Origin of the sequence: Nocardia sp. NPDC057455 (assembly GCF_042802775.1) — a bacterium.
Classification (GTDB): domain Bacteria; phylum Actinomycetota; class Actinomycetes; order Mycobacteriales; family Mycobacteriaceae; genus Nocardia.
In genome coordinates this window covers 1-56,477 of record NZ_JBHVDM010000029.1, presented here as the reverse complement: position 1 = coordinate 56,477, position 56,477 = coordinate 1, and the positions used below count along the sequence as shown (strand labels likewise).

Sequence of the window (56,477 nt, the reverse complement as noted above, 5' to 3'; positions counted from 1 at the left end):
CGACTTCGAACGCGGCTTCATCAAAGCCGAAGTCGTCGCCTACAACGACCTGGTCGAAGCCGGCTCCATGGCCGCCGCCAAAGCCGCGGGCAAGGTGCGCATGGAAGGTAAGGACTACGTCATGGCGGACGGCGACGTCGTCGAGTTCCGTAGCGGATTAGCATCTGCGAAGAAGTAGGGCGGCGCGGGTATCGCTGCTGGTAGAGACTCTGCTGAAGCCCTCATCTGGTGTTCGGGTGGGGGCTCGGTCGTTTGGTTGACGCCGTGCGATGGCTGGTTCGGTTACACGGTATGCGGCATGCTCACTCGTTCTGGCTGAAGTCAGCTGACGGGTGCGATCTAGGACGTCTTACGCTGATGTTGCGTGGGAACCTATGGGAAGTCCCGCACCGTCGGAGGTAGGCATGTCCATCGTCCCCTCGGTTCTAAGTGCTGTAGTTGCGTCCATTGCCGCCCTCCTAGCTGGGCATCACTCTCTACGTCTCAGGGCGACGTGGGAACCGAAAATGGTTGCGGGAGTCTCTGATCGACGCATATGTCGACTATCTGGACGCCAGCTTCTGCAGCCGTGGCGCGTACGCCCGCATCGCTCGCGTCGACGGCAATGACGCTACTGCGTTCGCGAGATGCGGAAACGTACCGATGAAGCGTATGACGCTCGAGGTGTAGTCCTCCTCGCCTACGCCTCATTGCCCCGGTCGGCGTGGTTGCAGCTGCCGAGGCGCTCCACCTCGCTGACTACGGCGTCATGCGCGCAACCTTTGACCGCCAGCAACCTCCGACCGACGATGATGAATGGGCCACCGCCCGCGACGAGCAGCATCGCGCTCGCGAGCACTTCATCCGCGTAACCAGACAATCGTTAAGGCTTGGACGAGGGCGCTCTGTTACCAGAGGTTTCGAGTACCCGGGCCCGTAGCGGCTCTGCGTCGTCAGCGTTGCACTTCGCTGTTCCGCGCAGCACGCTTAGGGGCAGAGGCGGGCGTTCCCGAACGCACGAACTGCGGCACTTGCGGGCGTCTGGCCTCTAGACGCGAACCGTGAACCTGTCGCCCAGTCGGTATCGGTTCGGTGTGGCTGTGTCGCCTTGGAATGAAGTTGCGTGCCTGCGGCTCTCCGGTGTGGGGTGGGGCTCATGACAGCGCTGGTGGTGCCGGTAATGGAGGGCAAGGGGATTCGGCTGCGCCCCTTCATGACAGCAGACGTGAGTTTGATCATCGACGCAGGGCAGGATCCGTTGATTCCGTTGATTACGACGGTGGTTGCTCATGGAGACGAGGCCGACGGGCAAACATTCATCCGGCGCCAACACCAACGGGCAGCGACCGGGGAAGGGTGGTCGTTCGCCGTCTCGGATCTCGACACCGATTCGGCGGTAGGGCAGATCGGGCTCTGGCGGCGCGACATCCGTCATGGCAGAGCCGCGGTCGGCTACTGGATCGGACCGGGCTATCGACGCCGTGGTTACGCAGGGCGGGCTCTGCGCCTGCTCAGCTCGTGGGCGGTGACTCTGGAGGAAGTGTCGCGGCTCGAGCTATATGTCGAACCGTGGAACGAGGGATCATGGCGCGCCGCGCAGTCGGCCGGATACCAGCGTGAGGGCTTGCTTCGCAGATGGGAGAAGATCGCTGGCGAACCCCGCGACATGTACATGTATGCGCGCCTTTCCTGACAGCACACCGCGACGATCCGGGGTCGCGGGCAGCCTACCGCCATCCGCTTCTCGGCATGATGGTGCGTTGCCGAGCCCGAGATAACTTCGGCCTGTTGATCTTCGGGCGTAGCGTGTGGCCGGTTCGTTCAGCGCGCACAGCGGCAGTTGAGTGCGTTCGGCCGGCCGCGGGTCGCCAGTCCGAATCGACCCGTAAGCGGCATGAGCGCACCCCTCAGCTGGGAACAGCCAGTTCGGCCATGATCTCCTGGCGGCCCTGCTCGGTGAAACATCGACTCCCGATGAGCCGATTCGATTAGCGTGGAGTCCAATCACGCACCTGCCGTAGCTTTGCTCATCGGAATTCTCGTGCTCACCACCCTCGTGGTGGTGACACTTCGGTGGCGCGGCAAGTCCTGGCTTGTGGTGGTGCTCGGTGGTGTGGCCACGGTGGTCATCGGCTACGTCGTGGGCCTGGCGGTGATCTTTCTGATGTGGTGAAGACCGTTGCCCACGGAGTCGATCACCGTGTTCGCGCCCGACATTCGGTGCGGTTTCAAGCGGCCATCGCAACACCTCGTAAACGCAACATAATCGGCATGAGCGCGCACTCGAGTCCGCTAGCGCCAGCTTGGTGATGTGGCCGGGGGAGTGGTTCCGACGTGTTGCCGAGCGGCGGGACCCGTGAGTCGCGTAGAGGTTATTCGGCTTCGGAACGCGAGTTCAGCTCTGAACAGGGGGTTTTACGTCCAGGTATTGGATGTCAAGTGGGTCGAGTTCCGCAGCGGATCAGCATCTGCGAAGAAGTAACGCTGTGCGCGCATCGCTGCTGGTAGGCAGTCTGCTGAGTCCCGCTCAATATCTGCCTAGGGCCCAGGCGATTTGCCAGGGCGGCAAGCCTGGCCGCTCGGTCAGAGCGGTTTGACGCGCACGCACGCGGGTCAGTACGAGGCCGGCATCAACTCGCCGCGCGCCGACGTGCTGGACCGTTTGGTGAAGGCCCTGGACGTTCGCCCGGGGTTCTTCGGCGTCGGTCGCCCTCTGGCTCGCATCGACACGGTGAACGCCCACTTCCGGAGCCTTCGTTCGGCGCGCGTGAGCGACCGACAAAAGGCGCTGGCCACGACGACCTTGGTGTGGGAGTTGACATTCGCGCTTGAGCGGCACGTCAAGCTTCCTGAGGCTGACCTCCCTGGGGTCGACCGGGGCATTGCGCCCGCCGAGGCCGCCGCGCTTCTGCGCCAGCACTGGGGCCTGCCCGATGGCCCAGTCAAGCACTTGGTCGCCACGGCCGAGTCCCGCGGCATCGTCGTCGCTGTGCGCCCGCTCGGCGAGATCGACGCCGTCGATGCCTTCTCCGTTGTGATTGTCGATCGTCCGATCATCATCACGACCCCGCGGCGGACCGAGAACGTATTTACCCACCGATTCTCGATTGCGCATGAGATTGGGCACTTGCTGCTGCACACCGACTCCGGCGAGCACAGTGCAGCCATCGAGAAGGAGGCCGACGAATTCGCCGCCGCATTCCTGACGCCGGCTGCGTCCATGGATGCCGCCCTACCGCAGCGGCTTGACCTGGCCGCGCTCGACCGGCTGGGCAGGACTTGGGGCGTCTCGCCCCACTCACTGGTTCGCCGGATGGTCGAGCGCGGCCGCACCACCGAATCGTCCGCGCGTCGGGCGTACCAACGCCTCGCTATGGTTATCGACCCGTCCGCCGATCCGTCGAGCGCGTACCCGGGGGAGGTGCCGACGCTGCTGAGGAAGGCAGCCGAGCTCGCTGGCGACCATGGGGTGAGTATCCCCGCCCTCGCCGATGTCCTGAAGATCAGCCCAAGGCAGGTCCGCGACCCCCTCGGAGAGGCTGACCAACGGCCAGTACTGCGCCTCATCGGCAACAAGTGAAGGCAACTTCACTGGCGGAACTCACCTGACGACCAGGAAGGAACCTGGTGGTACGACCGGTGCCAGCGTTGGTCGACCATCAGGTTCGCGCAGTGGTCGTTCGACTTCGATACGTGAGTCGCGCTGCGACGGACGTTTTGACGTGCAGTGACAGGACGTCGAGAGGGCGAGTTCCGCAGCGGATCAGTGTCTGCGAAGAAGTAAAGCAACTCATGCTCGAGTGGGAGCGCTGGTCCAGCTGGGATAGCTCCGCGCCGCCATCGAGTATATAATCTCTCATATAACTGTAATGAGAGGGGCACCATGACACTCACCAGCGTCGACCTGGATCCGCGGTTGATCGAGCGTGCTAGGGCGCTTACGGGGGAGCGATCGAACCGAGCCGTCCTCGACCTCGCGTTACGCCGGCTCATCGCCTCGAAGCAGAAGGGCGCGATGATCGACGGTATCGCGGAGCTGAGCGACCTCGGGAACGAACTCGGCGCGCCGGTGGTCTCTCCGGACGAGTCCCGGTCCGCGTGACCGACTACCTGGTCGACAACTCGGTCTGGGCAAGACTGGCCACTGGGGATCCGGGTATCACCGCCCGGCTGCGGCGCATCGAGCGGGCGCCGTCCGACCTGTTCGTTACCTGCCCGCCTCAGGTGCTCGAATTCTGCCACAGTGCTCGGACGCCCGAGGAGCACGCGCGCTACCGAGAGCAGATCTCACTCGGGTTCCCGCTCGAGCACGCACCTGAGGAGTCGCTCGTGCTCGATATTCAAGCGGCACTGTGGAACGCGGGGCTCGTCCGAGCGGCCGGATCCCTCGATATCCTCATCGCTGGCTACGCCATCGTGAACGATGCGACCGTGCTTGCTGCCGACCACGACTACGAGCACATCGCAAAGGTGTCCGACCTGCAGTGTGAGTACGTCTCGCCTTCGCCTTGACGTTGCTTCGTGGCGGAACGCGGAGGGGTGCCGTCGTCGGCCAACCTGACGATGAACCAGGTAGCAGGCGCGGGTAGAGGTTCTGGCAGAATACGAGTCGTGGTCGAGTTCCGCTTCGACGTGTAGCGGATTACCCCCACCTTCGAAGAACAGGTAGCGCCTGTTCGAGGCGCATTTCAGCAGTTCAAGGCGTGGTGACGCGTCGAGCTGCCGGCTGAGCTGGTCGCTTGGGGCGGCTGTGGCTGCCAACCGGGACCCCGGAACAGGAAGCCGAGCTTGTCCGAGAATTTCGCCGCGTTCTTGACGTCCTGCCAGATCGCGACTATCTCGCGGGCGTTGATCTTTGCGATGTTGTAGGTGTTGACGTTCTTGGTGAGGCCGTAGATCGCCTGCTCGCCCTCCGGCTCGAAGGAGCCGAAGATGCGGTCCCAGATGATGAGCACGCCACCGTAGTTGCGGTCGAGGTATTCAGTGTTGGAGCCGTGGTGCACGCGGTGATGGCTCGGCGTGTTGAACACGAATTCGATAGGTGCCCAGAGTTTGTCGATAACCTCGGTGTGGATGCCGAACTGGTACAGCAGGTTGATCGCGTAGGAGGCGGCGATGATCCTGCCATCGATTCCCGACAGTGCCAGTGGTACAAGGAACGGCAGGGACGTGACAACCAGCCAAGGCGTACGCAGTGCCGTGGTGAGGTTGAAGCTCTCGCTCGAGTGGTGCACGACGTGGACTGACCAAAACATTCGGATTTCGTGGTGCGCGCGGTGAAACCAGTAGTAGGCGAAGTCGACTCCGATAAGTGCGACGGCCCACGCAACCCAACCCTCGAGGTGCCACGGCACCAGCGAAGAAACAGACGCGAAGATCGCGAGTTCCGCCAGCGCCCAAGGAATGTTGAGGAGTTGATATCCCAGGCCGGCGGCGACGGAAGTAGCTGAGTCGCGGTAGTCGTACGGCTTGTCGTGACGCCTGAGGTACACGAACTCCGCCGCAACGGCGACGATGAAGACCGGCACTGCCAGCCAGATCAGCATGGTCGAGACATCCATGCCGGACACCGCATACGCAAAGCGGGGAATGACGATGACTACGGCAGCCGTGCTCAGTCCCGCGAGGAGCACTCCGTAAGCCGAGATGAACCTATTCCGGCCGCGGGCCCGGAACTTCTCCCGCCACGCCGGGGTGGTCGATTTCATGCCACTCATACTTGAACCATCGTCCGGTGCGGCGCTCCACACCAGGGACCCAAGGTGTTGCTGATCGCTACCTTGTTGCCGGGCGGACCGAATCAGCGGGTTCAGATCACACTGGCCTTGCCCCGTCAGAGTGCCCTCTAGGCGGTGAGGGAGCAGCGAGGGAGAGAGGGGGTCGAGTTCCGCTTCAACGTCTGACGGCGTCAGCGAAGAAATAGAGCGGCGCGTGTATCGCTGCTGGTAGAGACTCTGCCGAGCCCCCATCCGGTGTCGGGGTTGGTCCTCAGTCGTTTCTCTGGCACCGCATGCTGGGCGGGTTCGGTCGTCGCGGTATGCGGCATGAGCGTACGTTCCGGCGCTACTCGACTGCCATGGCGCGACGTTCCGCCGGGTAGTTGAGCGGGCTGTCCGTGGTGTGAAAGGCTGGAGAGATGGACTGGCGGGCCGAGAGCCCCGAACTGTGGGCGTTCCTGGGGTCCCAGCACGGCCGAAGTCGCCAGTTGTGCACTCGACTCGGCATTACAGTGCGCTGGCCAGCGGCAGGTCGTGCGCTGAGGTCTTGCCGAGCGGCGGTTGGACCTGACTCCGGGTAGAGGTTATCCGGCAGGGAAAGGCGAGTCACGTGGATCGGCGTTGGTGAACCCTTGAAGGTGAGCCACTTCCTCTTCGCGGTCCCGGACTCATCGACCAACGCGATCACCTGCGAAGTGCTGGTCGCCCGGCCATACGAACGATTGATCTATCGCTGGACGTATCGGCGGGCCGAGCTTCCCACCCGATTGATCGTCGACTGGACGCTGCGGCCGGAAGGCCATGGCACGCGACTTCGGTTGACGCAGACAGGATTCGACATCGATGACCGTCGGCAGAAAATGGTACGCAACGCCGCGGAGCGCAGCTGGAAGCGACGCATTCTGCCGCAGCTCGGGCCGAGCTTCCGGCTGCGCTCGACGAATGTCGCCCTCGAAGAGGAGGTGTGCCACTCCCAGTACCGGGAATGAGTGTTTCTCCGCTGCGCGATACTCGGGAGTGTCGCAGTGGCAGGCCGCGCGTGGCCTGATGAGGGTTGTCAGGCGTGAGGTGATGATGGCGATGTTCGCAGGTCGGCGGCCGGCCCGGATTCGGGTGCTGCGATGAGCCCCGAGCGCTGGGTGGTGAAGCTCGAACCGCCCGCAGGCGTGCGTCCCGGGTTCGCGCAATTCCTCGCGACGGTGCAAGAGGGGATTCAGACCTCCGCGGATCTGCTTGCGACAGGTTCTCCGTCGCAGGCTCCGGATCTGCTGAAGCTGCTGCGCGAAGAGAAACTGATCACCGGCGACGAGGACAAGTCTGTCATGGCCAAGGATTACTCCAGCCGGGTAGAAGAGTTCGGCACCATCAAGGACGAGATCCATAAGCAGGACGAGAGCGTCGACCTGTCCGCCTACGGCACCTACGACATCTCCAGCGGCGCTTTCGCGGCGGTCAAGCGGCACGTCGAAGATCTCCAGGACGCCCTGCGCGAGTTTCCGAAGCCGAGTCCGGGTAAAGAATTCGTCGACCTGGATCTCCAGACGAGGCTGGAGAACACGGTGCTGAAGACGGTCGACAAGGTGAACGACGAGATCGAGAAAGCCAACGACCGAGTCCAGACCCACGCCGACGACATCAATGGCTCCGCTCCGACGTACACCCCGGCCTCCGCGGGCAGCAACCCCATGCCGAGCAACTACGTGCCGAGCAACTACATGCAGCGCAGCTACTCGCCCGGCCCGAGCTTCGTGCCCGCCGCGACGTCCGCCGATTACGCACGCTATCAAGGCAATGTCTCGGTCGATGCCGCCATCGAGGGCGCGCTCGACGCGCTGGGCATCACCGATCCGGTGGCCCGCGAGCACTGGAAGCGCGGTTACCAGGTTCTGATCGAACGAGAGTCCGGCGGAAATCCCAACGCCGTCAACAACTGGGACAGCAACGCCGCCGCCGGAAAGGCGTCCAGGGGCCTTACCCAGACCATCCCCGGCACCTTCCAGGGCTATCACGTGGCCGGAACCTCCAGCAACATTCACGACCCGGTGGCCAATGTCGCCGCCAGCATGAACTACGTCATGGAGCGGTACGGTGTCTCCCGCGACGGCCACGACCTGCAAGCGAAGGTCCAGCAGGCAGACCCGAACCGTTCGCCGAAAGGCTACTGAGCGCGGATCCCGAAGACAGGTCCGCGTTGTGGCCCGAGCTCTGTCCTGGGCGGTTCGTCCCGCTGCGCGGCGACGCGCTCCATTCGATCCGGTTTGCTCGTTGAGTCGAACGGATTTCGATGACGGGTTATCTTTTCCGTCTGGACCGGGTCGGTCGTCCGGTTCGGCGGAGGTGGTCGACGGCCGAGGCAGCGATGGCGCGCTGCGTCTGGAACACTCGATCGTCGGAAAGGTTCTTTGCTGATGTTCCGTCGTTTGACGACCCACGCGCCCACGGGAGCGCCGCCGGTGGATGAGCTGGTGGCCGGTGCGCTGCCGGACCGGGTGCAGATCGCGCATGAGCGGTTGGCTCACCAGGACGATCCGGCACTGCTGGAAGCACTGTCGGAGCGCGAGCTCGCCGCCTCCCGCGAGCTGGCCGAACTCGTGCGCGACTACGAACGCCACGAGAAGCGGGCGCGTATCCAAGCGGCCGCCGATGCCGCGGAACGCGTGCGGCGCACAGCCGCCGAGCTGGCCGAACGCGAGGCAGCCGACTTGTTGCGGGCCGCGCAGGCGATCGGTGAGCAGCGCCACAGCAGCAGCCCGCACGCGAAAGTCGCTCGCCTGCATCAGCGTAAGCCGCGGGTGCTGGGGCTGCTCGCCGGTGTGGTCGCGTTCTCGATGTTGTTCTCCGCGGTCACCGTGCAGCAGAACATCGCGCCGACCGGCGGCGCGACCAATCCGATGTTCTGGTTGTCCTACGGCCTGGAAGCCTTGATCAGCGCGGTGCTCGTCGCACTGATGCTGTCCACCGGGGACACCGCCGAGTGGGGTGTGATCGATCGGCTGTGGCAGGTCTACACCGTCGAGGGTGTCTTGCTGACGGCCAGCATCGCGCTGAACACGTTCCCGTACTTCCGGACAGGCGACATGGCCGGGATCGGTATCCACGCGATCGCGCCGATCATGATCGGCGTCGCGCTCGTCACCCACCGGCTCGTCGCCGAGCGATACGGCCGCGCGATCGAGCAAGCGACCGCCGCCGTGCCCGACCACGAAGATCTCCAGGAACGACTGGCGGCGCTCACGCAGGTGGGCGGAGCCGGAAATCAGATCCTGCCCAGCATTCTCATGGAGCCGTCGGCGACCGTTCACCAACCGGCCGCTCCACAACAGCCTGCCCCGGCTCCGGAGGGCGCGGCCGTCCCTGGACCGCACCCCGCCGAGGCTACGCAGCACGAACAGGGCTCCGCGGTCGCGGCGGGCCAGTCCGCCGCCGAGGCCTCCGCGCCTGTTCCCGCGCCCGAACTCACAGAGCTGTGGCTGGCGACGACGCCGTTTCCCGCGGTCGGACGATCTCCTGTCGCCGAGGGTGGTTCCCAAGGGCCTGCCCAGGCCACCGCGGACGAAGCCGTTCTGGACGCGCGGTTGGCGGCGGCGGTGCGGCAGACGCTCAACCGGATCCGGTTCAGCAAGCCCGACGAGCAGCCGATGGAGCACCCCACCGCTGCCGCGCCCGCACCGAGCGTCGCGGAGACGGCCGACAATGGTTCGCCAGGGGAGACGGCCGAGGCGTCGTTCGCCGATGGCGCGGAGGCGGTTGCTGTACACGGGGCCGACGGGGAGGACGGCTCGGAAACGGCCGAGTTCCACCCCGAGTCGAATGCTGGTGCCCTGGAGCCGATCAACGCGGGCATGGCCCAGTACTTCGCCCCAAGCGCGGACGGCAACGATCGCCCGGCCCGGATGGAACCGGTTACCGCGGTCGTGGCGGCGAACGGGGCGCCGATCGCGCACGATGCCGACGACACGCCCACCGCGACAGCGCCGCGCGCGACCAGTGAACCTCAGCTGACCACCCGATAGTCCGGCTCGTCTCCGGATAGCTTCGTCAGGTCTCGCGGATCGGTCGACAGCGCGTTCACTCGGAGTCGGTCCCGGATGCGAGAAGAGCCCCTCACGCGGGGGCTTTTCTCGTGTGGACGTCCCGGCTTCGACGGGCTCGCCGGTTCGGGCGACGGCGCGCTCATGCACGAACCCGGCGCGAACCGAGGCGGCCGTTCCTCGTCGCCCGTTCGAAGCATGCCGCCGGGCCGGGGCGTGCGTTCCTGTCCCGGTCGACCCGATGGCGAAATGGACGTAGCGTCGAATTCGTGAAAGTTCCCGCACACCTGCCCACGACCGCGGGCGACCTGCGTTCGGCCGGCCATCTACCGCGTGGCGTGAAGACCGAGATCCGCGAGAACCTGCTCGCGCTGCTGAGTTCCGGCGGCGACCCGTGGCCCGGCATCGTCGGATTCGACCGGACGGTCGTCCCGCAGCTGGAACGTGCGCTGCTGGCGGGGCACGACGTCGTGCTGCTCGGGGAGCGCGGCCAGGGGAAGACCCGGCTGCTGCGCTCCCTGGTCGGCCTGCTGGACGAATGGACGCCGGTGATCGCAGGCGCCGAACTGGGCGAACACCCGCTCGACCCGATCAGCCCGGCCGGTCGGCGGCTGGCCGCGGAACTCGGCGACGATCTGCCCGTCGTGTGGCGGCATCGCTCGGAACGGTACGCCGAAAAGCTCGCCACGCCCGACACCTCCGTCGGCGACCTGATCGGTGACGTCGACCCGGTCAAGGTCGCCGAAGGGCGCAGTCTCGGTGATCCCGAGACCATTCACTTCGGGCTCGTCTCGCGCGCGCACCGGGGCATCGTGGCGATCAACGAGCTGCCCGACCTCGCCGAACGCATCCAGGTCGCGCTGCTGAACGTGATGGAGGAACGCGATATCCAGGTCCGCGGCTACACGCTGCGCCTGCCGCTGGACGTGTTGCTGGTCGCCACCGCGAACCCGGAGGACTACACGAACCGCGGCCGCATCATCACGCCGCTGAAGGACCGGTTCGGCGCGGAGATCCGCACCCACTACCCGCTCAGCGTCGAGGCCGAGGTGGCGCTGGTGCGCCAGGAAGCCGAGCTGGTGGCCGAGGTGGGGGATCCGCTGATCGAGGTGCTCGCTCGGTTCGTGCGGCAGCTGCGCGAGTCGTCCGCGATCGACCAGCGTTCGGGGGTGTCCGCGCGCTTCGCCGTGGCCGCGGCCGAGACGGTGGCCGCCGCGGCGCTGCGCAGGTCGGCGGTGACAGGGGAGAGTCCCGCGGTGGCGCGGCCCGTCGACCTCGAATCCGTCCCCGCGGTGTTGCGCGGCAAGCTGGAGTTCGAATCCGGCGAGGAGGGGCGTGAGCAGGAACATCTCACCCATCTGCTGCGCCGCTCGTTCTCCGAGACGGCGCGGGCGTTGCTCGGTGGCCTGAACCTGCGCCCACTGGCCGAGGCGGTCGGCGATGGGCATCTGGTCACCACCGGCGAACGCGTCCCCGGTGAGGAAGTTCTCGCGGCGCTACCCGAACTGCCCGTGCTGCATGAAGTCGCCGGGCGGCTCGGTGTCGACGCGGCCGATCCGCCGCCCCGCATCGCCTCGGCTGTCGAATTCGCGTTGGAGGCGCTCTACCTGGCCCGGCAGATCGCGAAGGACACCGACGACGGCTCGGCGGTGTACGGCCGATGACCGCCGCTGTTCCCGGCGAGGCGTCGTGACCACCCCCGACCGCTACTCCTACGGCCCCTATCACGAGGGGCCTGATCCGTTGGCGCCGCCGCTGGACCTGCGGGAGGCGCTGGACCGGATCGGTCGCGACGTGATGGAGGGCAGTTCGCCGCGCAACGCCCTGCAAGAGCTGTTGCGGCGCGGCACCCGCACCATGCCGGGGCTCGAGGAGCTGACGCGCCGGTTGTGGCAGCGCCGCGCGGAGATCGCCGGGAGCCACCGGCTGGACGGCACGTTGCAGCAGGTCCGGCAACTGCTGGAAGAGGCATTGGAAGCCGAGCGCGGCGCTCTGTTCCCCGACCCCTCCGACGACGCCAGGTTCGCCGAAGCGCAACTGGACGCATTGCCGTCGAGTACGGCCGCCGCCGTCACCGAACTCGCCGAGTACCCCTGGCGATCCGAGACCGGTCGCGGCAACTATCAGAAGATCCGTGACCTGCTCGGCCGCGAGCTGCTGGAATCGCGCTTCCAGGGCATGAAACAGGCCTTGCGGAACACCACCCCGCAGGACGTCGAACGGGTCGGGCGGATGATGTCCGACTTGAACGACCTGCTCGCCGCCCACGCACGGGGAGAGAACACCGAGCAGCGGTTCGCCGAATTCATGGCCGCGCACGGGGAGTTCTTCCCGGAGAATCCGCGCGACACCGAGGAATTGATCGACGCGCTCGCCGCCCGCGCCGCCGCCGCGCAGCGCATGATGAATTCGATGTCCGAACAGCAGCGCGCGGAGTTGTCCGAGCTGATCGGTCAAGCGTTCGGCGATCCGGGGATCGCCCAGCAGGTCGCCGCGCTGGACGCGCATCTGCGGGCGCTGCGTCCCGGCGAGGACTGGAATTCGGGGCGGCGGTTTCGCGGCGACGACCCGCTCGGCCTGGGCGAAGGCGCGCAGGCCTTGCAGGACCTCGCCGAACTCGACGCGCTCGCCGAGCAACTCGGTCAGTCCTATGCCGGAGCCCGTTTGGAGGACATCGACCTGGAGGCGCTGGCCCGCCACCTCGGTGCGGACGCGAGCGTGGATGCCGCCCGGCTGGCCGAACTGGAGCGCGAATTGCGCAGGCAAGGCATCTTCGAGCGGGCGCAGGACGGCTCACTGCGGCTGACGCCCAAGGCTTTGCGACGGCTCGGTGAGGTGGCGCTGCGTGATGTCATCGGACGCCTGCGCTCCCGCCGCGGGGAACGGGATACGGCCCTGGCGGGCGCCGCGGGTGAGCCGACCGGAAGTTCCCGGGCCTGGCGGTTCGGCGACACCGAGCCGTGGGACGTGTCGCGAACCGTGCGTAATGCCGTGCTGCGGTCGGCGTCGACGGGCAATCGCCGGGTGCGGCTGGACGTCTCCGATGTCGAGATCATGGAGACCGAGCAGCGGTCCAGGGCCGCCGTCGCGCTGTGCGTCGATACGTCCTGGTCGATGGTGCAGGACGGGAGGTGGGTGCCGATGAAGCGCACCGCCTTGGCGCTGCACCACTTGATCGCCACCAGGTTCCGTTCCGACGCGCTGAGCGTGATCACCTTCGGCAGGCACGCGGCGACCGTGGACGTCGGCGAACTGACCGCGTTGGAAGGGGTTTGGGAGCAGGGCACCAATCTGCACCACGCACTGCTGCTGGCCGCGGGACATCTGCGCAGGCATCCGGACGCGGTGCCGGTCGTGCTCGTGGTCACCGACGGCGAGCCGACCGCCCATCTGGAGCCGGACGGCGAGACGTACTTCAACTGGCCGCCCGCGCAGCGCACGCTGGCCGTGACGATGGCTCAGGTCGACGCCTTGGCGAAGCTGGGTGCGTCGGTGACGGTGTTCATGCTCGGGGAGGACCCGCGCCTGGCCGCGTTCGTCGACTTGATGGCCCGCCGCAGCGGCGGCCGCGTGGTGGCGCCCGATCCGGACGGTCTCGGCGCTGCCGTGGTGAGCGATTACCTGCGCGGCAAGGCGTAGAAGCGCGACGAACGCTCCGGACAGGGAGGACGGTCGGCTCTACACTGAGCGTGTGGCTTTTCGTCGGCTTGTCGCAGTGTCCTTGTTCGCTTTGGTGACTCCGCTCGGCGTCGCTGCCTGCACGACGGAAGGCCCTGGTACGAAAACCGAATGCGCCGTGAGCGGCTGCACGGTGACATTCGCCCGTGGTGTGGACGCCAAAGCGAGCATCTTGGGCATCGAAGCGAAACTCATTGCTGTGAACGGCAATCTGGTCACCCTGTCGGTGGGTGGTCAGGAGGTCACCGTCCCGGTCGGGGAGACCCGGTCCGCCGATGGAAGCACCGTCACGGTGCAGGAGGTGACCGACGACAAGGTCGTGGTCAAGATCTCCACCGGCCTCACCGCGGGCTGATCTCGTCCGGCGTATCGCCGATCTTGTAATTGCTGCGAAATGACTGCTCGGCGCACCGGTCTTCCGGGCCGGGCCTGCTCCGGTGTGCGGCGCACAGCGGCGAAGGCCGTGCGGTGGCGACTGTGCATGCCCGTGCGTGCGCAGTCGCAGGCGTGTCGCGTATGTGGCACCGAAGCATTCGAGCGACCGTATCGAGGACTTATTGTGGCCGGCCGGGCGGGTCGAGATCGAAAACCGAAAGGTATTGAATACCAATAGGTATTGAATACCGGGAGGTATTTATTCCGCACTGCCAGGGGAAATGTTTTTTACCGGAAATTTCTCCACGATTTGCTGTACATCGTGCGGTGCGCGTGTGTAGCGTCTGGAATCCGTAAACCCCTCACATGACAAGTGGTGGCGCGTGATCGGTATCGACGGTTGTCTGAAACGCATCATGGATATTCCCGGTGCGCGCAGTGTGACATTGGTGGACGGTGCGAGCGGTCTGGCGATCGCCGCGGACGGCAGGCGCGACCTGCTCGACGAGCACGAAGATGCCGCCGCCACAACGGATGTGGTGCGTTCGGTGCTTGCCTGCCCGGCATTGTCGAGCGATGGTGACGACGTCACCGAGATCATCGTCTGCGGAACCCGCGGATACCACCTGCTGAACCTGGTGAACGGCGACTTCGACGGGCGGCTTTTCGTGCACGTGCTGTTCGACGAGGACACCGGGAATCTCGCGATGGCCCGATATCAGCTGCGCGGAATTCTCGATGAATTGGCCGAGGACGCCGATGAGTCCTGAACTCGCGGTCGAATTGCGGCGGCTGGAGCAGGAAGGACGGACGGGCGTGCTGCGCGCGGGCGACGGTGCGTTTCATCTCGCGGAGGGCGCGATCGTTTCCGCCGATTGCCGCCGCACCACGGGACTGGACCGGCTGGTCGTCGAGGCGGGTGTGGCGACCGCCGAGGATTGGCGGCGCGCCGGGGCGGGAGATCCCGGCCGTGTGCTGGGGCGACCTCGGCTGGAAACTCTCGCGTTGCTGTCGGTTTTCGATGCCGCCTACTTCTTGCTGGCCTCACCGGCTGTGCCCGAGTTCCGTCCGGCCCCACCGCACTGGCTGGCCCCGGTCTGTCACATCACTCCCCGGGCTCTAGTGCAGGAGTGTGCGCGGCGCGGCGACCCGGAGTCCGGGCCGTGGCCCGCGGACCTGGTCGATCGGGTCCCGGTCGTGCCGGTGCGCCGGGTGCGGCGCCGGCGCCTGGTGCTCACCGGGGGGCAAGCCGAGGTGCTGGCCGCCGTCGATTCCCGGCGCAGTGTCGCTGGGATCGGCCGCGAACTCGGCCGCACCACCTATGGATGTCTGGTCGCGGTGCGGGATCTGACCGCCGCGGGGCTGATCGAGCCGCCCACCGGGGCGTCTGTTCCGGTGGTGGCCCCGCCGGACACGCCCGAACCGGTAGCCGTCGAGCCCGTAGCGCTCGCACCTGTGAGCGCCGAGCCGGGTCGGCTTCCGCGACGCCGTGGGCGGCACTCGGCGCCCGCCCCCGTCGCCGAGCGTTCGGACCCGCCGGACCGGGATCTGCTCGTCCGCCTGCAAGCGGCGTTGGAGGAGCTCGCGTGACCGCGCGGAAGAAACTGCTCGGCAATGTGATGGGAAGGTTGACCAAGGTGGCGATGTCCGGACCCGAACCGAACGCGGCGGTGCTGACGGAGCTGAAGGCACTGCGCGATCGCGTCCCGCGGCTGACCGGTGCGCTGGTGGCATCCAACGATGGGTTGCTCGTCGCACACGATCTACCCCCGCAGATCGAGCCGAACGGAATGGCCGCGATGGCCGCCTCGCAACTGTCACTGTCCCACCGGCTGGCCACCACCGCGCACGGCGGCGGGTTCAGTGAGGTGGTGGTGCACGGCACCGGCGGGCACGTGGTCATCTACGCGGCGGGCTGGACGTCGCTGACCGTCCTGGCCGCTCCGGAGGTGAACATCGGTCGGCTGCATCTGGAATCCCGTCCGGCGGCCCGAGCGATCGCCGATTTGCTGACTCCGGTGGCGACCGAGACACGAAGCGAACAGACAACGAAAACCCACTGAAAGGAACAGGTATGTCCAATATGGATCTGGCACTCAAAGACATGATGGTGATCGACGGCGCGATCGGCGCCGCCGTGGTCGACTACAACAGCGGTATGGCGCTGGGCATGCTCGGCAGTTCCAAGTCCCTGGACCTTCAGGTCGCCGGCGCGGGCAACACCGAGGTGGTGCGCGCCAAGATGCGGACCATGGACCAGCTGGGGCTCAAGGAGGACATCGAGGACATCCTCATCACGCTGTCGGGGCAGTACCACATCATCCGGCCGATGACCGGCCGCAAATCCAAGGGCCTGTTCCTCTACCTGGCGCTGGACCGGGGCCGGGCGAATCTGGCGATGGCCCGCCACCGCCTGAAGGGCATCGAAGGAGAGCTGGAGGTCTGATCGGCGAGCGAACCGATTTGACCTGAAGCGTGGTTCAGGTCCGACGCTGTTCTGTGCAACGTACGCGTCGAAGGGAACCACGATGTCCGACAACCCGATTCAGCTCGCCGTGATTGTCGGCAGCACCCGTGTGGGCCGCTTCGGCCCGACCGTCGCCACCTGGTTCGCCGAACACGCCGGCCGGCGCGACGACGTCACCGTCGACGTCGTCGATCTCGCCGAAACACCCTTGCCGGAGCGGCTTTCGCACCATCCGGAACCCGAGGCGGCACGGGCGCTGGCAGCGGTCGCGCCTCGACTGGCCGCGGCGGACGCTTTCGTCGTGGTGACACCCGAGTACAACCACAGTTATCCGGCGTCGGTCAAGAACGCCATCGACTGGCATTACACCGAATGGCGGGCCAAGCCGGTGGGATTCGTGTCCTACGGTGGTATCTCCGGCGGCTTGCGCGCGGTCGAGCACCTCAGGCAGGTGTTCGCCGAGCTGCACGCGGTCACCGTGCGCGACACGGTGAGCTTTCACGATGCGGGCAGGCGGTTCGATTCCGCTGGACAGCCGACGGACCCGGAGATGCCGATGGTCGCGGTCGATCAGTTGCTCGGTCAGCTGGTCTGGTGGGGGCGCGCACTGCGGTCGGCTCGTGCCGAATATCCCTATATCGCATGACGATCTCGCGTTCCGGCTCGTCGCTGCCTGCGCGCGCTCAGGGAATCAGGGAATAGAAGCGCCAGAAGCCGAAGCCATCGATCGGAAGCACCTCGACCTCGGTGAAACCCGCGTCGCGGGCGTAACGGCGCAGGGTGTGCCGGCGCATGACGGTGCCGGTGGCAGCCGAACCGGGATGGGCGCGGCCGTCCGGCAGGCAGATCAGCAGGCTGAACCCGTACATCAACCGGTCGAGGTCGTCGGCGGGTGCCCGGAACTCGGGTGCTACCGCCTCGTCCATGACGACCACCGCGCCGCCGGGACGTACCGCCCGGCGCATGGCGGCCAGCATCTGGACCGGGTAGGGCATGTCGTGCAGGCACTCGAAGGCGAAGATCGCGTCGTAGACCCACTCGCCCAAGGCGGACGCGGCATCGGCGCGGTGCAATCGCACTCGATCCGAGACGCCGGCCTCGCCGGCATTGTGGTTCGCCATGGCCACGGACGGTTCATCGATGTCGAATCCGTCCACGGCAAGATCCGGATACGCCCTGGCCAGCGCGATGCTGGACCAGCCGCCGCCGCAGCCGACGTCGGCGGCCCGTGCGCCCGGCCGGGACAGTGCCGCCGCGACATCCGGTGCCTCGGCCAGCGCGGTGGCGAGCCGTTGCTCGAACCACGGCCGGTTCATGTCGGACTGCGCTTCGCGCATGTCCGTGCCGAACTCCGACCAGCTGACGCCGCCGCCGTCCCGGTAGGCCCGCACCAGTGCCGGTGTCTGTACCGCCGCGGCGGCCAGCATGCGCGCCAACGGCGCCAGATAATTCAGGCTGGTGGCGTCGGTGAGCACCTCCGCGGCGCCGTGGGGCAGCTCGAACCGGTGGTCCGGGGTGACGGCGAGGATTCCGGTGGCGGCCTGCTGCTCCAGCCATTCTTGGGCATAGCGCTCGTCGCCGCCCGCGTGACGAGTCAGTTCCACGGCGTCGGTGGGACCGTGTTCGGCCAGTACTCGATACCAGCCCATCCGGTCACCCAAATGGATCGCGAGCATGTCGATGGCGCCGAGGGCCGACGCCACCAGGCGGTCGGCGAAGTGCTCGGCGGTGGCATCGCCACTATCCACGTCGGCCTTCTTTCTCGTCGTCATTCTGAAATCGCCGTGCCGTTCTCGGGTATCGGCGGCGAAGTGTCTGGTTCGCGCGCTTAGTCGGCCGCAGCTTCGCGTTCGCCGGTCGAGCTGTGGGATTCGGCGTACGCTGTGCGGCGACGAAAGGACACCACGATGCGAAAAATGCTCGCTGTGTTGGTAATCGCCGGTTCGTTCATGGCAGGGGCAACGACGATCGCGCAGGCGAATCCACCGTCCCAGCCGCCGACTCCGCTGTGCATGGTGGTCGGTGGAGCCATCTGGTTGGTGCGCAACAGCATCGACCCTTATGGCCTGTCGCAGGATCCGCTCGCGGTCGCATTGCGGGATGCGCAGCGGCAGGTCTGCGGCTAGCCGCCTATATCAGGACGCCCATCGTTTCTTTCCCCGCTGGCGTGACCCAGGACTGGCGGTCAGTAGACGCTCGCCTGAGCCGCGGCGGCGAAGACGAGTCCACCCGCGAGAAGCATACCGATCGGCGCGACCAGGCAGTTGTCTCACCACGCGGTGTTCGTCGCCCGATGTGACTCTTGACAGTATGTCACGCGAGTTCGGGCGGGCGCGGCCAAGGATTGTGCTCTTTGTCCTCGACCGACTGATTGAAGCGCGCGATGAGCTTGCTGAGCCGGTCGATGTCGGACTCGGTCCAGTCGGCCACTACGGCGCCGATACCCTGCCGGCTCTGCATACGGTCGGAGGCCAGTGACTCCAGTCCTTTCGCGCTGGCGCGGATCTTGCGGGCGATGCCTCCGTCGGGGTCGGGCACCCGGTCGACCAAGCCTTGTCTGAGCATTGCTCCGACCTGCCGGTTGATCGTGGAAATGTCCAGCTGGAACGCTTCGGACAACTCGCGGAGGCTCAACGGGTGGTCCAATTCCAGCCTGGTCAAGATCAAATACGCCGAACGGTCGAGCTGGAAGCCGGGGCGCCGTAGCAGCGCGGCGGGGAAGTGCCTGGACAGTAGCGAGAGTTCGAAGGCGAGGCGGCTCAGCGCTGCGTCGTCGCCGGGACCGGAATCGGACATGCCCCACTATGTCGCGCGGATCACGTCGATACCAAATTGTGCAGCATACACACCATATGTACCGTGCACATGTGACTGTAACCGCCGACGCGTCTTCGACCGTCTCTGATTCCAGCGACCGGCGTCCCGCGCCGGCCTTGCTCATCGCGACGCTCGGCATGGTCGGTGTTGTCGTCTCGCTCATGCAGACGCTGGTCATCCCGATCATTCCCGCCCTGCCCACGCTGCTGCACACTTCCGCGTCCAACGCCTCCTGGGTCGTCACGGCCACGCTGCTCGCGGGCGCGGTGGCTACTCCGATCAGCGGCCGTCTCGGCGACATGTTCGGCAAGCGCCGCATCCTGTTCGCGAATTTGCTGCTGCTGGTAGCCGGTTCGGTGGTCTGCGCGTCGTTCTCCACACTGCTGCCCGAGATCGTCGGCCGCTCGCTGCAAGGTGCGGCGGTCGGCGCCATTCCGCTGGGCATCAGCATCATGCGGGACGAATTGCCCGCCGAGCGGGTGGGTTCCGCCATGGCGATCATGAGCGCCACGCTCGGTGTCGGCGGCGCGATCGGCCTGCCGGTCGCGGCGGCGATCGCGCAGAACACGAACTGGCACGTGCTGTTCTGGACTTCCGCCGCGCTCGGCGTCGTCTGCGCCGCCGTGGTTTTCGTTTTCGTGCCGGAGTCGCCGGTGCGCACGCCCGCCCGATTCGACTTCGGCGGTGCGATCGGCCTGTCGGTGGCGCTGCTCGCGCTGCTCATCGCCATCACCAAAGGCGCGGACTGGGGTTGGGCCAGCGCCCCGATCCTGACCCTGTTCGCGGTGTCTCTCGTGGTGTTCCTCGGCTGGGGCGCTTTCGAACTTCGGCAGCGTGCACCGCTGGTGGACCTGCGGGTTTCGGCGCGGCCGAGAGTGCTGTTCACCAACGCGGCCTCGATCGCCGTCGGATTCTCGCTCTACGGCATGTCGCTGACCTTCCCGCAGTTGCTGATGGCGCCGGAGCAGACCGGATACGGCTTCGGGCTGTCGATGGTCAGCGCTGGATTGGCGCTGGCGCCCACCGGTTTCGTGATGATGCTGCTCTCACCGGTGTCGGCCCGGCTGTCGGCGAGCCGCGGTCCCAAGGTCACCCTCGCGCTCGGATCGGCGGTGATCGCCGTCGGGTACTTGTGCGCGGTGGTGTTGATGAACAGCGTCTGGGAGATCATGCTCGCCTCGGTGATCGTCGCCGGTGGCGTCGGCCTGGCGTACGCGGCGATGCCCGCGCTGATCATGGGCGCGGTGCCGATCACCGAGACCGCGGCGGCCAACGGACTGAACTCGCTGATGCGCTCGATCGGTACGTCGACCTCCGCGGCGGTGATGAGCGTGGTGCTGGCGCATATGACCATGCAGCTGGGCCCGCACTTGCTGCCCTCGCGCGACGGATTCCACACCACCTTCCTCATCGCGATGGTGGCGGCGCTGATCGCGATCGGCCTGACCGCGCTGATCCCGATGCGGAAGACCGCCGACGCGGCGACCACGACCGGGCATTCCTGACGACCGGCCTACCGGCGGTACCGAGCTGAATTCGGCCGGGTCGGTATCGGGTGCCGATCCGGGTTCAGCCGGGTCGGTGTCCGTGTGCGTGATTGCGGGTCCGTGAGGGAGAAGGCGACTGCGCGCGAGTAGGACCCCGGCAGTAGCCGGAATGCTCCGTACGTGCTGCCGCTGCCACATCGTGTGGCCGGTGGCCGCCTTGCCTGCCGACATCCGGCCCGGTGCCGTGTGCTTGTCGGCCGAGGACTGATCAGTCGCGTTCAGGCGTCGGCGACGGATTCGGTGTACCGGCGGGCGAGGGTGCGGATATGGGCGACCAGCTCCGGCGGCCCGTCGACGCGGAAGTCCATCATCAGCATGGACAGGTAGATCGCGATGGTCTCCAGCGCATCCGCGCCGGTGTAGAGCACGCAGGTCTCCGCGTCCACGGCCTCGACCACGCCGACAGCGGGATTGATGCGGGCGATGACCGTCTCGGCGGGCGCGAGCACGGTGACCCGTGCCTGCACCCGCCATCCCGTGGTGGCGACGTGGCGCATGACGAAGGCGACGAGATCGTCATCCGGAAGCGAGCGTGCGGCGAAGCGGCGGGAACCGCGCTCGGCGTGGCTGATCCGGGACACCGGAAACGCGCTCCACGAATGGTCTTCCAGGCTGTAGGCGACCAGATACCAGCGGCGCTGCCAGTTGATCAACCGGTACGGCTCGATCTCGGCGGACGAGTCGTTCACGGCGATCCGGACCGTCGCGCCGTCGCGGATGGCGCCCGCCAGGGTGGTGAGCACGGCGGCGGGGACCGGCGCGTCCGGCTCGCGTGATCCGGTCGTGGCCGGGCCGATCGCCGTCGCCTCCCGCAGCGCGGACACTTTGCGCTGCAAGCGTTTCGGCAGGATCTGATCCAGTTTGCCCAGTGCTTTCGTGACTTGCTCGGCGATGTCCGCGATGCCGGTGGAGCCGTCTTCGGCGAGCCCGACCGCGACCGCGACGGCCACCGCCTCGTCGTCGTCCAGCAGCAAGGGCGGCATGGTCGCGCCGCGGCCGAGCCGGTAGCCGCCGATCGCGCCGCGTTCGGCGTGCACCGGGTAGCCCAGCTCGCGCAGGCGCTGGATGTCGTGTCGCAGGGTGCGATCGGTGACGTCGAGGCGCTCGGCCAGCTCGCGGCCGGTGTGCGCGCGGTCCTGGAGCAACGCGAGCAACCGCAGCAGTCGCGGAGTGGTCGAGGCCACTTTTTCCTCCTTCGGATTTAGGAACGAAAGTAGCCTAATGCCGCCATAAGCTTGGGTCAGCACCGAAAACGACCGAGAGGCTCCGATATGAACGCCACCACCGCCGCCGCGACTCTGCTCCCCGTCTGGCGGGACGTGCTCGCCGATTCCTACCACGCGCTGGAGAGCGTCGTCGCCGGTGTGCGGGCCGACCAGTGGCACCTGCCCACCCCGTGCTCGGAATGGGATGTGACACAGGTCGTCCAGCACGCCGCGGGTGACCAGTTGGCGTTCGCCGAATTCTTGGGCATCGGCGATGGCCCTGCCTACAACCCGTTCGAGCCGTCCGGCGCGGTCGACGGTACTCCCGCCGACTTGGTGCGAGTGGCGATCGAGCAGACCGCCCTCGCCTGGAGCACCGTGGACGACGCCACCGAGACCGTGCCGACGCCGCTGCCGCACGGCGCACTCGCCACTCCGGTCGCCGCCGCGATGTGCGCGCTGGATGCCGCGGTCCACGCCTGGGACATCGCGATCGCGACCGGTCAGCCGTCCCCGTTGACCGGCGAACTGGCCACGCACCTGCTCACCGCCGCCCGGGCCGGTCACCCGGCGCCCGGCAGCGGCGAGACGGCGGAGATCGTCGAACCGCTGCGGCAGTGGGGGGCCTACGCCGCGATCGTCGACGGCCCGGCCGATGATGCCGTCGCCGGTCTGCTGCGCTACCTGGGGCGCGAGCCGCGCTGAGCGTGGGAGTGGCTCCGGCTGGGGCCGATGCTCACGCGTCGAGCGCGGGCACCCGGCTCGGCCGGATCGGACCTCCGAATGCGGGACGAGTGTTTCGATCTGCCACCGCTGGTGAAGCAGCTGCACCAGTTCGGTCGCTGACGGCGATGGTCGCCCAAGGTGGTGATGAGCCGGTAACGTTCGCTGCGGCGCGGCCCGCCTTGCGGGGGAACTTTTGGTTCCGGAGTTGTCTCGGACGGACAAACCCTCTCTACCAAGAGTTCCGCTGTCTTTCTTTCGCGATACGCCGAGCCCCCGACACGATCCGCTCCAACCGCGGCTTCTCGAACAGAACGGCGCGGCTTCGGCGCAAGGAGGCGCGACTCGATGACCAACACCGAACACGACGACGAGCTGTGCCGGCAAGGCAAACCCGCTCGGACCGCAGCCCGGTGGTGGAGCGTGTCGATCGCGGTGATCACGCTTTTGGTGAGCGTGTGTTGCGTAGCGACGCTGTGGTTGCTGATGTCGGACGCCGCGTTTCCGTATCTCGTGCTCGCGGGCTGGGCACTGGTACTGCTGGGCGCGCTGTGGCTGGTGATCGGGCTGTTCGGTGCGATCCGTCACCGCCGCTACCGGCGGCTCCTCCTCGCGCCCGGCGCGGTCGCGCTGACCTATGCCCTGGCGTGGGCCGACCTTCCCGAGGACCTCGGATGGCGGGTTTCCAGCAGCAGTCTCGAACGCCTCGCAACCAGTTGCGACGCCTCGGCCCACGGCCGGTACGGCGTCTACACCATCACCTCGGTGGTAGAACGCGACGACGGCTGCCTGCTCTACACCGACGGAGGACTCATCGATTCCGTCGGATTCGCCTATTTCCCCCACGGCGCCCCCACACAGGGCCCACCCCGCTACGACGGCGACGTCGGCTACACGCCTCTCGAAGGCAACTGGTACCGGTTCGTAGAACGGTTCTGATCATGCGGCCACCACCCCGAGGACAGAAACATCGCCCAACACTGTGACATCTGCGCGTGGGATGAGAGACGACCGCACCAACTAAGCGGTCGTGTCGGTGAGTCGCGGCCTCAGCGCGCGGTGACGAACCCCTGGGCAACCATCCAGTCCCGGGCCACCTCCGCGGGTTCGCGTCCGTCCACGTCGACCTGACGGTTGAGTTCGGTGATGGTCTCGTTGGTGAGGCGCTGCGAGATCGGCGTCATGACCGCGATCACCTCCGGATGCTCGTCGGCGAAGCTCTCGCGCATCACCAGCGCCGCGTTGTATTTCGGGAAGAACCCGCGATCGTCTTGCAGCAGGACCAGATTCAGTGCCGGGATGCGTCCGTCGGTGGCGGCGACCGAGCCGAACCGGCACTGTCTGCCGTCGGCGGTCGCCTGGTAGACCACCGCGTCCTGCACGATCTGCTTGCGCACCTTGCCCGTGTCGATCTCGTACTTGCGGGCCAGGCCGGGGAATCCGTCCTGGCGGACATTGAATTCGGTGCCGACGCAGATGGCCGCGGCGGCCGGATCGGCGGCGGCCAGCCCGGCGTAGTCCGACAGCGTGCGCACGCCGGTCTCCTGCGCGGTCCGCGCGCTCATGACCAGCGCGTAGGTGTTGTTCATCGGCGCCATCGCCGTCCACACCATCCCGTGCGCGGCGAGGTCGGCGTCGCGCACCGCCTCGAACTGGCCGATCTCGTCGGGCACCGGCGTCTCGTTGCCGAGGTAGTTGATCCAGCCGGTGCCGGTGTAGTCGTAGGCGAGGTCGATCTGCCCGTGCAACTGGGCGTCGCGCACGCTGTTGGAACCCTGGATGTTGGTCAGGTCACGGACCTCGGCACCGGCTGCCGTCAGGGCGAACTCGATGAGATACCCGAGGATGTTCTGTTCGGTGAAATCTTTGGAACCCACCGTGACAGGCACACCGTTCAGTGCGGGAATCGGGCGGATGCTGCCCGGCCCCACCCGCAGCGGCACCGCGCCGCCGGATTGCAGCCCGCAGGCGGCCACCAGTGCCAACCCGAGCCCGAGAGCGAGCGCGCGCCAAGCCCGGGTCATTTCAGCCCCCTCGGCCCGAGGAATTCTTCGGCGAGCGCGCCGAGCCAGTCCACCAGCAGTGCCAGCGCCACCGCGAGCACCGCGCCGACCACCAGGGTGACGTTGTCGCGCAGTTTATAGCCGGTGTCGATCAGGATACCGAGCCCGCCCGCGCTCACCAGGAAAGACAGTGTCGCGGTGCCGACCGCGAGCACCAGGGAGGTGCGCAGCCCGGCCAGGATGTAGGGCACCGCGAGCGGGAATTCGATGCGGCGCAACACCGTCACGGCCGACATCCCCTGACCGCGGCCCGCATCGATGAGCGTGCGGTCCACCTGCTGGTAGCCCAGGATGGTGTTGCGCAGCACCGGAAGTAGCGAGTAGAACGCGATCGGCGCCACGCCGATCCAGAAGCCGGTGGTGCGGGTGGCCAGATAGAACAACACGATCAGCCCGATGGCCGGTGCGGCCGCGCCGATGTTCGCGATGCCCACGAATACCGGTGTGAGGCGCCGGAAGCCAGGTCTCGTCAGCAGCGTGCCGAGCGGCACGGCCACCGCGAGCACGATCGGCACCACGGTCCCGGTGATCAGCACGTGCTGCCAGGTGACGGTCGCGACGTTGCCCGCGTTCAGGCTCGCTCGCTGCGTGACGCTGAGGTCGCGGGCGAAGGCCCACACCAGCACGCCCGCGGTAAGCACGAGCACGAGCACGGGCTGGACGAGTAAACGGATCCGCTCGGCCCTGCGCTGGGCGGCGGGTGAGGCGAGGGCGGTGGTCACGGCGCGCCGTCCGTCGCGGCGCCGTCCGCTCCGTGCTCGGCACGCAGGGCCGACAGGTGCCCGACCAGGGTGTCGATGGTGATCAGCCCGACGTACTCGCCGCGCGTCCCGGTCACCACCGCGGTCGCGTTCTGTTGCGCCAGCAAAGCTTCCAGCGCGTCCTGCAGCGTCGATTTCAGCGACAAGGACTCCGGTACCGGTGCGCCGAGGCCCCGCAGCGAGTCGGCGTGCGCCAGTTGCTCGACCGAGACCCAGCGGCGTGGACGGCCCTGACCGTCCAGCACGAGCGCCCACGGCCGGTCCCGATCTGCCAGCGCGGCGCGCAGTTTGTCGGCGGGGTCCTCCTCGGTGGCGGTGGGGCAGTCGCCGAGTTCGACGTCCCCGACCCGGGTCAGCGTGAGCTGTTTGAGCGAGGCGTCGGCGCCGACGAAGCCGGCGACCGTCTCGTCGGCCGGGTCGGCCAGGATCGCCGCGGGTGTGTCGTATTGCAGGATTCGGGATCGGTCGCCGAGCACGGCGATGCGATCGCCGAGCTTGACCGCCTCGGTGAAATCGTGGGTGACGAAGACGATCGTTTTGCCGAGTTCGCCTTGCAGGCGCAGCAACTCGTTCTGCAGCGAGCCCCGGGTGATCGGATCGACCGCGCCGAACGGCTCGTCCATCAGCAGCACGGGCGGGTCGGCCGCGAGCGCCCTGGCCACGCCGACGCGTTGCTGCTGGCCGCCGGACAACCGGCGGGGATAGCGGTCGCGGAAGGTGTCCGGGTCGAGACCGACCAGCTCCAGCATCTCGTCGACCCGTGCCGCGATGCGCCGCCGGTCCCAGCCGATCAGGCCCGGCACGGTCGCGACGTTCTTCGCGACGGTCAGGTGTGGGAACAATCCCGCCTGCTGGATCGAATACCCGATGCCGCGGCGTAACCGGTCGGGGTGGATCGTGGCCGCGTCACGCCCGTCGATGGTGATCGTGCCCGAGGTGGGCTCGATCAGCCGGTTGATCATCCGCATGGTGGTGGTCTTGCCGCACCCGGACGGTCCGACCAGGACCACGATCTCACCGGCCGGGATGGTCAACGAGACGCTGTCCACAGCCGGATCGCGCTGTCCTGGGTAGTGTTTGGTCACCGAGTGCAGCTCGATCTCGACGCCGGAGACGACGGATTTCGCGGGGCCGCCGCGGGTTTCGGTCTCAGTCACGGATTCCCCTCGAGGTGGTGAGCCGGCCGATCAGGACGTAGATCCCGTCGAGTACGAGTGCGAGCACGACGACCAGGAGCGTGCCGACCAGAGCCTGCGGTACCGCGTTCGGGCTGCCCAGGCGCGCGAGCCCGGAGAAGATCAGGTTGCCGAGCCCGGGGCCCTTGGCGTAGGCGGCGAGAGCGAGGATGCCCATGATCAGCTGCGTGCTCACCCGCATTCCGGTCAGGATCGCCGGCCAGGCCAGCGGCAATTCGATCCGGGCGAGCACCCGCAGCCGGTTCATCCCGACCCCGCGGGCGGCATCGGTCACGGCCGGATCCACCGAGGCGAGTCCGATGATGGTGTTGCGCAGAATCGGCAGCAGCGCGTACACCACGAGGGCGGTGATCGTCGGCGCGACGCCGAGGCCGAGGATGGGGATCAGCAGGCCGAGCAGCGCGAACGACGGGACGGTGAGCACCGCGCCCGCCAGCGCGGAGGCGATCGAGGAGCCGAACGGGCTGCGGTAGACCAGAACTCCGATCAGCACCGAGACCGCCGTGGCCAGCAGCACCGATTGCACCACGGCCGAGACGTGCAGGTAGGAGTCGACCAGCAACTGGTGCCGCCGGTGCACGATGAATGTCCACAGCGTGTCCAGGGCCGTACCTCCCCATCGGCTGGTCTCTCCGGAGACTAGCGCGGTTTCGCCGGTACCGTACGCGATTTCGGATCGCACGGGTGGCCTCCGCTCGGTCACCGTAACCGACCGGATGGCCCCGGGAACTGTCGGGCGCGCTCGCGCGTCGAGTTCCATAAGCTCGACAACAGCATCACACGAATGGACGGGGGAGCGATGGCGCAACAGTCGAAGTCGCGAGCGGGGCGGTGGATCGCGCTCGCGGTGGTAGCCCTCGCTGTGATCGGCGTGGGGATCACCGGGGCACTTCGGTGGCAAGACCGCGTCGATCACGGAGCGGACATGGGTGAGCGTCTCACCGAGTTCCCGGTGCTGGATCGTGCGGCGCTCGACGCCACCCAGGCCGAAATCGTCGCGGTCGCCGAGCGCGAATTCGCCGATCCGGGCGCGGGGACGAAATACGCGGAAGGCGTCGATGAGGCGTGGTGCGCCGATTTCGTCAGCTGGGTGCTGCGCGAGGCCGGTGCGCCGCTGGCCAACCCGAATTCGGGCTCCTGGCGAATTCCGGGTGTCTATACCTTGCAGGAGTACTACGAGAGCGTCGACCGATTCGTCCCGATCGGCTCGGGCTATCGACCGCGGACCGGTGACGTGCTGCTGTACGGGGAATCCAGTCCGTTCGGGCAGCACACCAACATCGTCCTGCGGGCCGATGAGGGACAGGTGACCACGATCGGCGGCAACGAGTACGACGAGGTCCGGATCCACCGCTTCACGCTGACCGAGGTGTCGGGAGTGGTCGGTCTCGGGCGATTGTGAAGATCACTCCCGCGGAGCGGAATCTGTCCGATATGCGGGTGAAACGGTGCGCCGGATGGTCCTACGATGGAGTCGGCGGCGCCCGGCAGCGCCGCCGCCGGTCCCCGCCCTGCTTCCCCCTCATCGGCAGGACGGGGATCCCAGGCTGACCAGCGCGTTCCGGAGTGCGACAAGATCGGTCGCGTACCGTATCGGGTGTCCATCGAGAGGTGAGGGTTCCGGGGACTACTGATGCATCCGACCGACGAATCGGGTAGTGCGCCTGCCTGGATCGACTACGCCGAGTTCGGCGCGCGTTTCGTCACGCACGCCGTGAACGCCGCTCGCATCGAATCCGCGATCTCCGGCATGACGGGCCGCGGCCTGACCATCGGTCCGGTCTCGATCGGCCCGGCCGGACTCGCGGGTTTCGTCGCGGAGGGCAAGGTCGGCGCGCCGCGCGTCCTGCACAGCGGTCCCGGGGTGACCTTCGCCGTGACCGTCCCGGTGTCGCTCACCCTCAAAGTGCTGCTCGGCGGCCGGAAGTTGCGGCTGGAGGCCAGGGTCGAGATCGATCTGACGCTGCACGCCCGCACCGCCGAGCCCGTGCTGATCGTCATCGACATCCCGCCGATCACCCAGCGTGACATCAGCTTCGTGCTGCGCGCCCAAGCGGTGGAGTCGGCATGGGAATGGCTGCTCGACCCGATCGCGGGGGTGGTGCAGCGGGAGGTCGCCTCCCGGGTGAACGCCATGCTGGCCGATCCGCAGACCCGCCGGAACCTGGTGTTCGACGTCGAGGCGATGGTCGCGGGCAAACGCTCGCCGTACCGGGACCGGACCGCGTTCGACTGGATCGGTTACGACGAGTTCGGGCATCGGTTCTTCGCCCGGATCGTGACGCGCGAACGGGTGTCCGACGTGGTCGAGCGGTTGGCGGGCAGGCCGATCGAAGTCGGACCGCTGCGAACGGGGCCGCGCGCCAGTGCGGTCGTGACCGTCCGGGGAGCGGTCCGGATGCCGCGGCTGGTGGACCGGTCGGCGGATCCGGTCGCGTTCGACCTCACGCTGCCGGTGAGCCTGGACATCACGGTGGACGTGCTGAAAGCCAATCGCTATCGCGCCGACGTCGAGGTGCCGTTGGTGCTCACCGCGCGCGCCGCGGACCCCTTGCGGGTGGTGATCGACGTGCCGCCGCCGGACCCGGCAGGCATCCGGATGGAGTTCACCGCGCACGGCGCGCGTGCGGCCGCCCTCGGTGCGCTCGCCGGGATCAAGAAGCAGGTCGTGGCGCAGGTGGCGGCCGTGATCCGCAAAGAACTCGCCGATCCCGCCATGCGCACCATCGACGTGGCCGCACGTATCGACGGTGTCGTCTGACCGGATCACCTGCGGCGGATGTGGCGAATGTGAAACGTGTTTCTCCTGGGTCTAGCGGTTCCAATGTGAATGTGGTGAAATGAGTTCACGTTCGAGGCTCCCGGCGCACGGGTGATCTGGGGAAGGTGCGCCGGGCACGCTGCTATCCAAGTCGGGGTTGCGCGAAGGAGTCGACGATGCGTTCCATTTCGGTATCCCGGCGTGATCTGTTCGCCTACGCGGCCGCCGCGGCCGTGGTCGGCGTGACCGCAGCGGCAACTCCCGCCGCCGCGCAACCCTCGCTCGGCACCCTGATCGATTACGCGGGTGGCGTCCCCTCAGCGGCGGCGATCCGCGACGCCGGCCATGTCGGCGTCATCCGTTATGTGTCCGACCGCAGGCCCGGCGCCGAGTGGATGGCGGGGAAGCCGCTGCGATCCGCCGAAGTCGACGACCTCAAAGCCGCCGGTCTGCAGATCGTCTCGTGCTACCAGTTCGGCAAGGGGCCCACCGCGGACTGGCGCGGCGGGCTGGAGGCGGGCAAGCGGCACGCCGAGCGCGGGCTCGCGTTGCACCGCACCGCCGGTGGCCCCGACAACGTGCCCATCTACGCATCCATCGACGACAATCCCTCGGCGGTCGACTTCGCCACGATGATCGCGCCGTACCTGCTGGGCTGGCAGGCCGTGCTCGGCAAGGAGAACACCGGCGTCTACGCGAACACCCCGACCATCGAACTGGCCCGCACCGCGGGATTGGGCGCCTGGTTTTGGCAGCACAACTGGGGCACACCCAAAGGCTTCGTGCACCCGGCCGCCAACCTGCACCAGTTCGAGATCGACAAGCGATCCATCGACGGGGTGGGGATCGATGTGAACAACGTGCTCACACCCGAGTACGGGCAGTGGTGAAAGCGGCCGGACTCTTATCCACGTTCCGGCGCCGACTTACTCGATGCTCTGTACCCCGACCGAGCGTCCGCCGCCGGCCTGCTGACGATCGACGCCCGCTGCGTCGGTGAAAGGTGGCCTGCGACCGTCGGGTGAACCTCGTGTAGGCGTCCGAGTCCGGGCCGCGAGCGCCCTCGTGGGGGCACTTCGATCGCGGTGATTCCAGCCGACGCGACCACATCGGCCCAGCTCCGGCTTCCGAGCGAAGCGAGGCCGAGCATGCGGACACGCCGCGCGGCGGGCGCTGCCGAGTATTACGTCTGGGAGTGGCTTATCGGTGTGACGCGCAGGTCGGGTTCGTCGTCCGGGACGACCCGCAGGGTGGGGCGGCTGTCCGGGGCTTCGTGGTCGCCGAGCCAGGAGAACAGCGACCACCGGGACAGGCCGGAGAACGCGGAACCGAGGCTGGCGAACGAGAACGACGAGATCGCCGACCCGACCGATCCCACGGAGCCGATCGACAGTACCGAGCCCACGCTGCCGATGGACAGGACCGAGTAGGCCGACCCGATGGACAGGATCGACCCCTCCGAGCGGATCGAGAGGATCGAGCGGTGCGAGTGTCTGCTGCGGATCGAACGAGCCGTGCGTATCGAATGATCGATGGTCGCCATAGTTAGCGGTCTACCACAGTCCGGACCGCCCGTGGGGCGGCGCGACGGATCCATTCGAGGTTGTCGCGGAGTTCCCTTGGAACGACCGAGGGCGGCGACCCGATGGAGTCGCCGCCCTCGCCCGAAAAGCGTCAGCCTACGGTGAAGAACCCGAGCGTCGGCAGGAACGAGCAGGTCCGTGCCTCGTCGTCACCGGACTTGGTGGTCAGCGAGCCGGAGACGACCGCGACGACGCGGCCGAAGCCCGTGTCGGCGATCGCGGACAGCGTGGCGGGGCCGTCCGGGTTGATCTTGGCCTCGTCGGTCAGCGGCAGGACGCCGGACTGGCGGGTGTCCAGGTTCAGCCACTGCACCGTCATCGGCGGATTCTGCACCGGCGTCGGCGACTTGGTGCCGAGCGCGGTGAAGACGAACCCGGTCTGACCCGCGCTCGGTCCGGGCGGCGGCAGCGTGGCCGGGCCGGGAACGGCCAGGGCGGTGCCCACCGAGTCGGCGCTCGGGCCGATGCAGCCCTTGCCGATGGTCGGGTACAGGAACTGCGCGATCGCCGGTCCGTCCTGCGGCACCTCGGGACCACCACCGCCGCTGCCGTCCAGGAAGGTGATGATCCGTTCCAAGGTCGACTTGATCTGCGGCGGCAGGTTCAAGGTGGCCAGCAGCCTGCGTGCCTGATCCAGGATGGCCGACTGCGGGCCCGCGATCCCGGCCGGGCTCGCGATATCCGCCGGGCCGGCGACGGCGCCGACGATGGCTGGGGCCAGCGCGGCCAGCGCGTCCACCGGAACACCTTCGGGAACCATGGGCACGCTGTTCGTAAGCGCCGCGGGGGCGGTCGCGGGGGCCGCGATTGCTGTCGTCGGCGCGGCGAGCGTGGCGCTCGCCGCGATGGCGAGCGCGGACAATGCGATCCGCGATCCTCGGGTGCGAAGCACTGGTCTGGCCGTCCTTACCTCGGGTACATCTGGGTTCGATTGCTAAAAGCCATCGTTTCGGGGTCACTCTAGGGACATTGCGGCTATGTGTACAGCCGCGGCGTCCAGAAGGCGCCGTGGACGAACAGTGTTAGCAGAAGATACCGCGCCCTGATGTTACTGATGTGAAAGTTGATGCAAATGTTACCGGTGGTTCGAGGGTGGAACCGACCGGAAGCGCGCTGCGGTTAATCTAATCGGTGCCGTCCGTGCTGTCGCCGGAACATCGAAGTCCGGGCGTGCTGAACCGACGCACCGCACCCGAGCCGAAAGCCAGCGATTTGAATCGTCACCTCCGATGGGCTTTGTCGGTGCTGGGCCTGTCCGTGCTGGCCCGGTTGCTCTGGATGCTGCTGTCTGCGAATGGGATGAACCTCGTCGACCTGCACGTCTACGTCGGTGGGTCGGCCGCGCTGTTGACCGATCAGCTCTACGACTTCACCTACGCGGAGAAGACCCCGGATTTCCCACTGCCGTTCACCTATCCGCCGTTCGCGGCGCTGGTGTTCTTCCCGCTGCACTATCTGCCGTTCACCGTGGTCGCGGTGGCCTGGTTGGTGGCCATCGCCGCGGCGCTGTACGCGGTGGTGCACATCAGTCTGGAGTTGCTCTTCGGTGCGCAGCGGCTGCGTACGCCGCAGTGGCGGGCCGCGACCGTCGGCTGGACCGCGCTGGGGCTGTGGCTGGAACCGGTGCGAACCACGATGGACTACGGCCAGGTCAACGTGTTCCTGGTGCTCGGCGGGATGCTCGCGGTGCGCAGTTCGCGGTGGTGGATCTCCGGCGGACTGGTCGGGATCGTCGCGGGCATCAAGTTGACGCCCGCGATCACCGGCCTGTACTTCGTCGCGCGCAGGCGCTGGGGAACCGTGGTGTGGTCGGCGGTGGTCTTCGGCGCGACGGTGGGGCTGAGCTTCCTGATCGCGCCGACCGAGGCGCGCCGGTACTTCGGCACACTGCTCGGGGACGCCGATCGGATCGGCCCGGTGGGGTCGGTGTGGAATCAGTCGTTGCGCGGCACACTCAGCCGGATCCTCGGCTACGACGTGGAGTCCGGCCCGTGGTGGATCGCGGCCGTCCTGGTGGTCGCGGTGCTGGCGTTGCTGGCCTGGCGCGCGCTCGGCCCGGACGACCGGCTCGGCACGCTGATCATGGTGCAACTGTTCGGGCTGATGGTCTCGCCCATCTCGTGGTCGCATCACTGGGTGTGGTTGCTGCCCATGGTGCTCTGGCTGGTCTACGGGCCGCTGCGCCGGGCGCCCGGCGCACGGATCATCGCCGGGTACTGGCTGGTGACCATGTTGGTCGGCGTGCCGTGGGTGTTGTCCTTCTTCCAGGATTCGATCTGGACCATCTCGCGCCCGGGCGTGCTGGCCTGGCTCGGCGCCGTCGACGTGCTCGGCGTCGTGGCGTTCTATCTCTGGGTCATCCGTTTCGGGCCCCGGCACGCGGGATCGGGCGTGGACGAGGAAGCGCGCGTGACAACAGAGGGCTCCGCGCGTACGACGTAAGTGCCACGCGCGGTCGGGCTCGGGCAAGATCTTCGGGATTTGGTCCGTGCCCAACGCAACGATGGGCCACAGCTCCCGGTTTCGAGCGAAGCGAGACCGAGCATGTTCCGTGCGCGGCCCGGCGCAGCACCGTAGGCGCTACAAATTCAACACAGCCGATCTATCTGGTGCGCGAGTGCGACATCCAGCGCGGTGAGTCCGCCCGCGGAGTGGGTGGACAGGCTGAAGGTGACGTTGCGCCAGCGGATATCGATGTCGGGATGGTGATCGGCTTCCTCCGCGACTTCGGCGACCCGGCGCACGAGTTCGATGCCCGCGGGAAACGTGGGCGCCTTGACGGTGCGGACCATGGTGTCCCCTGACCGGGTCCAGTCCGGCAGTTCGGTGAGGGCCTCGGCGATCTCGATATCGGAGAGCAGTGTCTGCTGGGCCATAACACTCCTTACTACTCGCCTCGGGCCGCCCCGGAAAGGTGGCGGCGGGGGTCAGGCGGCGCGTGCCTGCTTGAGTGCCTTCTTCAGATCCTTGCCGGTGACTCCGGCCGCTTCGCACTTCTTCATCCGCATGATGACTACGGGGCACTTCAGGCAGCGCGTCTTCTTCCGACAGCACTTCTTCTTGGGTTTCAGGCTGGAAACCTTCTTTGCTTTGACCTTGCCCACGGGGGTTAGCGTACCCTAAGTGCAATGCCTGAAACGTGGCGCGAAAGGACTGCCGGTAGGGTATAGCTGGCCGCGATGCCCGGTGAGTTTCGATTCTCCACCTGTCTGCAAGGAGCCCGGCGTGAGCGTCAGGACCCGGAGGCGGCGACCTGCGTAACCACGCAGGGTTCCGCTTCCACAGGACACCGAGCACCGTCGGCTCCCATACCGAACAGCAGGAGGATTCAGGCGTGTCGTCTGCACGCGATTTTCGCAACGTCGCCATCGTGGCCCACGTCGACCACGGCAAGACGACCCTGGTCGACGCCATGCTGCGCCAGTCGGGCGCCTTCGCCGAGCGGGCCGAGCCCGTCGATCGCGTGATGGACTCCGGCGACCTGGAGCGCGAGAAGGGCATCACCATTCTCGCCAAGAACACGGCGGTGCACCGCCACCACCCGGACGGCTCGGTCACCGTCATCAATGTCATCGATACCCCGGGCCACGCCGACTTCGGCGGTGAGGTCGAGCGCGGCCTGTCCATGGTGGACGGCGTCGTGCTGCTGGTGGACGCGTCCGAGGGGCCGCTGCCGCAGACCCGGTTCGTGCTGCGCAAGGCGTTGGCCGCGTCGTTGCCGGTGATCCTGGTCGTGAACAAGACCGATCGCCCCGATGCCCGCATCGAGGAGGTCGTCGAGGAAAGCCACGACCTGCTGCTGGACCTGGCCTCCGATCTGGACGACGCCGCCGCCGAGGCCGCCGAGCTCGCGCTCGACCTTCCGGTGCTGTACGCCTCCGGGCGGGAGGGCAAGGCGTCCAAGGAACGTCCGGAGAACGGCAACGCGCCGGCCGCGGAGAACCTCGACGCGCTGTTCGACGTGCTGCTGGAAAACATCCCCGCGCCGAAGGGCGATCCGACCGCGCCGCTGCAGGCGCACGTCACCAACCTGGACGCCTCGGCGTTCCTCGGCCGTCTCGCCCTGGTCCGCATTCACAACGGCGAACTGCGCAAGGGCCAGAACGTCGCGTGGATGCACGCCGACGGCGTCAAGCAGGTGAAGATCACCGAGCTGCTGCAGACGATCGGCGTGGAGCGTCAGCCGGGTGAGGTCGCCGTGGCGGGGGACATCGTCGCCATCGCGGGCATCCCGGACATCATGATCGGTGACACCCTCGCCGACATCGACGATCCGGTCGCGCTGCCGCGCATCACCGTCGACGAGCCTGCCATCTCGGTCACCATCGGCACCAACACCTCGCCGCTGGTCGGCCGGGTGCAGGGCCACAAGCTGACCGCCCGCATGGTGAAGTCGCGCCTGGACCAGGAGCTGGTCGGCAACGTGTCGCTGCGCGTGCTCGACATCGGCCGCCCGGACGCCTGGGAGGTGCAGGGCCGCGGTGAGCTGGCGCTGGCCATCCTGGTCGAGACCATGCGCCGTGAGGGTTTCGAGCTGACCGTCGGCAAGCCTCAGGTGGTCACCAGGCAGGTCGACGGCAAGGTGCACGAGCCGTACGAAGAGCTGACCATCGACTGCCCAGACGAGTATCTCGGCGCGATCACCCAGTTGCTGGCCGCGCGCAAGGGCAAGATGGTGCAGATGAGCAATCACGCCGCGGGCTGGGTGCGGATGGAGTTCATCGTTCCCTCGCGTGGCCTGATCGGCTTCCGCACCGACTTCCTCACCGAGACCCGCGGCACCGGCATCGCCAACGCCGTGTCGCACGGTTACGCGCCTTGGGCGGGCGAGATCCGGGCCCGGCACACCGGCTCGCTGGTCTCCGACCGGGCGGGCACGGTGACGCCGTTCGCCATGATCCAGCTGGGCGACCGCGGGCAGTTCTTCGTCGAGCCCGGTGCGGACACCTACGAGGGCCACGTGGTCGGCGTCAACCCGCGCGCGGAGGATCTCGACATCAACGTCACGCGGGAGAAGAAGCTGACCAACATGCGCAGCTCCACCGCCGACGTGATGGAGACCCTGGCCAAGCCGTTGCAGCTGGATCTCGAAGGCGCCATGGAGTTCTGCGCCGCCGACGAGTGCGTGGAGGTCACCCCGGAAGTGGTCCGGGTACGCAAGGTGATCCTCGGGCAGAACGAGCGTGCGCGGGAACTGTCCCGGCGCAAGGCGCGGGACCGCGCGGCGCTGTAATCGCCTCCGGCCGAACGGGATTCGGTGTCACTGCGGTGACGCCGGATCCCGTCGGCGGTCGGCGCGCGAACCGAGGGGCGTTCGGCGGGCGTCCGCGCCGGGCGCGTGGATTCGACTCGCGTACACCCGAGGGTCGTCGGCAATTCATCCTGATATTATTCGGGATGGGCTGAGCGATCGAAATATACGGTTTTGTGATGTGGTTTGCGGGACAGAAAGTAGATCGCAACAGACCTCGAAGCCTGGCCAACTTTCTTGCCGCACCTAGCGCTGTTCTTTCCTGTTCCACGGCGCGATCCAGAGAGAGATCAGTTTGCTCTGGGCGCAGAATCGCTGCCGAGGTGCAGGTGATTGTGTGGGAACTCGCGAAAATTCATGACGATATCGCGAAGAGTAGAGTTCGTGCCCGTCGGTAGAGATCGACAGACGTACAGCGCGTCCTGATTCATCTCGCCTCCCGCCAGTGGTCACCCGGAGGAGCGAAGGGGTGCGCTTCCCCGGTGGCCGGGGGCCTGACGTGCGGATCTGCCATGGCCGCTGATAGGACAGCCGCAACGGCCCATGGCTTCCCGGAGGGCGGATCTCGTCTTCGATCCCCCCGTTTCGGGGCAATGGTTTCGTCGCAGGCGTGAGTGGATTCCCTCGTGGCCTCATGGCGCCGACGACAGGCATCCGCATTGTCGAACTATGTGTGCCGATGCGTTGTCGCCCATTGCTCCGCAGTGGGTACGCCGAATATTTGCCGAGATTCGGGACGGTATGGACGGTCGATATCACCGGCGCTACGGCCCGCTTACGATTGCGTTTCCGCGGATATCCGTTCTACCACATCGTTTCCCCGCTCGGCAGCAGGAATCTGGGAACGGCCTCGACCGTACGGTAGAGTTCCCGAGCGTGAAAGTGGGCGCAGGAAAACGCGCAGCGTGGCGCACGTTGCTGCCGGCCGTGGCAGTGCTGACCTTGATCAGCAGCTGTGCGGCGAATCCGCCGCCGCCCATCGAGAGCACCGACAGCCCGAAGACCACACCGGTCAAGCCGGCGGAGACGACCGTGGTCGTCGCCCTGGACACCATCGGTACCGCCTTCAATCCGCATCTGCGCTCGGACCAGTCCGCCGCCACCTCGGCGATCGCCTCCCTGGTGCTGCCGAGCCCGTTCCGGCCGGTACCCGATCCGGCGCGGCCCGGTGCGACGGCCTGGGTGCCGGATTCGTCGTTGCTGGTCTCCGCCGAAGTGACCGCGCAGGAACCGTGGACGATCACCTACAAGTTGCGCAACGAGGCGTCCTGGTCGGACGGGGCGCCGATCGCGGCCGAGGACTTCCGCTACCTCTGGCAGGAGATGATTTCCGAACCGGGGGTCGTCGATCCGGCCGGATACCGGATGATCTCGGATGTGAACTCGTCGGCGGGTGGCAAGACGGTCACCGTCGTGATGGCGCAGCCCTACCCGGGCTGGCGCGAGTTGTTCACGGATCTGCTGCCGTCCCACCTGCTCAAGGACGCGCCCGGTGGGTTCGCCCGGGGGATGAACGGCCAGGTCAATGGCGTCCGGGTGTCCGGTGGCCCGTTCGGGATCCGCTCGGCGGACCCCGGCCGTGACGAGATGCTGCTCGAACGCAACGACCGCTTCTGGGGCACACCGGCGATGCCGGGCCAGATCCTGTTGCGCCGCGGCGGTACGCCCGCGCAGCTGGCGGGCTCGCTGCGCACCGGCGACGTGCAGATGGCGCTGGTCCACGGCGGCGTGGCGACCCAGGCGCAGCTGGGGGCGATTCCCTCTGTCCGGACCGCGATCATGCCGCAGTCGCGGGTGCTGCAGATGGCGTTGAACGGGCGTAAAGGCGAACTGAGCGATCCTCGGGTCCGCTCGGGTGTGCTGGCGCTGCTGGACCCAGCCCTGCTGGCGACGGTCGGCGCCCAGACCGGCAACTGGGTGGAACCGGCTCGCGCGCAGGTGCTCGCGCCGTCCGATCCCGGTTACGCCCCTACCGCTCCACCGCGGCCCTCGGCCGAGGAGGCGTTCGCGCTGCTCGCCGCCGCGGGGTACGGCCGGGCGCCGGAGCCTCCGCCCGCGATCTCGCCGACCTCGCCCGCCCCGCAGCCGCGCACCCTCGGGAAGGACGGCAAGCCGCTGGCCGTCCGCATCGGCGCGGTGGATCGGGACGCGACGGCCTTGGCCGTGGCCAATACCGCTGCCGATCAGCTGCGCAGCGCGGGTATCGACGCCACCGTGCGCAGCGTCGCCGCCGACGAGCTCTACGGCAAAGAACTGATCGAGGGCACGGTCGACGCGATCGTCGGCTGGGAGGTGGCCGGTTCCGATCCGGCGACCGTGCTGGCGTCCCGCTACGGGTGCCCGCCGCCCGCGCTGCCTGGGGTCACCGGCCCGGCGCAGGCCATCGCGGAGGCGGCGCAACGCGCGCCGAGCAATCTGCCCGGGGTGTGTGATCCGACCCTGCAACCCGCGATCGACGAAGCTCTGCGGGGCGGCGACGTGGGGCGCGTGCTCGCCGAAGCGGAGCCCAAACTGTGGGCCATGGCGACGGTGCTGCCGATCGTGCAGGACAACGCCGTCGCGGCGTCCGGTCCCCGGCTGGACGGCGCCTCGCTCAGCGGCGCGATCCAGGTCGGCATCTTCGGCGACGCGTCCATGTGGCGCAGGATTCCGTGACCGCGGCGACGGGCGGGCTACTCCTGGTGCACGCCCACCCGGACGACGAGTCCATCACCACCGGGGGCACGATCGCGCACTACCGCCGTCGCGGCGTGCCGGTCACCGTGATCACCTGCACTCTCGGCGAGGAGGGCGAGGTGATCGGCGACGAGTGGGCGCTGCTCGCCGCGGAACGTGCCGACCAACTCGGCGGCTATCGCATTCTCGAGCTGACTCGCGCGCTGGAAGCGCTGAACGCGGGCCCGCCGCGCTTCCTCGGCGGCGCGGGACGCTGGCGCGACTCCGGAATGGCCGGCACGCCCGCCGCGAACAAGCCCCGGGTGTTCGTGCGCTCCGGGGACGAAGCGGTGCGGGCGCTCACCGACGCGGTGCTCGAGTTACGGCCGCGCGTCGTGGTCGGCTACGACCCCAACGGCGGCTACGGCCACCCCGACCACATCCGTGCGCACGAGATCACCTCGGCCGCGGTGCAAGCGGCGGCGGGCGAGGGCTGGGACACCCCGAAGTACTACTGGACCGTCACCGACGCCGACATGCTGCGCCTGCACACCGCCGCGCTGGCACGGCGCACGGTCGCGGGCCTGCCCGGTGCGCTGCCGCCCGGTTGGCGGCTGCCCGCCGAAGGTGAACTCGCGAGCGTGCCCAGTGACGCGGTGACCACCACGATCGACGTGTCCGACGTGCTCACGGCCAAGCGCGCCGCGCTGCGGGCACACGCCACCCAGGTCACCGTCGCACCGTCCGGCCGGGAATTCGCGCTGTCGAACAATGTCGCGCAGCCGGTGCTGCCCGAAGAACATTTCATCCTGGTGCGCGGACGGCGCGGTCGGCTCGGGCCGGACGGGCGGGAGCACGATTTGTTCGCCGGACCGGAGTGACGGAAATCCGCCGATCGGCGCGCTTCACCGGTTCCGGTTATCACGCACGATCCGCACATCCAGCGCCGATGTTCACCGGGTCGATGGGGTTTGCCGCGTGTGAACGGGTACCGGCCGTCGCCGCGGAGCGGGGCGGTCCGGCCAGTCCTCGGTGGTCACCGCGCCGCCTGCCGACCGGGAGAACTGATCATGCACCCGGTATGGCCGGAATAGACTCGCCAGTATGTACAACTGGGAGCTCCAGAACGCGATCGCGGCGTTCGTCGACAGCATGCGGCCGCACTGGCAAGAACAGCACGACCTGTATATGACGGTGCTGTACGCGTTCGCCGACATGCAGAGCCACCTGTTGACCCTCCTCGGCTACCCGCCGGTGCCGTGACGACGACCATCGATGACCACGCAGGCGATCGCGCTCCCGTGGCAATCGGCGCCACCCGCCGACCGGTAGGCGTCGCGGGCCTAGTAATCCTCGTGCTCCTGGTCTTGAACGCTCTGCTCACCTTGGCTCTCGAAGTGTTGTACCTGCCGACCTACTTCGGCTCCATCGCCTTCCCGGCTTCCGCCGTACTGGCGGGGGTGGTGAACGTCCTGCTCGTCGCGGGCGCGCGAACGGTCAGCCGGCGTCCCGCCGTGCAGGGCCTTCCGCTGGTGGCCTGGGCGTTCGGCTTCCTGGTCTGCGCGAGCACCGGGCCGGGCGGTGACATTCTGCTCGGCAGTGATTGGCGCACGGCACTGTTGCTGTTCGGCGGACTGCTGCCGCCGCTGGGGTACATCTATATACAGGCGAACGCGAGCCTCTTCCGTCGTCGCTGAACTCGGCGGTCACGCGAGCCGGTCCGCCGGGGGCGCGATACGGCGTCAGACCCGCCTCCGTCCGGATGCACTGCGATCACCCCCGCCTCCGCCGAGTCTGGGGAGGGGTGGTTCCGCGGGTGCGCCTCGGTCTTGGTCACCATGTCCATTGGACTCCGCCGTCGAATAGCAACTGTCCAGCGAAATGATGCGCGGATGTGTCAGCGCGCGCCCGGCAGCCCCGGTGTGACTGCTCCGATGAGACTCCACGCCTGGTCGGCGGGCAGGTCGACCACCGCGTAGCGCTTCTTGCCCGCCGCGGTGGCCGCGACCACCGTGGCGACTCCCGCACGCCGCTGGAAGAAGGTCCGGCGCACCGTCCAGCCGATCACGCCGGGGGCCTCGAGGCAGTCGCGGTCCCGGTCGAGCGACCCGGACCGGGTGATCAGCCAGGTCGGACTGGTGGCCGTGCGCGGCAGTACCGCGTGCCCGAGGCCGCGGTAGCGGTCCTCCGCGAGTGCGAGCGCGACCGGCAGCGCGAGGCCGGGCACCAGCCACCACCACGGCGAATAGTGCTCTCCCGCAAGGAGAAGGTAGAGCAGTACCGCGGCGGTCGAGACAACCGGCGCGAGCGCGCGGGTATGCCTGCGGCGCCGCGCGGCCGGCCCATGCGCGATCAACGGGGCACTGCCCGGCTCGGGGACGGTGTGCGCGTCCGATGCTCCCGCGCCGGTGGGCCGCGCGTCCGGAAGGAGCGGAAGGTCGTTGTCGTGCACCTCCTCCGGGGCCAGGAGATGGCCGAGGGTGTGTTCGACGGCCTCCCGCGGGGCCTGCGGCAGGATCTTCTGGCGCGGGTTCTCCCCGGTCATGATCGCTTCGAGTTCGGCGCCGCCGGCAAGGCGCAGCAGCAGGGGTTCCTTGACCGTCGCTCCACGCAGCCGGGCCCGGTCGAGCGTGATCTGGCGGGTGGTGAACAGGCCGTGGCGCAGCTGCAAGGTCTTGCCGTCATCGCGCACGCGCAGCCCGAAATAGGTGGTCAGATAATGCGCGCACGCGGCGGCGCTGACCACGAGCACGATGGCGCACAGCAGCGCGCCCGCGGCGAGCGCGAGGACGAGCACGCCGCCGTCCTCCACGTCGTGCACCGCGTCAGAACGGAACACGACCTCGCCGAGCCCGTACTGCAGCGCGAAGCCGACGATCGGCGCGATGATCGCGAACCCGGTCAGCGACAGCGGGGCGTAGCGCACCCACGCCGGACTCCAGTGCCCGATCTCGCGCGCCCGGGTGCGCGGGGCGGCGAAGCCGCCGGATTCTCGCTGCCCCAGCTCTTTCCGGTCCTCCGGTTGCTCCGTCCGGCCCGCGGTATGCGCGAGCAGCGCGGCGCGCAACGGTGGCACGACCCGCGCGGCCAGGGCGTCGAGCTTGAACTGCTCTCCCGAATCGGCCTGCTGGCCGGTGCCGATCGCCAGCACCGCGAGCCCGAGAGCCCGGTGCAGCAGGTCCGCTTCGATGTCCACCGAGCGGATCCGCGACCGCGGCACCGACAGCTTCTTGCGTTCCAGCAGCCCGGTGCGCAGCTCGACGTGCGTCGGCCCGACCCGATATGTCGTGGTGAACCAGCGGGTCAGCGCGAACCCGACGATCAGCGCGATCGGAATGATGCTCCACACGTGGTTGCCGCTGCTGGTCCCGAGGATCACCGAACCGATCAGTACCGGGATGAACTTCACCACCTCGGTGACCGGGTGAACCAGCAGCATCCGCTTGTCCAGCCGCTGCCACGGCTGTTCGGCCTGCGCGGCGTCCGCCTGCGGTTCGCCGGTCATGTCGCGTCCCCGCGGTGCTGGGCGGCGATCCGGGTCAGCCGCGTCACGGTTTCCTCGGCGACCGGGAGATCGAGCGCGCTGATCTGGACCGCCCCCGCGGAGGACGCGGTGGTCACGGTGACCGTCGCCAGTCCGAGCAGGCGCTCGAGCGGCCCGCGTTCGGTGTCGACGGTCTGCACGCGGGAGATCGGCGCTACCCGGCTCTCCTGGGTGAGCCAGCCGACCCGGGTGTAGACCGCCTCGTCGGTGACTTCCCAGCGATGCACGGCGTAGCGCCACCACGGCGCCACCCCGATGTTCAGCGCGGCAGGCACGAGCGCGACCAGGAACAAGCCGAGCTGCCATCCGCGATGCGTGGAGTCGAGCACCGCCCACACCAGCAGCGCCGCGAACGGAATCGCCCAGGCCAGCGTGGCCCGCACAGTCCACAGGAGCTTCGCCTTCGGACTGGGGCGCCAGGCCGGATCGGCCATGATCGTGCGCGGCTGCGACATGCTGCCAATATTTGCACGACCAGGCGTGCGCTGTCGCAGGCAAGCGTCAGCGGCTCACGGCGCCGCCGCCGCGAGGACGGGCGGGTGCGCGCGAGACGGCGGACCTCGCGAGGGTATATGAAAATTGCTGTGCCGCAACTGATTCGGTGTATTTCCGGTCCGCGATAGGAGGTCGGCTCCATGAGTCATCGATGCGGGCTCGGCCGCGGCACAGCCGCGACAGCGGCGATCGTTTTCGGCGCGGCGCCGGCGGTCAACGAGAAGTCGGCGTACGGCCTCGCCTGCCGAAACGACCGGCAGGATACGCATCGGTTGGCCGTTCGGGTGACCTGCTCGCGCCCTCCGGTATCGCCGACCTCAGCGCTGGACAAGGCCGCATCCAACGCCACATCAGGCCACGGCGCACTGGCTGCGCTCGGCACCGCGGAAGTCACCGCATGGGACGGGGCGGCCCGGTGGTGCGCAGTACCCCGGAATAGCCTCGGGCACCCCACAGTTGTCAACGCTCAACGGCGCTCCACGTCCCCGCGTGGGCTCCGTGGCGGGTGGAGCCGTAGCCCAAGGTGGCTCGTCCGCTTCGCCGCAACCAGCACTGGAGGGAGACAGTTCCGGATGTGTAGCGCATGATCGAGGGCGTGACCGACCTACCGAACCCGAGCGTCCCGTCCGCGCCGCCCAGTCCATCGGCCATGCGCCGGGCGCTGCGCAGGGCCCGCGACGGTGTCACGTTGAACGTGGACGAGGCCGCGGTGCTGCTGCACGCGACCGGTGACGACCTCGCCGACCTCTGTCGAAGCGCCGCGCGGGTGCGCGACGCCGGGCTGGCATCGGCCGGGCGTCCCGGGACGATCAGTTATTCCCGCAACGTCTTCATCCCACTGACCCGCCTGTGCCGGGACAAGTGCCACTACTGCACCTTCGTCACGGTGCCGGGCAAGCTGCGCGCCGAGGGCGAGGGCATGTTCCTCGAACCCGACGAGGTGCTCGACATCGCGCGCCGCGGTGCGGCTCTGGGCTGTAAGGAGGCGCTGTTCACGCTGGGTGACCGGCCCGAGGATCGCTGGCCGGAGGCCGCGCAGTGGCTGGACGAACGCGGCTACGACTCCACGCTGGACTACCTGCGCGCCGTGTCGATCCTGGTGCTGGAGGAGACCGGTCTGCTGCCGCACCTCAACCCCGGCGTGATGTCGTGGGAGGAGATCGCGCGGCTCAAGCCGGTAGCGCAGTCCATGGGCATGATGCTGGAGACCACCTCCGCCCGGCTGTTCACCGAGAAGGGCAACTGCCATTACGGCAGTCCGGACAAGGACCCGGCCGTGCGGCTGCGGGCCATCACCGACGCGGGCCGGCTCTCGGTGCCCTACACCACCGGCATCCTGGTCGGCATCGGCGAGACGATGGCGGAGCGAGCCGAGTCGATCATGGCGATCCGCAAGCAGCACAAGGCTTTCGGGCATATCCAGGAAGTCATCATCCAGAACTTCCGCGCCAAGGACGACACTGCGATGCGGGACGTGCCGGACGCGGGCCTGGAGGAGTTCCTCGCCACCATCGCCGTCACCCGCGTCCTGCTCGGGCCCGATGTGCCGGTGCAGGCGCCGCCGAACCTGGTGTCGCACGAGGAGTGCCGAGCGCTGATCGAGGCGGGCATCGATGACTGGGGCGGCGTCTCGCCGGTGACGCCCGACCATGTGAACCCGGAGCGGCCGTGGCCGAACCTCGACACTTTGCGGGAGATCACCGAGGCGGCGGGTTACCAGCTGGTCGAGCGCACCTCCGCGCACCCGAAGTACGTGCGCGCGGGCAACCCGTGGGTCGATCCGCGCATCGGCGCGCACGTCGCGGCGCTCACCGACCCGGCGACGGGGCTGGCGAAGCCGGACGCGATCCCGGTCGGGCTGCCCTGGCAGGAACCCGAGGAGTCGTGGGAATCGGCCGGGCGCGTCGACCTCAACACCGCCATCGACACCGAGGGCCGCAACACCGAGGCCCGCAGCGACGCGGCGCTCGGGCAGGACCTCGTCGGCGCCTTCGGCGACTGGGAAACCATCCGTGAACAGGCGCGCGATCTCGCCGTCACGACGCCGCAGCGGCTGGACGCCGACGTACTCGCCGCACTGCGTGCCGCCGAGCGCGATCCGGCCGGGCTCAGCGATGCCGAGTATCTCGCGCTGGCCACGGCGGACGGCGCCGAGCTGGACGCGGTCGCCGCGCTGGCCGATCAGCTGCGCCGCGACACCGTCGGCGACGACGTCACCTACGTGGTGAACCGGAACATCAACTTCACCAACATCTGTTACACCGGCTGCCGGTTCTGCGCGTTCGCCCAGCGCAAGGGGGACGCGGACGCCTTCACGCTGAGCACCGACGAGGTCGCCGACCGGGCTTGGGAGGCGCATGTCGACGGCGCCACCGAGGTGTGCATGCAGGGCGGCATCGACCCAGACCTGCCGGTCACCGGGTACGCCGACCTGGTACGGGCGGTCAAGCAGCGGGTGCCGTCGCTGCATGTGCACGCGTTCAGCCCGATGGAGATCGTGAACGGCGCGTCGCGTGGTGGTCAGAGCATCCGGGACTGGCTGGCCGCATTGAAGGAGGCGGGCCTGGACACCATTCCGGGGACCGCCGCGGAGATCCTGGACGACGAGGTGCGCTGGGTGCTCACCAAGGGCAAACTGCCCACCTCGGCGTGGATCGAGGTGATCACCACGGCCCACCAGCTGGGCATCCGGTCCAGCTCGACCATGATGTACGGCCACGTGGACAATCCGAAGCACTGGGTCGGACACCTGCGCGTACTGCGCGGTATCCAGGACGAGACCGGCGGTTTCACCGAATTCGTGCTGCTGCCGTTCGTGCACCAGAGCGCGCCGCTGTATCTCGCCGGCGCCGCGCGGCCGGGGCCGACCAACCGGGACAACCGCGCCGCGCACGCGCTGGCCAGGATCATGCTGCACGGCCGGATCAGGAACATCCAGACCAGCTGGGTCAAGCTCGGCACCACCGGCACCCGGGTGATGCTCGACAGCGGCGCCAACGATCTCGGCGGCACGTTGATGGAGGAGACCATCTCCCGGATGGCGGGCTCGCAGCACGGCTCGGCGAAGACCGTCGCCGAACTGGTGGAGATCGCCGCGGGCATCGGACGACCGGCCCGGGAGCGGACGACCACCTACGGTGTTCCGCAACACAAGGTGGCGGCATTGCCGTTGACGGTGGGGTGAACGCCCAGGGCTCGACCGGCACCCGACGCAGGACCTGAACGCAAATCCCGTGCCACCCGACCGGTATGGCCTGAAGGCTCGGAAAGGCGGAACAGGCCAGCTGAAGTTAGGGCAGGCTGACCAGTAGTAACGTGGGGTGCCGGGATAGGGTTTCGTCGGCGGACTATCCCGCAGGCGAGGACAGACTAGGAGAGCGGCAGTGCCGTACATCATCGCTGAACCGTGCGTTGACGTGAAGGACAAGGCATGCATCGAGGAATGCCCCGTGGACTGCATCTACGAGGGTGGCCGCATGCTGTACATCCATCCCGACGAGTGCGTGGACTGTGGTGCATGTGAGCCGGTGTGCCCGGTGGAGGCGATCTTCTACGAAGACGACACCCCGGACCAGTGGAGCGGATACGTGAACGCCAACGTCGATTTCTTCGACGAGTTGGGCTCGCCCGGCGGCGCCACCAAGGTCGGCAAGGTCGACTACGACCCGCCGTTCATCAAGGAACTGCCCCCGATGGCGAGTGAGTGAGACCTGACGTGTCACCGCGCGGCCGGGTCAGCGACCTGCTACCCGATTTTCCCTGGGACACCATCGCTTCGGTGAAGGTGCGGGCGGCCGCCCATCCCGGCGGGATCGTCGACCTGTCGGTCGGCACTCCGGTCGACCCGGTCGACCCGCTGATCCGGACCGCGCTGAACTCCGTCGCCGCCGTGCCCGGCTACCCGACCACGCACGGCACCCCCGAACTCCGCGCGGCCGCGGTCGACGCGCTGAAGCGGCGCTACGGGATCACCGGACTCGAGCCCGCCGCCGTGCTGCCCGCCATCGGCACCAAAGAGCTGATCGCGGGCCTGCCCCGGCTGCTCGGGCTCGGTCCGGGCGACCTGGTCGTCATCCCCGAGGTCGCCTATCCGACCTACGAGGTGGGCGCGTTGCTGGCGGGCGCGCAGGTGCTGCGCGCCGACGGTCTGACCCGGCTCGGTCCACAGACGCCCGCGCTGATCTACGTGAACTCGCCGTCCAATCCGACCGGCCGGGTACTCGGCGTCGAGCATCTGCGCAAGGTGGTCGCCTTCGCTCGGGAGCGCGGCGCGATCGTCGCATCCGACGAGTGCTACCTGGGGTTGACGTGGGAGGGCCGCGCCCTCTCCCTGCTCGACCCGGAGGTGTGCGACGGCGACCACACAAACCTGCTGGCCGTGCATTCGCTGTCGAAGACTTCCAATCTGGCCAGCTATCGCGCCGGATTCGTGGCGGGCGACCCGGCGCTGGTCGCCGAACTGCTCGAAGTGCGCAAGCACGCCGGCATGATGGTGCCGTTCCCGATCCAGGCCGCGATGACGGCCGCGCTCGGCGACGACGCGCACGAGGCGCGCCAGCGCGAGCGATACCGCGCCCGTCGTGACGTGTTGCGAAAAGCGCTGGAATCAGCGGGTTTCCGGATCGATCACTCGGAGGCGGGCCTGTATCTGTGGTCCACGCGCGGTGAGCCGTGCCGGACCACCTTGGACTGGCTCGCGGACCGCGGCATCCTCGCCGCGCCGGGCGACTTCTACGGCCCCGGCGCGAGCGAGCACGTGCGGCTCGCGCTGACCGCGACCGATGAGCGGATCGCCGCGGCGGCCGATCGCCTGGCCGCGGGCTGACGTCCGCGCGCTTTCTCCCGCTCCGCGCGAGCGCGGCAATCGCTGCTCTGATCCGGGGGTCATCCCGGTGTGTCGGCGTCCACGCCCACCAGGTCGGGCGAGCTAGCCTGAGGTATGGACGCTGTCACGGTTGTCCCCACGCCCGCCAACGAGCCGGTGCACTCCTACGCGCCCGGAAGTCCCGAACGCGAGCTGTTGCTTGGCAAACTCGCCGAGTTGTCTGCCGCGCCCGTCGAGGTGCCCCTGGTGATCGGCGGCAAGCACCGCCCCGGCATCGGTGAACGGCACGACATCGTCGCGCCGCACCGGCACCGGCACGTACTGGGGACCTACACCGACATCACCCAATCGGAAGCGCACGCAGCGATCGACGCCGCGATGGCCGCCGCGCCGGGGTGGCGGGCCCTGCCCTTCGAGGAGCGCGCCGCGGTGCTGTTGCGCGCCGCGGATCTGCTGGCCGGGCCGTGGCGGGAGACGCTCGCGGCGGCCACCATGCTCGGGCAGTCCAAATCGGCCCAGCAGGCCGAAATCGACGCCCCGTGCGAGCTGGTCGACTTCTGGCGGTTCAACGTCGCGTTCGCGCGAGAGATCCTGGCGCAACAGCCCGAATCCAGCGCCGGGGTGTGGAACCGAATGGACTATCGGCCGCTGGAAGGGTTCGTCTACGCCATCACGCCGTTCAACTTCACCGCGATCGCCGGGAATCTGCCGACCGCGCCCGCGCTGATGGGCAACACGGTGGTGTGGAAGCCTTCGCCGACGCAGACGTTGTCGGCTTTCCACACCATGCGGCTGCTGGAGGCGGCGGGCCTGCCCCCCGGCGTGATCAACCTGGTCACCGGCAACGGGGTGCAGCTGTCGGAGGTGGCGCTGGCCGATCCGCGGCTCGCGGGGATCCATTTCACCGGTTCCACCAAGACATTCCAGTATCTGTGGCAGCAGGTAGGCGCGAATATCGGTCGCTATCGCGGCTATCCGCGCCTGGTGGGGGAGACGGGTGGCAAGGACTTCATCGTCGCGCACTCCTCGGCCGACCCGGACGCGTTGCGCACGGCCCTGATTCGCGGAGCCTACGAGTATCAGGGCCAGAAGTGCTCGGCGGCCTCGCGCGCCTACATCGCGCGGTCGGTCTGGCGCGCGATGGGCGAGGAGTTCCTGCACGAAACCGGTGAGCTGAGCTACGGCGACGTCACGGATCTGTCGAATTTCGGTGGGGCGTTGATCGATCGGCGCGCCTACGACAAGAACGTGGCGGCCATCCGGCGTGCCGAGGAGGCGGGCGTCACCATCCCGGTCGGCGGAACCTACGACGACAGCGAAGGCTGGTTCGTCCGGCCCACCGTCTTCCTGGCGGACAACCCGCGCGACGAATCGTTCGCCACCGAGTACTTCGGACCGATCCTGTCGGTCTACGTCTACGACGACGCCGAACCCGGCGCCTACAGCGCGATACTCGCCGAAGTGGAGTCGGCGGCGCCCTACGCGCTCACCGGCGCGGTGTTCGCGCAGGACCGGTACGCGATCGAACAGGCCGGCGCCGCCCTACGATTCGCGGCGGGCAACTTCTACGTCAACGACAAGCCCACGGGCGCGGTGGTGGGCCAGCAGCCGTTCGGCGGGGCGCGCGCCTCCGGCACCGACGACAAGGCGGGCTCGCCGTTGAATCTGCTGCGCTGGGTCGCGCCACGGACGGTCAAGGAGACCTTCGTGCCGCCCGTAGTTCACCGCTACCCGCACATGGGGAGCTGAGCCGCGCGCTACACCAGCGGCTTTCTTTGTCGCAGCCGTCTGCGCAGGTCGTAGTGGTAGGCGTTGAGCGGGAACATTCGTGCGAATTTCGGCAGTCGCCGGTGCACGGCCCCGATGGCGCGCAGCAGCCGGTCCAGGCGACGCTGGTCGCGGTCGGTCCAGGTCATGCCCATCTCGTTGCGCAGGTGCTGCGGGAGCAGGCCGGTGACGACGAAGCGTTGCAGCCCGGCGAAGAGCACCTGCATCGGTCGCGGCATCATCTTCAGGTCGATCAGGCCGTTGAAGTAGTCCCGCAGCTCGGGCTCGATGCCGTGCTGCTTCAGGTTCTCGTCCCAGTACCGCTGGAACTCCGCGCGATTCGCCGGCCACATCTCCGGGCGCATCTGCAAGGTGGTGCCCAGGCGTGCGGAGTAGTTGTAGAAGGCGTCGGCGGTGGCGGCGTCCATCGGGCCGTGCATCCGGGTGTAGAGGTCATCGATGCCCCAGTACAGGCAGGCCGCGACCCATAATTGCAGCTTCGGGTCGAAAGCGTTGTACTTCACCGGGCTCGCGGCGGTGGAGCGCACCGACCGGTGCGAGACGTTGACGGCCTCGCGGTAAGCCTCGCGCTCGGCATCCGACCCGAGCAGCGCGACGGCGATATAGGTCAGCGTGGTGCGTAGCCGCTTGATCGGATGCAGGGTGACTTTGCCGCTGTCGACGGTGCTCTCCAGGACGCCGCGACCGACGGGGCGCAAGCTCAGCTGCATGATGACGTTGGCTGCGCCGCCGAGAAAGGCGGCGATGCCGTCCACGTACTCTTCGACCGTCTCCGGCGTGAGGGGTGTCTGGCTCGGGTCCGGCTCGGGCTCGGCAGTGCGCAGTGGCGCGGTCATCGTCGACCTCGTCTTTCATGTCGGCCCGATGCAAAGAATCGGTCGATGAGAAGATTATGCCCTAACGTTCTCATCGACTCGCGGCGCTGTCAATCACCCGAACCTGAGGTGACGGTATGCGATGCTGAAAGTGTCATCGTTTCGCCATCGCGGATAGGGTTGAGGTATGGCCAGGCTGACCAGGCTGCTGCCGCTGGTGCGCAGCGCTGCCCCCGAGGATCGCAACCAGGCGCGAGTGCTGGATGCGGCGCTGCTGGCGTTCCTCGACTTCGGTATCAAGCGGACCAGCATGGTCGAAGTCGCGCGCCGCGGCGGATTGTCGCTGGCCACGCTGTATCGCCGCTTCGCGAGTAAGACCGATCTGATCAGGGCCGTCGGGCTGCGGCAGACGCGCGATTTCATCGAGGAGGTCGACGCCGCGCTCCAGCGCCAGGTGGACCGGAACGCGAGCGCGGAAGAGCAGATCGTCGAATTGTTCGCCGCGTTCATCAACGGATTGCGCGGAAATCAGCTGATCCACCGGCTGCTGGCCACCGAGCCCGAATTGGTGCTGCCGTATCTCACCACCCAGGGCGCGCCGGTCATCGAGCTGGGCCGGGACTATTTGGCCGAGTTCATCACGCGCTTGCAGCGCGAAGGCAAGCTGCCCGAATATGACCCGGAGCCGTTGGCCGAGATGATCGCTCGCACCGCGCTGTCGCTGGCGCTGACGCCGCAGACCGTCATCCCGCTCGGTGACGACGCGTCGATCCGGCAGTTCGCGCGCGACCACGTGGTGGTGTCGTTCCGGGTGCGCTGACCGGTTCAGCGGTGCCGCGGGGCTCCGGTGATCATCGCCCCGAGCGCGGCCACGACGTCCGCGGTCTGCTCGGCCGCGGTGCCGCGAGTGTGCGCGGTCACCGCGAAACCGGGGCCGTAGGAGGCCGAGGCGACCTCCGGCTCGCCGAAATCCGACCAGCCCCACTTGGTGCCGAGCACGAAGGGCCACCGCGCGGTACCCCAATCCTGTTCGGTGCCGTCTCGAGCCGTCGATCCGGCCGCCGCCATCCACTCGAAGATCGGTGATCCGGGATCGGTGCGCAGTTTGGCGGCGAGGAAGTCGGACACGTCGGCGGCGCTGGTCGCACCCGCGCCCCAATCGGGGCCGGGTGCCGTCTCGGCGAGCCCGTATTCGGCGGCGATGGCGGCGATGGCTTGGGGATACTTGGCCTCCATCACGCTCGCCGCCCCGTCATCGGAATAGCGAATCATTTGCTCTCGGAGGAACCTGTCCTCGGCCGAGCCGTCGCCGTGGCGTAGGGCGTAGTCGGCCAGGAAAAGTTTGGACAGCGACAGGCTCGAGCGTGGCTCGTGTTCGTTCGCCGTGCCCCAGCCGATGCCGACCGTGGTGCGCACGGAGATCGCTGTGCGTGGCGGCACTGCGGCTACGTCGGTTTCCGCGGTCTCGTCGGCGCGGGCGACCGGGGCGGACAGGGCCAGGAGCGCGCCTGCGACGAACGCGGTCAGGGTCAATCGGTAGCCCATTTCTCCTCCTGGCTCGCGGCATCGAACCGTCTGTCGGACGGCGCGATCGGGTCTACGAGAAGCGATTGCCCAGTGATTGCTCTACAAAACGGGGCCTGTCGCCGGTCAGACCAGGCGCAGGCCGAGCCGACGCCGGACGCGCATATCGAGGAGATAGGCGTTCAACGGAAACGCACGGATCGGTCGCGGAAGGTGGGACTGTGTGGCCCCGACCGTGCGCAGGATGTGGCCGAGTGCGCGCTCGTCGCGGTCGGTCCAGGTCATGCCCATCTCGTCGCGTAGGTGCTGGGGCAGCAGCCCGGTCACGAAGAAGCGGTGCAGTCGCCCGAGCGCCAGCTGCGCCGGTCTCGGCAGCATCCGCAGATCGATGAGGTCGTCGAAATAGGCCCGGACGACCGGGTCGATGCTGGTTTTCGCGAGATTCGTGGCCCAATACTCCTCGAAGGCCCGACGGTCGGCGGGCCACATCGATTCGGGCATCTGCAGGGTGGTGCCGAGCCGGGCGGCCAGGTGGTAGAACGCATCGGCCGCCGCCTCGTCCATCGGGCCGTGCATGCGCTCGTACAGATCCCGCGCTCCCCAATGCAGGCATGCCGCGACCCAGAGTTGCAGCGCGGGGTCGAAAGCGTTGTAGCGCACCGGGCTCGACGCGGTCGAGTGGACCGGGCGGTGGGAGACGTCGACCGCCTCGCGGTAGGCGACGCGTTCCTCGTCGGTGCCGAGCATCGCGACGGAGAGATAGGTCAGGGTGGTGCGCAGCCGTTTGATCGGATGCAGCATCACATTGCCACTGTGCACCGTGCTCTCCAGCACGCCGTAGCCGACCGGCGGAGTGCTCAGCTGCATGATGACGTTCGCGACGCCGCCGAACAGCCCGGCTACGCCGTCGATGTACTGCCCGATGTCGAAGGAGTCCGGCGATTCGGGGGAACGCGTCGCGGGAAGTGGCCTGGTCATCATCGACCTCGCAGTGCTGAGAAAGCTATGCAACAACGTTCTCACCACGTCAGCAAGGGTGTCAACCGTCACATGCGGGCCTGGCCGCGGTGGACGCCGCGACGACGCCGCGGACCAGGCGAAGTAGCGTGGTCGAATGTCGTACGGTCCGCCGCTGCTGCTCAGTTCGCTGAACCCGCTCGCCGTCGCAGGTGGAGCGGACATCCCCGATGCCGTCACCATCGACGGGACCACGCTCTCCCGCAGTGACCTGCTGGGGGCGGCCACTTCGGTGGCCGAACGCGTCGCGCGCGCGCAGCGGGTGGCGGTGCTGGCCGGCCCGACCGTGGAGACCGTGCTCGCGGTGGTCGGTTGCCTCATCGCGGGCGTCACCGTGGTGCCGGTGCCGCCGGATTCCGGAACGGCGGAGCGGGCGCACATCCTGGCCGATTCGGGCGCTCAGGCGTGGCTCGGGAAAGCGCCGCAGGATGCGGAACTGCCCGTGCTGCCGGTGCGGCGGCATGCCAGGTCGTGGCACACCTACCCCGAACCCGACCCGGCCGCCACGGCATTCGTGCTGTACACCTCCGGAACCACCGGACTGCCCAAGGGCGTGATGCTCAGCCGGGGCGCGATCGCCGCCGGTCTGGACGCCCTCGCCGACGCATGGGCCTGGACCGCGAGCGACACTCTGGTGCACGGGCTTCCGCTGTTCCACGTGCACGGGCTGATCCTCGGCCTGCTCGGCCCGCTGCGGGTGGGCAGTCCGCTGATCCACACCGGCAAGCCGACGCCGCAGGCGTACGCGGCGGCCGAAGGGTCACTGTACTTCGGCGTGCCGACCGTATGGTCGCGGGTGGTCGATGACCCCGACTCGGCGAAGCGATTGACCGACGCGCGGTTGCTGGTCTCCGGGAGCGCGCCGCTGCCCGTGCCGGTGTTCGAGCGACTGCGCGAGCTGACCGGGCACGCGCCGGTGGAGCGCTACGGCATGAGCGAGACCATGATCACGCTGTCCACCCGGGCCGACGGCGAGCGCAGGCCGGGCTGGGTCGGTACGCCGGTGCGCGGCGTGCGCACCCGGCTGCGGGACGAGTCCGGCGCACCGGTCCCGCACGACGGCGAGAGCATCGGCGGCCTCGAGGTCTGCGGGCCCATGTTCTTCGACGGTTACCTGAACCGCCCGGAGGCGACCGCCCAGAGCTGGACCGAGGACGGATGGTTCCGGACCGGTGACGTCGCCGCCATCGATGCGGAGGGCTTCCACCGCATCGTCGGCCGGGAATCGGTGGACCTGATCAAATCCGGCGGCTACCGGGTCGGCGCGGGCGAGGTGGAGACGGTGCTGCTCGGTCATCCGGCGGTCGCGGAAGCCGCGGTGGTCGGCCTGCCCGATGTCGACCTCGGCCAGCGCATCACCGCCTTCGTCGTCCTGCGCGACGCTGCGACCGAACGCGAACTGATCGACCATGTGGCCGGAGAACTCTCGGTGCACAAGCGTCCGCGCGAGGTCAGGGTGGTCGACGCGCTGCCACGCAACGCGATGGGCAAGGTGCAGAAGAAGAAGCTGGGTTGACCAGGGTCCGCTGCCTCGAAATCCGCGGCACCGCCGAAGCCCTCACCGACGTCGACCCGTACATCTCCGGCGTCTCCCGCGAGATGATCCGCATCCGTCCCCGACGGGTCATCGCCTTCGGCCTCTCCGGCTAGAACCCGCTCGCACCTGATTCACCCGGCCCGCACGAACCGGGGAGGATCGGAATCGGCAGAGGCGGTCTCGACGAGAACCGCACCTGAGGGCCATGTGTTCCAGCGACGGACGACTGTTCGGTCTTCGTGGCTAGTCGTTGGCGTGGAGGTCGGCGTTGAGTTCGATGCCGGTGCCTTTGCGGGGGACCACCTCGACCGCGCCGGTGGTGGAATTGCGGCGGAACAGGAGGTTGTCGCGGCCGGCCAGGTCGGCCGCCTTGACCAGGGTGCCGTCGGGGGTGGTGACCTTGGTGCCCGCGGTCAGGTAGAGGCCCGCTTCCACTACGCAGTCGTTGCCGAGCGGGATGCCGAGGCCGGAGTTCGCGCCGAGCAGCGAGCGCTCGCCGATGGAGATGACCTTGGTACCGCCGCCGGACAGGGTGCCCATGGTGGACGCGCCGCCGCCGATGTCGGAGCCGTCGCCGACCACCACGCCCGCGGAGATTCGGCCCTCGATCATGGACGCGCCGAGGGTGCCCGCGTTGAAGTTCACGAAGCCTTCGTGCATGACGGTGGTGCCGGAGGCCAGGTGCGCGCCGAGACGGACCCGGTCGGCGTCGCCGATGCGGACGCCGGAGGGCAGCACGTAGTCGACCATGCGCGGGAACTTGTCCACGCTGTACACCGTGACCGGGCCGCGGGCGCGCAGCTTGGCGCGGGTGGCCTCGAAGCCCTCGACGGCGGCTGGGCCGTGGTTGGTCCAGACCACGTTGGTCAGCAGGCCGAACTGGCCGTCCAGGCTCACCTCGTGCGGCTTGACCAGGCGGTGCGAGAGCAGGTGCAGGCGCAGGTAGACGTCGTGTGCGTCGACCGGGGCGGCGGACAGGTCGGCGATCGTGGTCTGCACCGCGATCACGTCGACCCCGCGCGCGTCGTCGAAGCCCAGCAGCGCCGTGTACTCGGCGGGCGCCTCGTCCAGCCGCTTGGTGCCGGTCTCGGCGAACTCGCCCAGCTGCGGGTTCGGGTACCACGTGTCCAGTACGGTCCCGTCCGCGGTCACATTGGCGATACCGACTGCTGTTGCTCCCTCGATGCTCACGGCCTAGAGGTTACCGACCCGCGCCGGACAGCGGTGCGGCTGCTCCGGCGACCGCGACCCCCCGGCTTGCCACGCGACACCACCGCCCCCGATCCAGGACGGCGACTTCTGGCCGATCCTGCGGCACGTGCGCGATTTCGGGATCCACGCGCCTTCCCCGAGCGGAGCGGCATCCGGGCGGTGACCGGTCCAGGACGAGACAACCGTGATCGGAGGGAAGTGGCGTGCGGGCCGTGACGGGTGAGCGGTCGTAGGGTGAAGCGCGTGACCATCGACCTGCATGCCGACCCGATCGCACTGACCGCCGCACTCGTCGACATCCCGAGCGTCTCGCGCGACGAGGCGGCCATCACCGACGTGGTGGAGCGAGCGCTGCGGGAGCAGACGACGGGGTTCGAGATCCTCCGGCACGGGAACGTGGTGCTGGCGCGCACCCAGCGCGGGCTGCCGACCCGGGTGATCCTGGCCGGGCATCTGGACACCGTGCCGATCGCCGACAACGTGCCCGGCCGGTTCGAGGTCGGCCCGGCGGGTGAGCGAGTCCTCTTCGGCTGCGGCTCGGTGGACATGAAATCCGGCGACGCGGTCTTCCTGCACTTGGCCGCGACCGTCGCCGACCCGGTGCACGATCTGACCCTGATCTTCTACGACGGCGAGGAGATCGCCGCCGAGTTCAACGGGCTCGGTCACATCGAGCGCGATCTGCCCGACTGGCTCACCGGCGATCTCGCCGTACTGGGCGAACCGTCCGGCGGCTGGATCGAGGCCGGTTGCCAGGGCGCGTTGCGCGCTCGGCTGCGCACCTCCGGCGTGCGCGCCCACTCGGCGCGGGCGTGGCTGGGCGACAACGCGATTCATCGGCTGGCCCCGATACTGCAGCGGCTGGCCGACTACCGCGCCCGAGAGGTGGACATCGACGGCTGCGTCTATCG

Annotated in this window: 57 protein-coding genes (1 of these 57 running past the window's edge); 38 read left to right on the top strand and 19 right to left on the bottom strand. The window is 68.1% G+C overall.

Annotation, left to right across the window (positions count from 1 at the left end; all coding sequences use genetic code 11):
- Positions 1–178, top strand: the 3' portion of a protein-coding gene (gene ychF, locus ACFU5M_RS14585; RefSeq protein ID WP_379048941.1) for a redox-regulated ATPase YchF. It extends 917 nt beyond the left edge of the window; 178 of the gene's 1,095 nt are visible here — the last part of the coding sequence; its start codon lies beyond the left edge, outside the window; it ends in the stop codon at positions 176–178.
- Between the two features lie 501 nt (positions 179–679).
- On the opposite strand, the gene ACFU5M_RS14580 is transcribed toward ychF, so the two are convergent.
- The gene (locus tag ACFU5M_RS14580; RefSeq protein WP_379048940.1) at positions 680–859 is read right to left on the bottom strand and encodes a hypothetical protein; all 180 of its coding nucleotides are present in this window, start codon (positions 857–859) and stop codon (positions 680–682) included.
- A gap of 276 nt (positions 860–1,135) precedes the next feature.
- Between ACFU5M_RS14580 and ACFU5M_RS14575 the strand changes: the two genes are divergently transcribed.
- From ACFU5M_RS14575 to ACFU5M_RS14555, 5 genes are all read left to right on the top strand, one after another.
- Positions 1,136–1,672: a GNAT family N-acetyltransferase gene (locus ACFU5M_RS14575; protein WP_379048939.1), complete on the top strand. Its 537-nt coding sequence runs from the start codon at positions 1,136–1,138 to the stop codon at positions 1,670–1,672.
- Between the two features lie 300 nt (positions 1,673–1,972).
- Positions 1,973–2,152: a hypothetical protein gene (locus tag ACFU5M_RS14570; protein ID WP_379048938.1), complete on the top strand. Its 180-nt coding sequence runs from the start codon at positions 1,973–1,975 to the stop codon at positions 2,150–2,152.
- A gap of 420 nt (positions 2,153–2,572) precedes the next feature.
- The gene (locus tag ACFU5M_RS14565; RefSeq protein ID WP_379048937.1) at positions 2,573–3,559 is read left to right on the top strand and encodes an ImmA/IrrE family metallo-endopeptidase; all 987 of its coding nucleotides are present in this window, start codon (positions 2,573–2,575) and stop codon (positions 3,557–3,559) included.
- 303 nt (positions 3,560–3,862) lie between these two features.
- Positions 3,863–4,081 (top strand): type II toxin-antitoxin system VapB family antitoxin, encoded by a 219-nt coding sequence (locus ACFU5M_RS14560; RefSeq protein ID WP_379048936.1) that lies wholly within the window; start codon positions 3,863–3,865, stop codon positions 4,079–4,081.
- Entirely contained in the window at positions 4,078–4,491 is a 414-nt protein-coding gene (locus ACFU5M_RS14555) for a PIN domain-containing protein (protein WP_379048935.1), read from the top strand. Before ACFU5M_RS14560 ends, ACFU5M_RS14555 begins: the two co-directional genes overlap by 4 nt.
- Positions 4,492–4,667: 176 nt before the next feature.
- Here the strand turns inward: ACFU5M_RS14555 and ACFU5M_RS14550 are convergent, their stop codons facing one another.
- Positions 4,668–5,687, bottom strand: coding sequence for a sterol desaturase family protein (locus tag ACFU5M_RS14550; RefSeq protein ID WP_379048934.1), 1,020 nt, complete (start codon positions 5,685–5,687; stop codon positions 4,668–4,670).
- A gap of 647 nt (positions 5,688–6,334) precedes the next feature.
- Between ACFU5M_RS14550 and ACFU5M_RS14545 the strand changes: the two genes are divergently transcribed.
- The 11 genes from ACFU5M_RS14545 (at position 6,335) to ACFU5M_RS14495 (ending at position 16,893) form a co-directional block, all read left to right on the top strand.
- The gene (locus tag ACFU5M_RS14545; protein WP_379048964.1) at positions 6,335–6,685 is read left to right on the top strand and encodes an SRPBCC domain-containing protein; all 351 of its coding nucleotides are present in this window, start codon (positions 6,335–6,337) and stop codon (positions 6,683–6,685) included.
- Positions 6,686–6,817: 132 nt separating this feature from the next.
- A complete protein-coding gene (locus ACFU5M_RS14540; RefSeq protein ID WP_379048933.1) occupies positions 6,818–7,861 on the top strand; it encodes a transglycosylase SLT domain-containing protein in 1,044 nt (347 codons plus the stop codon).
- Positions 7,862–8,104: 243 nt separating this feature from the next.
- The gene (locus tag ACFU5M_RS14535; protein ID WP_379048932.1) at positions 8,105–9,709 is read left to right on the top strand and encodes a hypothetical protein; all 1,605 of its coding nucleotides are present in this window, start codon (positions 8,105–8,107) and stop codon (positions 9,707–9,709) included.
- 287 nt (positions 9,710–9,996) lie between these two features.
- Positions 9,997–11,391, top strand: coding sequence for an ATP-binding protein (locus tag ACFU5M_RS14530; protein ID WP_379048931.1), 1,395 nt, complete (start codon positions 9,997–9,999; stop codon positions 11,389–11,391).
- Positions 11,392–11,416: 25 nt separating this feature from the next.
- Positions 11,417–13,366 carry a VWA domain-containing protein gene (locus ACFU5M_RS14525; RefSeq protein ID WP_379048930.1) on the top strand — a complete coding sequence of 650 codons (1,950 nt, stop codon included), beginning with the start codon at positions 11,417–11,419 and terminating at the stop codon, positions 13,364–13,366.
- 157 nt (positions 13,367–13,523) lie between these two features.
- Positions 13,524–13,760: a hypothetical protein gene (locus ACFU5M_RS14520; RefSeq protein WP_379048929.1), complete on the top strand. Its 237-nt coding sequence runs from the start codon at positions 13,524–13,526 to the stop codon at positions 13,758–13,760.
- 403 nt (positions 13,761–14,163) lie between these two features.
- Positions 14,164–14,550 carry a hypothetical protein gene (locus tag ACFU5M_RS14515; protein WP_379048928.1) on the top strand — a complete coding sequence of 129 codons (387 nt, stop codon included), beginning with the start codon at positions 14,164–14,166 and terminating at the stop codon, positions 14,548–14,550.
- Complete coding sequence (locus ACFU5M_RS14510) at positions 14,540–15,370, top strand: hypothetical protein (RefSeq protein WP_379048927.1); 831 nt, start codon at positions 14,540–14,542, stop codon at positions 15,368–15,370. The genes ACFU5M_RS14515 and ACFU5M_RS14510 overlap by 11 nt, the downstream gene beginning before the upstream one ends.
- The gene (locus ACFU5M_RS14505; protein ID WP_379048926.1) at positions 15,367–15,843 is read left to right on the top strand and encodes a roadblock/LC7 domain-containing protein; all 477 of its coding nucleotides are present in this window, start codon (positions 15,367–15,369) and stop codon (positions 15,841–15,843) included. Before ACFU5M_RS14510 ends, ACFU5M_RS14505 begins: the two co-directional genes overlap by 4 nt.
- Positions 15,844–15,854: 11 nt before the next feature.
- Positions 15,855–16,226: a hypothetical protein gene (locus ACFU5M_RS14500; RefSeq protein ID WP_379048925.1), complete on the top strand. Its 372-nt coding sequence runs from the start codon at positions 15,855–15,857 to the stop codon at positions 16,224–16,226.
- An 82-nt stretch (positions 16,227–16,308) separates the two neighbouring features.
- Positions 16,309–16,893, top strand: a complete 585-nt coding sequence (locus ACFU5M_RS14495) for an NADPH-dependent FMN reductase (protein ID WP_379048924.1) — start codon at positions 16,309–16,311, stop codon at positions 16,891–16,893.
- Between the two features lie 37 nt (positions 16,894–16,930).
- On the opposite strand, the gene ACFU5M_RS14490 is transcribed toward ACFU5M_RS14495, so the two are convergent.
- Complete coding sequence (locus ACFU5M_RS14490; protein ID WP_379048923.1) at positions 16,931–18,019, bottom strand: class I SAM-dependent methyltransferase; 1,089 nt, start codon at positions 18,017–18,019, stop codon at positions 16,931–16,933.
- Between the two features lie 144 nt (positions 18,020–18,163).
- Here ACFU5M_RS14490 and ACFU5M_RS14485 point away from each other — a divergent pair, with 144 nt between their 5' ends.
- Positions 18,164–18,373 (top strand): hypothetical protein, encoded by a 210-nt coding sequence (locus tag ACFU5M_RS14485; RefSeq protein ID WP_379048922.1) that lies wholly within the window; start codon positions 18,164–18,166, stop codon positions 18,371–18,373.
- 187 nt (positions 18,374–18,560) lie between these two features.
- Here the strand turns inward: ACFU5M_RS14485 and ACFU5M_RS14480 are convergent, their stop codons facing one another.
- Positions 18,561–19,043, bottom strand: coding sequence for a MarR family winged helix-turn-helix transcriptional regulator (locus ACFU5M_RS14480; protein ID WP_379048921.1), 483 nt, complete (start codon positions 19,041–19,043; stop codon positions 18,561–18,563).
- Positions 19,044–19,114: 71 nt separating this feature from the next.
- On the opposite strand from ACFU5M_RS14480, the gene ACFU5M_RS14475 reads away from it, so the two are divergent.
- Positions 19,115–20,569: an MFS transporter gene (locus ACFU5M_RS14475; protein ID WP_379048920.1), complete on the top strand. Its 1,455-nt coding sequence runs from the start codon at positions 19,115–19,117 to the stop codon at positions 20,567–20,569.
- A gap of 260 nt (positions 20,570–20,829) precedes the next feature.
- On the opposite strand, the gene ACFU5M_RS14470 is transcribed toward ACFU5M_RS14475, so the two are convergent.
- Positions 20,830–21,795 carry a helix-turn-helix transcriptional regulator gene (locus tag ACFU5M_RS14470; protein WP_379048919.1) on the bottom strand — a complete coding sequence of 322 codons (966 nt, stop codon included), beginning with the start codon at positions 21,793–21,795 and terminating at the stop codon, positions 20,830–20,832.
- An 87-nt stretch (positions 21,796–21,882) separates the two neighbouring features.
- On the opposite strand from ACFU5M_RS14470, the gene ACFU5M_RS14465 reads away from it, so the two are divergent.
- Positions 21,883–22,521, top strand: coding sequence for a TIGR03086 family metal-binding protein (locus ACFU5M_RS14465; protein WP_379048918.1), 639 nt, complete (start codon positions 21,883–21,885; stop codon positions 22,519–22,521).
- A 366-nt stretch (positions 22,522–22,887) separates the two neighbouring features.
- Positions 22,888–23,478: a hypothetical protein gene (locus tag ACFU5M_RS14460; protein WP_379048917.1), complete on the top strand. Its 591-nt coding sequence runs from the start codon at positions 22,888–22,890 to the stop codon at positions 23,476–23,478.
- A 110-nt stretch (positions 23,479–23,588) separates the two neighbouring features.
- Here the strand turns inward: ACFU5M_RS14460 and ACFU5M_RS14455 are convergent, their stop codons facing one another.
- From ACFU5M_RS14455 to ACFU5M_RS14440, 4 genes are read right to left on the bottom strand one after another with little or no spacing between them, the layout of a single operon-like run.
- Entirely contained in the window at positions 23,589–24,563 is a 975-nt protein-coding gene (locus ACFU5M_RS14455; protein ID WP_379048916.1) for a glycine betaine ABC transporter substrate-binding protein, read from the bottom strand.
- Positions 24,560–25,324 carry an ABC transporter permease gene (locus tag ACFU5M_RS14450; RefSeq protein ID WP_379048915.1) on the bottom strand — a complete coding sequence of 255 codons (765 nt, stop codon included), beginning with the start codon at positions 25,322–25,324 and terminating at the stop codon, positions 24,560–24,562. The genes ACFU5M_RS14455 and ACFU5M_RS14450 overlap by 4 nt, the downstream gene beginning before the upstream one ends.
- Positions 25,321–26,520 (bottom strand): ABC transporter ATP-binding protein, encoded by a 1,200-nt coding sequence (locus ACFU5M_RS14445; RefSeq protein ID WP_379048914.1) that lies wholly within the window; start codon positions 26,518–26,520, stop codon positions 25,321–25,323. Before ACFU5M_RS14445 ends, ACFU5M_RS14450 begins: the two co-directional genes overlap by 4 nt.
- Positions 26,513–27,163 (bottom strand): ABC transporter permease, encoded by a 651-nt coding sequence (locus tag ACFU5M_RS14440; protein ID WP_379048963.1) that lies wholly within the window; start codon positions 27,161–27,163, stop codon positions 26,513–26,515. The genes ACFU5M_RS14445 and ACFU5M_RS14440 overlap by 8 nt, the downstream gene beginning before the upstream one ends.
- Before the next feature lie 195 nt (positions 27,164–27,358).
- Between ACFU5M_RS14440 and ACFU5M_RS14435 the strand changes: the two genes are divergently transcribed.
- The 3 genes from ACFU5M_RS14435 (at position 27,359) to ACFU5M_RS14425 (ending at position 30,210) form a co-directional block, all read left to right on the top strand.
- Positions 27,359–27,961 carry a CHAP domain-containing protein gene (locus tag ACFU5M_RS14435; RefSeq protein WP_379048962.1) on the top strand — a complete coding sequence of 201 codons (603 nt, stop codon included), beginning with the start codon at positions 27,359–27,361 and terminating at the stop codon, positions 27,959–27,961.
- A gap of 231 nt (positions 27,962–28,192) precedes the next feature.
- The gene (locus tag ACFU5M_RS14430; RefSeq protein ID WP_379048913.1) at positions 28,193–29,320 is read left to right on the top strand and encodes a hypothetical protein; all 1,128 of its coding nucleotides are present in this window, start codon (positions 28,193–28,195) and stop codon (positions 29,318–29,320) included.
- A gap of 176 nt (positions 29,321–29,496) precedes the next feature.
- Entirely contained in the window at positions 29,497–30,210 is a 714-nt protein-coding gene (locus tag ACFU5M_RS14425) for a DUF1906 domain-containing protein (protein ID WP_379048912.1), read from the top strand.
- Between the two features lie 293 nt (positions 30,211–30,503).
- On the opposite strand, the gene ACFU5M_RS14420 is transcribed toward ACFU5M_RS14425, so the two are convergent.
- Together ACFU5M_RS14420 and ACFU5M_RS14415 are read right to left on the bottom strand one after the other, a co-directional pair.
- Positions 30,504–30,863 carry a hypothetical protein gene (locus ACFU5M_RS14420; RefSeq protein WP_379048911.1) on the bottom strand — a complete coding sequence of 120 codons (360 nt, stop codon included), beginning with the start codon at positions 30,861–30,863 and terminating at the stop codon, positions 30,504–30,506.
- A 131-nt stretch (positions 30,864–30,994) separates the two neighbouring features.
- Positions 30,995–31,795: a hypothetical protein gene (locus ACFU5M_RS14415; RefSeq protein WP_379048910.1), complete on the bottom strand. Its 801-nt coding sequence runs from the start codon at positions 31,793–31,795 to the stop codon at positions 30,995–30,997.
- Positions 31,796–32,073: 278 nt separating this feature from the next.
- Between ACFU5M_RS14415 and ACFU5M_RS14410 the strand changes: the two genes are divergently transcribed.
- Positions 32,074–33,345, top strand: coding sequence for a mannosyltransferase (locus ACFU5M_RS14410; protein WP_379048909.1), 1,272 nt, complete (start codon positions 32,074–32,076; stop codon positions 33,343–33,345).
- Between the two features lie 146 nt (positions 33,346–33,491).
- On the opposite strand, the gene ACFU5M_RS14405 is transcribed toward ACFU5M_RS14410, so the two are convergent.
- Positions 33,492–33,779, bottom strand: coding sequence for a 4a-hydroxytetrahydrobiopterin dehydratase (locus ACFU5M_RS14405; protein ID WP_379048908.1), 288 nt, complete (start codon positions 33,777–33,779; stop codon positions 33,492–33,494).
- Between the two features lie 51 nt (positions 33,780–33,830).
- Positions 33,831–34,007, bottom strand: a complete 177-nt coding sequence (locus tag ACFU5M_RS14400) for a hypothetical protein (protein WP_085994939.1) — start codon at positions 34,005–34,007, stop codon at positions 33,831–33,833.
- 230 nt (positions 34,008–34,237) lie between these two features.
- On the opposite strand from ACFU5M_RS14400, the gene typA reads away from it, so the two are divergent.
- The 5 genes from typA to ACFU5M_RS14375 all read left to right on the top strand — a co-directional run bounded on the left by typA (position 34,238) and on the right by ACFU5M_RS14375 (position 40,506).
- Positions 34,238–36,136, top strand: a complete 1,899-nt coding sequence (gene typA, locus ACFU5M_RS14395; RefSeq protein WP_379048907.1) for a translational GTPase TypA — start codon at positions 34,238–34,240, stop codon at positions 36,134–36,136.
- Positions 36,137–37,030: 894 nt separating this feature from the next.
- Positions 37,031–38,809, top strand: coding sequence for an ABC transporter family substrate-binding protein (locus tag ACFU5M_RS14390; protein ID WP_379048906.1), 1,779 nt, complete (start codon positions 37,031–37,033; stop codon positions 38,807–38,809).
- The gene (mshB, locus tag ACFU5M_RS14385; RefSeq protein ID WP_379048905.1) at positions 38,806–39,690 is read left to right on the top strand and encodes an N-acetyl-1-D-myo-inositol-2-amino-2-deoxy-alpha-D-glucopyranoside deacetylase; all 885 of its coding nucleotides are present in this window, start codon (positions 38,806–38,808) and stop codon (positions 39,688–39,690) included. Before ACFU5M_RS14390 ends, mshB begins: the two co-directional genes overlap by 4 nt.
- Before the next feature lie 223 nt (positions 39,691–39,913).
- A complete protein-coding gene (locus tag ACFU5M_RS14380) occupies positions 39,914–40,072 on the top strand; it encodes a hypothetical protein (protein ID WP_169334215.1) in 159 nt (52 codons plus the stop codon).
- On the top strand, positions 40,069–40,506 hold the full coding sequence (locus tag ACFU5M_RS14375; protein ID WP_379048904.1) for a hypothetical protein: 438 nt from the start codon (positions 40,069–40,071) through the stop codon (positions 40,504–40,506). The genes ACFU5M_RS14380 and ACFU5M_RS14375 overlap by 4 nt, the downstream gene beginning before the upstream one ends.
- A 200-nt stretch (positions 40,507–40,706) precedes the next feature.
- On the opposite strand, the gene ACFU5M_RS14370 is transcribed toward ACFU5M_RS14375, so the two are convergent.
- On the bottom strand, positions 40,707–42,314 hold the full coding sequence (locus ACFU5M_RS14370; RefSeq protein WP_379048903.1) for a PH domain-containing protein: 1,608 nt from the start codon (positions 42,312–42,314) through the stop codon (positions 40,707–40,709).
- Positions 42,311–42,808, bottom strand: a complete 498-nt coding sequence (locus ACFU5M_RS14365; RefSeq protein ID WP_379048902.1) for a PH domain-containing protein — start codon at positions 42,806–42,808, stop codon at positions 42,311–42,313. The genes ACFU5M_RS14370 and ACFU5M_RS14365 overlap by 4 nt, the downstream gene beginning before the upstream one ends.
- Before the next feature lie 623 nt (positions 42,809–43,431).
- On the opposite strand from ACFU5M_RS14365, the gene ACFU5M_RS14360 reads away from it, so the two are divergent.
- From ACFU5M_RS14360 to pruA, 4 genes are all read left to right on the top strand, one after another.
- Positions 43,432–46,032, top strand: a complete 2,601-nt coding sequence (locus tag ACFU5M_RS14360; RefSeq protein ID WP_379048901.1) for a bifunctional FO biosynthesis protein CofGH — start codon at positions 43,432–43,434, stop codon at positions 46,030–46,032.
- Positions 46,033–46,231: 199 nt separating this feature from the next.
- Positions 46,232–46,555, top strand: coding sequence for a ferredoxin (fdxA, locus tag ACFU5M_RS14355; protein ID WP_014987978.1), 324 nt, complete (start codon positions 46,232–46,234; stop codon positions 46,553–46,555).
- The gene (gene dapC / locus ACFU5M_RS14350; RefSeq protein ID WP_379048900.1) at positions 46,552–47,673 is read left to right on the top strand and encodes a succinyldiaminopimelate transaminase; all 1,122 of its coding nucleotides are present in this window, start codon (positions 46,552–46,554) and stop codon (positions 47,671–47,673) included. Before fdxA ends, dapC begins: the two co-directional genes overlap by 4 nt.
- Before the next feature lie 114 nt (positions 47,674–47,787).
- The gene (gene pruA, locus ACFU5M_RS14345) at positions 47,788–49,422 is read left to right on the top strand and encodes an L-glutamate gamma-semialdehyde dehydrogenase (protein WP_379048899.1); all 1,635 of its coding nucleotides are present in this window, start codon (positions 47,788–47,790) and stop codon (positions 49,420–49,422) included.
- Between the two features lie 8 nt (positions 49,423–49,430).
- On the opposite strand, the gene ACFU5M_RS14340 is transcribed toward pruA, so the two are convergent.
- On the bottom strand, positions 49,431–50,297 hold the full coding sequence (locus ACFU5M_RS14340) for an oxygenase MpaB family protein (RefSeq protein WP_379048898.1): 867 nt from the start codon (positions 50,295–50,297) through the stop codon (positions 49,431–49,433).
- A 166-nt stretch (positions 50,298–50,463) separates the two neighbouring features.
- Between ACFU5M_RS14340 and ACFU5M_RS14335 the strand changes: the two genes are divergently transcribed.
- Positions 50,464–51,096 (top strand): TetR/AcrR family transcriptional regulator, encoded by a 633-nt coding sequence (locus ACFU5M_RS14335; RefSeq protein ID WP_379048897.1) that lies wholly within the window; start codon positions 50,464–50,466, stop codon positions 51,094–51,096.
- Between the two features lie 5 nt (positions 51,097–51,101).
- Here the strand turns inward: ACFU5M_RS14335 and ACFU5M_RS14330 are convergent, their stop codons facing one another.
- Positions 51,102–51,821 carry a hypothetical protein gene (locus ACFU5M_RS14330; protein WP_379048896.1) on the bottom strand — a complete coding sequence of 240 codons (720 nt, stop codon included), beginning with the start codon at positions 51,819–51,821 and terminating at the stop codon, positions 51,102–51,104.
- A 105-nt stretch (positions 51,822–51,926) separates the two neighbouring features.
- Positions 51,927–52,778, bottom strand: a complete 852-nt coding sequence (locus ACFU5M_RS14325) for an oxygenase MpaB family protein (protein ID WP_379048895.1) — start codon at positions 52,776–52,778, stop codon at positions 51,927–51,929.
- 136 nt (positions 52,779–52,914) lie between these two features.
- Here ACFU5M_RS14325 and ACFU5M_RS14320 point away from each other — a divergent pair, with 136 nt between their 5' ends.
- Both ACFU5M_RS14320 and ACFU5M_RS14315 read left to right on the top strand, forming a co-directional pair.
- Complete coding sequence (locus ACFU5M_RS14320) at positions 52,915–54,333, top strand: acyl-CoA synthetase (protein WP_379048894.1); 1,419 nt, start codon at positions 52,915–52,917, stop codon at positions 54,331–54,333.
- The gene (locus ACFU5M_RS14315; RefSeq protein ID WP_379048893.1) at positions 54,330–54,467 is read left to right on the top strand and encodes a hypothetical protein; all 138 of its coding nucleotides are present in this window, start codon (positions 54,330–54,332) and stop codon (positions 54,465–54,467) included. The genes ACFU5M_RS14320 and ACFU5M_RS14315 overlap by 4 nt, the downstream gene beginning before the upstream one ends.
- A 130-nt stretch (positions 54,468–54,597) precedes the next feature.
- Here the strand turns inward: ACFU5M_RS14315 and dapD are convergent, their stop codons facing one another.
- Positions 54,598–55,545, bottom strand: a complete 948-nt coding sequence (dapD, locus tag ACFU5M_RS14310; RefSeq protein WP_379048892.1) for a 2,3,4,5-tetrahydropyridine-2,6-dicarboxylate N-succinyltransferase — start codon at positions 55,543–55,545, stop codon at positions 54,598–54,600.
- Between the two features lie 264 nt (positions 55,546–55,809).
- Between dapD and ACFU5M_RS14305 the strand changes: the two genes are divergently transcribed.
- Positions 55,810–56,477 (top strand): M20/M25/M40 family metallo-hydrolase (locus ACFU5M_RS14305; RefSeq protein ID WP_379048891.1); only part of this gene is annotated, 668 nt, incomplete at its 3' end.

Excerpts from the sequence above, each read along its gene's own strand:
- ACFU5M_RS14540 (WP_379048933.1), top strand. The coding sequence starts at position 6,818 with ATGAGCCCCGAGCGCTGGGTGGTGAAGCTCGAACCGCCCGCAGGCGTG.
- ACFU5M_RS14380 (WP_169334215.1), top strand. The coding sequence starts at position 39,914 with ATGTACAACTGGGAGCTCCAGAACGCGATCGCGGCGTTCGTCGACAGC.
- ACFU5M_RS14460 (WP_379048917.1), top strand. The coding sequence starts at position 22,888 with ATGACCAACACCGAACACGACGACGAGCTGTGCCGGCAAGGCAAACCC.
- ACFU5M_RS14430 (WP_379048913.1), top strand. The coding sequence starts at position 28,193 with ATGCATCCGACCGACGAATCGGGTAGTGCGCCTGCCTGGATCGACTAC.
- ACFU5M_RS14455 (WP_379048916.1), bottom strand. The coding sequence starts at position 24,563 with ATGACCCGGGCTTGGCGCGCGCTCGCTCTCGGGCTCGGGTTGGCACTG.
- ACFU5M_RS14550 (WP_379048934.1), bottom strand. The coding sequence starts at position 5,687 with ATGAAATCGACCACCCCGGCGTGGCGGGAGAAGTTCCGGGCCCGCGGC.
- ACFU5M_RS14435 (WP_379048962.1), top strand. The coding sequence starts at position 27,359 with ATGGCGCAACAGTCGAAGTCGCGAGCGGGGCGGTGGATCGCGCTCGCG.
- ACFU5M_RS14500 (WP_379048925.1), top strand. The coding sequence starts at position 15,855 with ATGTCCAATATGGATCTGGCACTCAAAGACATGATGGTGATCGACGGC.
- ACFU5M_RS14335 (WP_379048897.1), top strand. The coding sequence starts at position 50,464 with ATGGCCAGGCTGACCAGGCTGCTGCCGCTGGTGCGCAGCGCTGCCCCC.
- ACFU5M_RS14535 (WP_379048932.1), top strand. The coding sequence starts at position 8,105 with ATGTTCCGTCGTTTGACGACCCACGCGCCCACGGGAGCGCCGCCGGTG.
- ACFU5M_RS14370 (WP_379048903.1), bottom strand. The coding sequence starts at position 42,314 with ATGACCGGCGAACCGCAGGCGGACGCCGCGCAGGCCGAACAGCCGTGG.
- ACFU5M_RS14360 (WP_379048901.1), top strand. The coding sequence starts at position 43,432 with ATGATCGAGGGCGTGACCGACCTACCGAACCCGAGCGTCCCGTCCGCG.
- ACFU5M_RS14420 (WP_379048911.1), bottom strand. The coding sequence starts at position 30,863 with ATGGCGACCATCGATCATTCGATACGCACGGCTCGTTCGATCCGCAGC.
- ACFU5M_RS14405 (WP_379048908.1), bottom strand. The coding sequence starts at position 33,779 with ATGGCCCAGCAGACACTGCTCTCCGATATCGAGATCGCCGAGGCCCTC.
- ACFU5M_RS14490 (WP_379048923.1), bottom strand. The coding sequence starts at position 18,019 with ATGACGACGAGAAAGAAGGCCGACGTGGATAGTGGCGATGCCACCGCC.
- ACFU5M_RS14510 (WP_379048927.1), top strand. The coding sequence starts at position 14,540 with ATGAGTCCTGAACTCGCGGTCGAATTGCGGCGGCTGGAGCAGGAAGGA.
- ACFU5M_RS14365 (WP_379048902.1), bottom strand. The coding sequence starts at position 42,808 with ATGTCGCAGCCGCGCACGATCATGGCCGATCCGGCCTGGCGCCCCAGT.
- ACFU5M_RS14480 (WP_379048921.1), bottom strand. The coding sequence starts at position 19,043 with ATGTCCGATTCCGGTCCCGGCGACGACGCAGCGCTGAGCCGCCTCGCC.
- ACFU5M_RS14495 (WP_379048924.1), top strand. The coding sequence starts at position 16,309 with ATGTCCGACAACCCGATTCAGCTCGCCGTGATTGTCGGCAGCACCCGT.
- ACFU5M_RS14425 (WP_379048912.1), top strand. The coding sequence starts at position 29,497 with ATGCGTTCCATTTCGGTATCCCGGCGTGATCTGTTCGCCTACGCGGCC.
- ACFU5M_RS14320 (WP_379048894.1), top strand. The coding sequence starts at position 52,915 with ATGTCGTACGGTCCGCCGCTGCTGCTCAGTTCGCTGAACCCGCTCGCC.
- ACFU5M_RS14330 (WP_379048896.1), bottom strand. The coding sequence starts at position 51,821 with ATGGGCTACCGATTGACCCTGACCGCGTTCGTCGCAGGCGCGCTCCTG.
- ACFU5M_RS14485 (WP_379048922.1), top strand. The coding sequence starts at position 18,164 with ATGCTCGCTGTGTTGGTAATCGCCGGTTCGTTCATGGCAGGGGCAACG.
- ACFU5M_RS14560 (WP_379048936.1), top strand. The coding sequence starts at position 3,863 with ATGACACTCACCAGCGTCGACCTGGATCCGCGGTTGATCGAGCGTGCT.
- ACFU5M_RS14465 (WP_379048918.1), top strand. The coding sequence starts at position 21,883 with ATGAACGCCACCACCGCCGCCGCGACTCTGCTCCCCGTCTGGCGGGAC.
- ACFU5M_RS14325 (WP_379048895.1), bottom strand. The coding sequence starts at position 52,778 with ATGACCAGGCCACTTCCCGCGACGCGTTCCCCCGAATCGCCGGACTCC.
- pruA (WP_379048899.1), top strand. The coding sequence starts at position 47,788 with ATGGACGCTGTCACGGTTGTCCCCACGCCCGCCAACGAGCCGGTGCAC.
- ACFU5M_RS14340 (WP_379048898.1), bottom strand. The coding sequence starts at position 50,297 with ATGACCGCGCCACTGCGCACTGCCGAGCCCGAGCCGGACCCGAGCCAG.
- ACFU5M_RS14575 (WP_379048939.1), top strand. The coding sequence starts at position 1,136 with ATGACAGCGCTGGTGGTGCCGGTAATGGAGGGCAAGGGGATTCGGCTG.